This window comes from Vibrio sp. MOR3, from assembly GCF_001557775.1.
GTDB lineage: Bacteria > Pseudomonadota > Gammaproteobacteria > Enterobacterales > Vibrionaceae > Vibrio > Vibrio jasicida.
Genome location: NZ_LNRD01000017.1, coordinates 1 through 57,671 on the forward strand (window position 1 = coordinate 1; position 57,671 = coordinate 57,671).

The 57,671-nt window shown below is 46.3% G+C and carries 59 protein-coding genes and 1 pseudogene (1 of these 60 running past the window's edge); 22 read left to right on the plus strand and 38 right to left on the minus strand.

Annotated features, from left to right (window positions below; genetic code table 11):
- The first annotated feature begins 606 nt into the window (after positions 1-606).
- A pseudogene (locus ATB76_RS22955) lies at positions 607-1,159 on the plus strand (gamma carbonic anhydrase family protein).
- 14 nt (positions 1,160-1,173) lie between these two features.
- Here the strand turns inward: ATB76_RS22955 and ATB76_RS22960 are convergent.
- The 4 genes from ATB76_RS22960 to ATB76_RS22975 all read right to left on the minus strand — a co-directional run bounded on the left by ATB76_RS22960 (position 1,174) and on the right by ATB76_RS22975 (position 3,882).
- Positions 1,174-1,437, minus strand: a complete 264-nt coding sequence (locus ATB76_RS22960) for a DUF1488 domain-containing protein (protein ID WP_038881695.1) — start codon at positions 1,435-1,437, stop codon at positions 1,174-1,176.
- A 3-nt stretch (positions 1,438-1,440) separates the two neighbouring features.
- Entirely contained in the window at positions 1,441-2,274 is an 834-nt protein-coding gene (gene aroE, locus ATB76_RS22965) for a shikimate dehydrogenase (RefSeq protein WP_042602368.1), read from the minus strand.
- 98 nt (positions 2,275-2,372) lie between these two features.
- Positions 2,373-3,290, minus strand: a complete 918-nt coding sequence (gene hemF, locus ATB76_RS22970; protein ID WP_042602369.1) for an oxygen-dependent coproporphyrinogen oxidase — start codon at positions 3,288-3,290, stop codon at positions 2,373-2,375.
- 34 nt (positions 3,291-3,324) lie between these two features.
- Positions 3,325-3,882 (minus strand): L-threonylcarbamoyladenylate synthase, encoded by a 558-nt coding sequence (locus ATB76_RS22975; RefSeq protein WP_042602370.1) that lies wholly within the window; start codon positions 3,880-3,882, stop codon positions 3,325-3,327.
- Between the two features lie 200 nt (positions 3,883-4,082).
- On the opposite strand from ATB76_RS22975, the gene purE reads away from it, so the two are divergent.
- Both purE and ATB76_RS22985 read left to right on the plus strand, forming a co-directional pair.
- Entirely contained in the window at positions 4,083-4,568 is a 486-nt protein-coding gene (purE, locus tag ATB76_RS22980; protein ID WP_005440742.1) for a 5-(carboxyamino)imidazole ribonucleotide mutase, read from the plus strand.
- A 4-nt stretch (positions 4,569-4,572) separates the two neighbouring features.
- Complete coding sequence (locus ATB76_RS22985; RefSeq protein ID WP_061036152.1) at positions 4,573-5,706, plus strand: 5-(carboxyamino)imidazole ribonucleotide synthase; 1,134 nt, start codon at positions 4,573-4,575, stop codon at positions 5,704-5,706.
- A 65-nt stretch (positions 5,707-5,771) separates the two neighbouring features.
- Here the strand turns inward: ATB76_RS22985 and ATB76_RS22990 are convergent, their stop codons facing one another.
- The 4 genes from ATB76_RS22990 to ATB76_RS23005 are packed head-to-tail and all read right to left on the minus strand — an operon-like array spanning position 5,772 to position 9,034.
- Positions 5,772-6,341: a topoisomerase DNA-binding C4 zinc finger domain-containing protein gene (locus tag ATB76_RS22990; RefSeq protein ID WP_061036179.1), complete on the minus strand. Its 570-nt coding sequence runs from the start codon at positions 6,339-6,341 to the stop codon at positions 5,772-5,774.
- Between the two features lie 23 nt (positions 6,342-6,364).
- Positions 6,365-6,844, minus strand: a complete 480-nt coding sequence (locus tag ATB76_RS22995) for a DUF494 family protein (protein WP_061036153.1) — start codon at positions 6,842-6,844, stop codon at positions 6,365-6,367.
- Positions 6,845-6,846: 2 nt separating this feature from the next.
- Positions 6,847-7,956, minus strand: a complete 1,110-nt coding sequence (gene dprA / locus ATB76_RS23000) for a DNA-processing protein DprA (protein WP_061036154.1) — start codon at positions 7,954-7,956, stop codon at positions 6,847-6,849.
- Complete coding sequence (locus ATB76_RS23005; protein ID WP_039976007.1) at positions 7,940-9,034, minus strand: LysM peptidoglycan-binding domain-containing protein; 1,095 nt, start codon at positions 9,032-9,034, stop codon at positions 7,940-7,942. Before ATB76_RS23005 ends, dprA begins: the two co-directional genes overlap by 17 nt.
- A gap of 138 nt (positions 9,035-9,172) precedes the next feature.
- On the opposite strand from ATB76_RS23005, the gene def reads away from it, so the two are divergent.
- From def to ATB76_RS23035, 6 genes are all read left to right on the plus strand, one after another.
- Positions 9,173-9,691 carry a peptide deformylase gene (def, locus tag ATB76_RS23010; RefSeq protein WP_038870153.1) on the plus strand — a complete coding sequence of 173 codons (519 nt, stop codon included), beginning with the start codon at positions 9,173-9,175 and terminating at the stop codon, positions 9,689-9,691.
- A 33-nt stretch (positions 9,692-9,724) separates the two neighbouring features.
- Positions 9,725-10,672: a methionyl-tRNA formyltransferase gene (gene fmt / locus ATB76_RS23015; RefSeq protein WP_061036155.1), complete on the plus strand. Its 948-nt coding sequence runs from the start codon at positions 9,725-9,727 to the stop codon at positions 10,670-10,672.
- Positions 10,673-10,754: 82 nt separating this feature from the next.
- A complete protein-coding gene (gene rsmB, locus ATB76_RS23020) occupies positions 10,755-12,038 on the plus strand; it encodes a 16S rRNA (cytosine(967)-C(5))-methyltransferase RsmB (protein WP_061036156.1) in 1,284 nt (427 codons plus the stop codon).
- 64 nt (positions 12,039-12,102) lie between these two features.
- Complete coding sequence (gene trkA, locus ATB76_RS23025) at positions 12,103-13,479, plus strand: Trk system potassium transporter TrkA (protein WP_061036157.1); 1,377 nt, start codon at positions 12,103-12,105, stop codon at positions 13,477-13,479.
- A 9-nt stretch (positions 13,480-13,488) separates the two neighbouring features.
- Complete coding sequence (locus ATB76_RS23030) at positions 13,489-14,934, plus strand: TrkH family potassium uptake protein (RefSeq protein WP_038870160.1); 1,446 nt, start codon at positions 13,489-13,491, stop codon at positions 14,932-14,934.
- Positions 14,935-14,960: 26 nt separating this feature from the next.
- Entirely contained in the window at positions 14,961-15,596 is a 636-nt protein-coding gene (locus ATB76_RS23035) for a DUF3157 family protein (RefSeq protein WP_061036158.1), read from the plus strand.
- A gap of 36 nt (positions 15,597-15,632) precedes the next feature.
- Here the strand turns inward: ATB76_RS23035 and ATB76_RS23040 are convergent, their stop codons facing one another.
- Both ATB76_RS23040 and ATB76_RS23045 read right to left on the minus strand, forming a co-directional pair.
- The gene (locus tag ATB76_RS23040) at positions 15,633-16,286 is read right to left on the minus strand and encodes a hemolysin III family protein (RefSeq protein WP_061036159.1); all 654 of its coding nucleotides are present in this window, start codon (positions 16,284-16,286) and stop codon (positions 15,633-15,635) included.
- 72 nt (positions 16,287-16,358) lie between these two features.
- On the minus strand, positions 16,359-17,165 hold the full coding sequence (locus tag ATB76_RS23045) for a sporulation protein (RefSeq protein ID WP_061036160.1): 807 nt from the start codon (positions 17,163-17,165) through the stop codon (positions 16,359-16,361).
- A gap of 295 nt (positions 17,166-17,460) precedes the next feature.
- Between ATB76_RS23045 and ATB76_RS28305 the strand changes: the two genes are divergently transcribed.
- The 5 genes from ATB76_RS28305 (at position 17,461) to ATB76_RS23065 (ending at position 21,422) form a co-directional block, all read left to right on the plus strand.
- Entirely contained in the window at positions 17,461-17,628 is a 168-nt protein-coding gene (locus tag ATB76_RS28305) for a hypothetical protein (RefSeq protein WP_010645766.1), read from the plus strand.
- A 122-nt stretch (positions 17,629-17,750) separates the two neighbouring features.
- Positions 17,751-18,017 carry a YihD family protein gene (locus ATB76_RS23050; protein WP_038870166.1) on the plus strand — a complete coding sequence of 89 codons (267 nt, stop codon included), beginning with the start codon at positions 17,751-17,753 and terminating at the stop codon, positions 18,015-18,017.
- Between the two features lie 310 nt (positions 18,018-18,327).
- On the plus strand, positions 18,328-19,749 hold the full coding sequence (ccoG, locus tag ATB76_RS23055) for a cytochrome c oxidase accessory protein CcoG (protein WP_061036161.1): 1,422 nt from the start codon (positions 18,328-18,330) through the stop codon (positions 19,747-19,749).
- Positions 19,750-19,797: 48 nt separating this feature from the next.
- A complete protein-coding gene (locus ATB76_RS23060; RefSeq protein ID WP_038870169.1) occupies positions 19,798-20,784 on the plus strand; it encodes a serine/threonine protein kinase in 987 nt (328 codons plus the stop codon).
- A gap of 35 nt (positions 20,785-20,819) precedes the next feature.
- Positions 20,820-21,422 (plus strand): thiol:disulfide interchange protein DsbA/DsbL, encoded by a 603-nt coding sequence (locus ATB76_RS23065; protein WP_038870173.1) that lies wholly within the window; start codon positions 20,820-20,822, stop codon positions 21,420-21,422.
- A 62-nt stretch (positions 21,423-21,484) separates the two neighbouring features.
- Here ATB76_RS23065 and ATB76_RS23070 read toward each other — a convergent pair whose 3' ends face one another.
- Positions 21,485-22,363 carry an acyltransferase gene (locus tag ATB76_RS23070; RefSeq protein WP_039976002.1) on the minus strand — a complete coding sequence of 293 codons (879 nt, stop codon included), beginning with the start codon at positions 22,361-22,363 and terminating at the stop codon, positions 21,485-21,487.
- Between the two features lie 165 nt (positions 22,364-22,528).
- On the opposite strand from ATB76_RS23070, the gene ATB76_RS23075 reads away from it, so the two are divergent.
- On the plus strand, positions 22,529-23,485 hold the full coding sequence (locus tag ATB76_RS23075; RefSeq protein ID WP_038881678.1) for a DUF2860 domain-containing protein: 957 nt from the start codon (positions 22,529-22,531) through the stop codon (positions 23,483-23,485).
- Positions 23,486-23,532: 47 nt separating this feature from the next.
- On the opposite strand, the gene ATB76_RS23080 is transcribed toward ATB76_RS23075, so the two are convergent.
- Entirely contained in the window at positions 23,533-25,056 is a 1,524-nt protein-coding gene (locus ATB76_RS23080) for a YifB family Mg chelatase-like AAA ATPase (RefSeq protein ID WP_039975999.1), read from the minus strand.
- Positions 25,057-25,518: 462 nt separating this feature from the next.
- Between ATB76_RS23080 and ilvG the strand changes: the two genes are divergently transcribed.
- Genes ilvG through ilvA form a run of 5 tightly spaced genes read left to right on the plus strand, consistent with a single transcriptional unit; the run spans position 25,519 to position 31,819 of the window.
- Positions 25,519-27,165, plus strand: coding sequence for an acetolactate synthase 2 catalytic subunit (gene ilvG, locus ATB76_RS23085; protein ID WP_038870177.1), 1,647 nt, complete (start codon positions 25,519-25,521; stop codon positions 27,163-27,165).
- An 11-nt stretch (positions 27,166-27,176) separates the two neighbouring features.
- Positions 27,177-27,461, plus strand: coding sequence for an acetolactate synthase 2 small subunit (gene ilvM / locus ATB76_RS23090; protein ID WP_005440786.1), 285 nt, complete (start codon positions 27,177-27,179; stop codon positions 27,459-27,461).
- Positions 27,462-27,473: 12 nt separating this feature from the next.
- Complete coding sequence (gene ilvE / locus ATB76_RS23095; RefSeq protein WP_039975997.1) at positions 27,474-28,412, plus strand: branched-chain-amino-acid transaminase; 939 nt, start codon at positions 27,474-27,476, stop codon at positions 28,410-28,412.
- A gap of 13 nt (positions 28,413-28,425) precedes the next feature.
- Positions 28,426-30,267, plus strand: a complete 1,842-nt coding sequence (gene ilvD / locus ATB76_RS23100; protein ID WP_038870179.1) for a dihydroxy-acid dehydratase — start codon at positions 28,426-28,428, stop codon at positions 30,265-30,267.
- 4 nt (positions 30,268-30,271) lie between these two features.
- Complete coding sequence (gene ilvA / locus ATB76_RS23105) at positions 30,272-31,819, plus strand: threonine ammonia-lyase, biosynthetic (RefSeq protein WP_061036162.1); 1,548 nt, start codon at positions 30,272-30,274, stop codon at positions 31,817-31,819.
- Positions 31,820-31,868: 49 nt separating this feature from the next.
- Here ilvA and ATB76_RS23110 read toward each other — a convergent pair whose 3' ends face one another.
- Together ATB76_RS23110 and punR are read right to left on the minus strand one after the other, a co-directional pair.
- Positions 31,869-33,548: a sensor domain-containing diguanylate cyclase gene (locus tag ATB76_RS23110; protein ID WP_061036163.1), complete on the minus strand. Its 1,680-nt coding sequence runs from the start codon at positions 33,546-33,548 to the stop codon at positions 31,869-31,871.
- Between the two features lie 88 nt (positions 33,549-33,636).
- A complete protein-coding gene (punR, locus tag ATB76_RS23115) occupies positions 33,637-34,542 on the minus strand; it encodes a DNA-binding transcriptional activator PunR (protein WP_038875201.1) in 906 nt (301 codons plus the stop codon).
- Positions 34,543-34,696: 154 nt separating this feature from the next.
- Between punR and punC the strand changes: the two genes are divergently transcribed.
- A complete protein-coding gene (gene punC, locus ATB76_RS23120; RefSeq protein ID WP_038870183.1) occupies positions 34,697-35,902 on the plus strand; it encodes a purine nucleoside transporter PunC in 1,206 nt (401 codons plus the stop codon).
- Between the two features lie 87 nt (positions 35,903-35,989).
- On the opposite strand, the gene ATB76_RS23125 is transcribed toward punC, so the two are convergent.
- Positions 35,990-36,766 carry a transporter substrate-binding domain-containing protein gene (locus tag ATB76_RS23125; protein ID WP_038870184.1) on the minus strand — a complete coding sequence of 259 codons (777 nt, stop codon included), beginning with the start codon at positions 36,764-36,766 and terminating at the stop codon, positions 35,990-35,992.
- A gap of 122 nt (positions 36,767-36,888) precedes the next feature.
- Between ATB76_RS23125 and ATB76_RS23130 the strand changes: the two genes are divergently transcribed.
- The gene (locus ATB76_RS23130) at positions 36,889-37,629 is read left to right on the plus strand and encodes an amino acid ABC transporter permease (RefSeq protein ID WP_061036164.1); all 741 of its coding nucleotides are present in this window, start codon (positions 36,889-36,891) and stop codon (positions 37,627-37,629) included.
- An 80-nt stretch (positions 37,630-37,709) separates the two neighbouring features.
- On the opposite strand, the gene glmU is transcribed toward ATB76_RS23130, so the two are convergent.
- The 23 genes from glmU to ATB76_RS23240 all read right to left on the minus strand — a co-directional run.
- Positions 37,710-39,071 (minus strand): bifunctional UDP-N-acetylglucosamine diphosphorylase/glucosamine-1-phosphate N-acetyltransferase GlmU, encoded by a 1,362-nt coding sequence (gene glmU / locus ATB76_RS23135; RefSeq protein WP_061036165.1) that lies wholly within the window; start codon positions 39,069-39,071, stop codon positions 37,710-37,712.
- A gap of 149 nt (positions 39,072-39,220) precedes the next feature.
- Entirely contained in the window at positions 39,221-39,643 is a 423-nt protein-coding gene (locus tag ATB76_RS23140) for a F0F1 ATP synthase subunit epsilon (protein ID WP_005429758.1), read from the minus strand.
- An 18-nt stretch (positions 39,644-39,661) separates the two neighbouring features.
- Positions 39,662-41,065 (minus strand): F0F1 ATP synthase subunit beta, encoded by a 1,404-nt coding sequence (gene atpD, locus ATB76_RS23145; RefSeq protein ID WP_038870187.1) that lies wholly within the window; start codon positions 41,063-41,065, stop codon positions 39,662-39,664.
- 35 nt (positions 41,066-41,100) lie between these two features.
- Positions 41,101-41,967, minus strand: coding sequence for a F0F1 ATP synthase subunit gamma (gene atpG, locus ATB76_RS23150; protein ID WP_038870188.1), 867 nt, complete (start codon positions 41,965-41,967; stop codon positions 41,101-41,103).
- 44 nt (positions 41,968-42,011) lie between these two features.
- Positions 42,012-43,553, minus strand: coding sequence for a F0F1 ATP synthase subunit alpha (gene atpA / locus ATB76_RS23155; RefSeq protein ID WP_038870189.1), 1,542 nt, complete (start codon positions 43,551-43,553; stop codon positions 42,012-42,014).
- A gap of 13 nt (positions 43,554-43,566) precedes the next feature.
- Positions 43,567-44,100: a F0F1 ATP synthase subunit delta gene (gene atpH / locus ATB76_RS23160; RefSeq protein ID WP_038870190.1), complete on the minus strand. Its 534-nt coding sequence runs from the start codon at positions 44,098-44,100 to the stop codon at positions 43,567-43,569.
- 14 nt (positions 44,101-44,114) lie between these two features.
- Positions 44,115-44,585, minus strand: a complete 471-nt coding sequence (gene atpF, locus ATB76_RS23165; RefSeq protein ID WP_005451032.1) for a F0F1 ATP synthase subunit B — start codon at positions 44,583-44,585, stop codon at positions 44,115-44,117.
- A gap of 56 nt (positions 44,586-44,641) precedes the next feature.
- Positions 44,642-44,899, minus strand: coding sequence for a F0F1 ATP synthase subunit C (gene atpE, locus ATB76_RS23170; RefSeq protein WP_005372317.1), 258 nt, complete (start codon positions 44,897-44,899; stop codon positions 44,642-44,644).
- A 55-nt stretch (positions 44,900-44,954) separates the two neighbouring features.
- A complete protein-coding gene (atpB, locus tag ATB76_RS23175) occupies positions 44,955-45,767 on the minus strand; it encodes a F0F1 ATP synthase subunit A (RefSeq protein ID WP_020195196.1) in 813 nt (270 codons plus the stop codon).
- An 8-nt stretch (positions 45,768-45,775) separates the two neighbouring features.
- Positions 45,776-46,165 carry a F0F1 ATP synthase subunit I gene (locus tag ATB76_RS23180; protein WP_038870191.1) on the minus strand — a complete coding sequence of 130 codons (390 nt, stop codon included), beginning with the start codon at positions 46,163-46,165 and terminating at the stop codon, positions 45,776-45,778.
- 189 nt (positions 46,166-46,354) lie between these two features.
- Positions 46,355-47,236 carry a ParB/RepB/Spo0J family partition protein gene (locus ATB76_RS23185; protein ID WP_061036166.1) on the minus strand — a complete coding sequence of 294 codons (882 nt, stop codon included), beginning with the start codon at positions 47,234-47,236 and terminating at the stop codon, positions 46,355-46,357.
- Positions 47,237-47,259: 23 nt separating this feature from the next.
- Positions 47,260-48,033 carry a ParA family protein gene (locus ATB76_RS23190; RefSeq protein WP_038870193.1) on the minus strand — a complete coding sequence of 258 codons (774 nt, stop codon included), beginning with the start codon at positions 48,031-48,033 and terminating at the stop codon, positions 47,260-47,262.
- A gap of 10 nt (positions 48,034-48,043) precedes the next feature.
- Positions 48,044-48,679: a 16S rRNA (guanine(527)-N(7))-methyltransferase RsmG gene (gene rsmG, locus ATB76_RS23195; protein WP_061036167.1), complete on the minus strand. Its 636-nt coding sequence runs from the start codon at positions 48,677-48,679 to the stop codon at positions 48,044-48,046.
- Entirely contained in the window at positions 48,680-50,575 is a 1,896-nt protein-coding gene (gene mnmG, locus ATB76_RS23200) for a tRNA uridine-5-carboxymethylaminomethyl(34) synthesis enzyme MnmG (protein ID WP_061036168.1), read from the minus strand.
- Positions 50,576-51,044: 469 nt separating this feature from the next.
- On the minus strand, positions 51,045-51,485 hold the full coding sequence (gene mioC / locus ATB76_RS23205; protein WP_038870197.1) for an FMN-binding protein MioC: 441 nt from the start codon (positions 51,483-51,485) through the stop codon (positions 51,045-51,047).
- Between the two features lie 99 nt (positions 51,486-51,584).
- The gene (gene mnmE, locus ATB76_RS23210) at positions 51,585-52,946 is read right to left on the minus strand and encodes a tRNA uridine-5-carboxymethylaminomethyl(34) synthesis GTPase MnmE (RefSeq protein WP_061036169.1); all 1,362 of its coding nucleotides are present in this window, start codon (positions 52,944-52,946) and stop codon (positions 51,585-51,587) included.
- Between the two features lie 132 nt (positions 52,947-53,078).
- On the minus strand, positions 53,079-54,701 hold the full coding sequence (gene yidC / locus ATB76_RS23215; protein ID WP_039977916.1) for a membrane protein insertase YidC: 1,623 nt from the start codon (positions 54,699-54,701) through the stop codon (positions 53,079-53,081).
- Between the two features lie 2 nt (positions 54,702-54,703).
- Complete coding sequence (gene yidD, locus ATB76_RS27555) at positions 54,704-54,961, minus strand: membrane protein insertion efficiency factor YidD (RefSeq protein ID WP_005451046.1); 258 nt, start codon at positions 54,959-54,961, stop codon at positions 54,704-54,706.
- Positions 54,928-55,251, minus strand: coding sequence for a ribonuclease P protein component (gene rnpA / locus ATB76_RS23220; protein ID WP_009699098.1), 324 nt, complete (start codon positions 55,249-55,251; stop codon positions 54,928-54,930). Before rnpA ends, yidD begins: the two co-directional genes overlap by 34 nt.
- 46 nt (positions 55,252-55,297) lie before the next feature.
- Entirely contained in the window at positions 55,298-55,432 is a 135-nt protein-coding gene (gene rpmH, locus ATB76_RS23225) for a 50S ribosomal protein L34 (protein WP_005378825.1), read from the minus strand.
- Positions 55,433-55,674: 242 nt separating this feature from the next.
- Entirely contained in the window at positions 55,675-56,412 is a 738-nt protein-coding gene (locus tag ATB76_RS23230) for an amino acid ABC transporter ATP-binding protein (protein ID WP_061036170.1), read from the minus strand.
- Complete coding sequence (locus ATB76_RS23235) at positions 56,409-57,080, minus strand: amino acid ABC transporter permease (protein ID WP_038870202.1); 672 nt, start codon at positions 57,078-57,080, stop codon at positions 56,409-56,411. Before ATB76_RS23235 ends, ATB76_RS23230 begins: the two co-directional genes overlap by 4 nt.
- A 106-nt stretch (positions 57,081-57,186) precedes the next feature.
- Positions 57,187-57,671 carry the 3' portion of an amino acid ABC transporter substrate-binding protein gene (locus tag ATB76_RS23240; RefSeq protein WP_038875186.1) on the minus strand. It continues 277 nt past the right edge of the window, so only the last 485 of its 762 coding nucleotides appear in the window; its start codon lies beyond the right edge, outside the window — the gene reads right to left on this strand; it ends in the stop codon at positions 57,187-57,189.

The following is a 57,671-nucleotide window of genomic DNA, read 5'->3' on the forward strand; positions in this document are numbered from 1 at the left end:
GGCCTGCCGCCAGCGTTCAATCTGAGCCATGATCAAACTCTTCAATTTAAGATTTTGTTCGGCTCAACGAATACTGACTTCAAAACTCATCCTTACTCGAAAGTAAGAAGTAATTTTAAAGCTATTATCATTCCAACAGAACGATAATGAATTGACTGTGCCAAGTCTTGCGACTTGATTGGTCACTCAGTTCATTGAAACCTAATTTGAAACCGCTCTTTATTAAGAGAAATTTCTAATTGGATTATCATCAACGAGTGCCCACACAGATTGATAGGTCTATATTGTTAAAGAGCTTGCCTATTGAGCTTTGCTCAAATCGGACGGCCATTTTAGCGAGTTAAAGTTTAGTGTCAATCACTTTTTTCAAACTTTCTTTCAAGCGTTTCCGCTTGGCTAATTGGCTTGCTAACTTGGCTTTCGTTTCTTTCGAAGCGTTGCCGTGTCAGCGAGGTGGCATTATAGAGATTGCGATCACATTGGCAAGCCATTTTTCACCTTTTTTTTGATTTTTTTATCGTTTGAATGTTTTTTATTCTAAAAGCCGAGTTTTTGCTACTCTTCTCACCAGATATCACTGTTATTGGCGCTTTATAAGGAGTAAAGATGAGTTCAATCAGAAGTTATAAAGGCATACGCCCACAGCTAGGTAAACGTGTATACATAGATTCAACCTCTGTTTTAGTCGGTGATATTCGTATTGGCGACGATTCGAGTGTCTGGCCACTAGTTGCAGCTCGTGGTGATGTGAACCATATTCATATTGGTGCTCGAACCAATATTCAAGATGGTAGCGTACTGCATGTAACCCATAAAAATGCTGAGAATCCCAACGGCTATCCGCTAATCATTGGTAATGATGTCACTATTGGTCATAAAGTCATGTTACACGGCTGCGAAATCCACGATCGTGTATTGGTTGGTATGGGAGCAATCGTTTTAGATAACGTTGTTGTCGAATCAGACGTAATGATAGGCGCTGGAAGTTTAGTCCCACCGGGGAAAGTATTAGAAAGTGGTTACTTATATGTGGGCAGTCCGGTAAAACAAGCTCGCCCTCTATCAGAGAAAGAACGAGCTTTCTTGCAAAAGTCTGCCAATAACTATGTGCAGAACAAAAACGACTACATTAACGAATGTGGAAGACATCAATGAGTAGTTAGGAATAGCCCGCTAATCGATGATGATATGGCCTTCTTCACTGAAGGCTTCCTCTTCTATTAACTCTTCGGCGATTTCTTCAAGATCAAAGCGGTAATCAGTAAATACTTTGATTGCCGCTTGCTCAGTTTCAATCAGTGAACCACTGAGTTTTGCTAACTTTTGTTTAGTGACATAACACTCAATCAGCGCACCTGATTGCTGCGCAGCAAAATTTACCGATTGTGATGCTTCATCCCAAGACTGCATGTCAGGGAACAGAATGGATTGATTCATTGATTACTGACCTTCAAGATTCTTTCTTAGCTCTCTAAGAATTTGTTTTGAGCCAGGGCGTAGACCTCGCCATAACATAAAGCTTTCCGCTGCCTGCCCTACCAACATTCCAAGACCGTCATACGCATAGGCAGCACCGTTTTCTTTTGCCCATAAATTAAAGCTCGTCACTCCTTTGCCATAAATCATATCGTAGCTAGTACTATTGCTACCAAAGATAGAAGAAGAAATAGCAGGCAACTCACCACTAAGAGAAGCGGAAGTGGAGTTGATGATGACATCATATTCTTCATCAATGCTCCCCATCTCTTTGGCTGTGATCGGGCCATGAGAGACAAACAACTCTGCAAGCTCCTGAGCTTTGCTAAAGGTACGGTTGGTTATAGTTAAAGAGATAGGGTTTTGCTCAAGGAGTGGTTTAATCACACCACGAGCAGCACCACCAGCACCGATGATCAGGATTCGTGCACCTTCCAACATGACTTGATACTGAAGTAAGTCTTGTACTAGACCCGCACCATCGGTGTTATCACCAATGATTTCTCCATCATCAAGCTTCTTTAGTGTATTGACCGCACCCGCTAGCTGAGCGCGCTCTGTGAGGCGACTAGCAAATTGATAAGCATCTTCTTTAAATGGCATGGTGATGTTGCAACCTCTACCACCTTCAGCAAAAAACACCTTCGCCGCTTCGATAAAACCATCAATAGGAGCGCTTTCTGCGGTATATACCAAAGGCTGATTGGTTTGGCGTGCAAACAAGGTGTGTATGAACGGTGACTTACTGTGCCCGATAGGGTTACCAAACACGGCATAGCGATCAATTTGCTGAGTCATTTCCTTACCTTCATTCCTTACTATATAGAAAAAACAGGGCCATCTGATTACAGATGACCCTATCACTATCTATCTATATAGAAAAGGAGATTCAGTACTTACCAATCACGTGGGTTTAGGTATCGCTCGTAAAGCTCTGCTTCTGGAGAACCTGCTTGTGGCTCGTAGCTGTATTCCCAACGAGCAAGAGGTGGCATCGACATCAATATCGACTCTGTACGCCCGCCACTTTGTAGACCAAACAGAGTACCGCGGTCATACACAAGGTTGAATTCAACGTAGCGACCACGGCGGTATAGTTGGAATTCACGCTCACGCTCACCGTACTCAATACCTTTACGACGAGATACAATCGGCAGGTAAGCTTGGCAATATCCTTCGCCAACCGCTTTGATGTAGTCAAAACACTTGTCGAATTCCCACAGGTTTAGGTCGTCAAAGAACAGACCACCAACACCGCGAGTTTCATTACGATGTGGTAGGAAGAAGTATTTATCACACCATGCTTTGTGCTCTGCGTAAACGTCGTCACCAAATGGCGCACAAAGCTGTTTTGCTGTGTCGTGCCATGATTGGCAATCTTCTTCAAATGGGTAGAAAGGCGTTAGGTCAAAACCACCACCAAACCACCAAATTGGGTCTTCGCCATCTTTCTCTGCAATAAAGAAGCGGACATTGGCATGTGAAGTCGGTACATAAGGGTTTTTAGGGTGAATAACCAAAGAAACACCCATCGCTTCAAAACGGCGACCCGCTAACTCTGGACGATGCGCCGTCGCAGATGCTGGCATTTCATTACCTTCGACATGAGAGAAGTTCACCCCTCCCTGCTCGAAGATATGACCACCACGCAATACGCGAGTGCGGCCACCGCCGCCAAGACGCTCTCCTTTTTCACGTTGCCATTCATCTTCGACAAAGACGGCCTTTCCATCCTCTTGCTCTAATTGCTGACAAATGGAATCCTGAAGTGACATCAAGAACTGCTTTACGGCGTGCTTATCGATTGCTGACATACGTGTAGTACCTATTGATTGCTGACTAGCAGGGTTAGCCCTGTCTTAATATTTGCGAGGTTTTAGCATCACGGATTTCACTCGGCTTGTCACGACCACTGGTTTTACCACGTAAGATCGCAACAAGTCGGTCACCTAACTGTTCTTCGACTTCTTCCGTCGTCATACAAGGAGGCAGACCTGTAAGATTCGCGCTGGTAGAGGTTAGCGGCTTTCCGAACGCATTACACATCTTTTGTACCAAAGGATGATCCGTCACACGTACGGCAATCGAATCAAATTGACCCGATACCCAGAGAGAGACTTTGTCACTCGCGGGCATAATCCAAGTGTATGGCCCTGGCCACGTCGCATGGACTTCATCTAACTGATCTTGAGTCAACTGAGATTCATCAACATAAGGCAAAAGCTGCTCATAGCTAGCCGCAATAAGAATGAGCCCTTTCTCTACTGGGCGCTGCTTTAGCTCTAGCAACTTTTGAATCGCTTCTGGGTTATCTGGATCACAGCCGACACCAAATACACCTTCTGTTGGATAGGCAATCACTTCGCCTTTTTGTAGTGCTTCGAGCACCTGTTCAAAGTTATCCACTGATGACTTCCTGATAATCTTATCTGTTGTGTTTGCACTAAGTGTACAAATATTCATTCTCAGAGACTAAATCAATTTGTTTATAAAATGTATCAATACCATTTACAAACGCACGCAAACGTTTGCTTGAGGTAAAAATCCCCGTATAATGCGCACAAATTTATCAGCTCACCTAATTTTGCAGCTTGAAGGAGTTTGAGATGAAAGTCGGTATCATCATGGGTTCTAAATCAGATTGGCCAACCATGAAACTAGCAGCAGACATGCTGGATCAATTTGGCGTGTCTTACGAAACAAAGGTGGTGTCAGCTCACCGTACTCCTCAATTATTGGCTGATTACGCAAGCAGCGCGAAAGAACGCGGCATTAAAGTCATCATCGCGGGTGCAGGCGGTGCCGCTCACCTACCAGGCATGGCAGCAGCGTTTACCAGCGTACCTGTACTTGGTGTTCCAGTTCAGTCTCGTGCACTGAAAGGCATGGATTCACTGCTTTCTATCGTACAAATGCCAAAAGGTATTGCGGTTGGTACATTGGCGATTGGCGAAGCTGGCGCAGCAAACGCTGGCATCCTAGCAGCTCAAATCCTTGGTACACATGATGAAGCGATCATGGCAAAAGTCGAAGCGTTCCGTAACGAACAAACGGAAACCGTATTGGCGAACCCAAACCCTGCTGAGGATTAATCAGATGCATGTACTGGTTCTTGGTGCGGGCCAATTGGCTCGTATGATGTCTCTGGCTGGTGCGCCACTGAATATTCAAATCTCAGCTTACGATGTGGGCAGTGGTAACATCGTTCATCCACTGACTCAGCATGTACTAGGTAACGGCTTAGAGAATGCGATTGAACAAGTGGACGTCATTACTGCTGAGTTCGAGCATATCCCACATGACGTGCTTGATGTGTGTGAAGCCAGTGGTAAGTTCCTACCAAGTAAGCAAGCCATCAAAGCGGGTGGTGATCGCCGTATTGAGAAAGCATTGCTTGATGATGCAAACGTACGTAACGCGAAATACTACGTAATCGAAAATCGTGAAGACTTTGACCGCGCAATTGAACACGTTGGTATGCCAATGGTTCTGAAAAGTGCGTTGGGTGGTTACGATGGTAAAGGCCAATGGCGCTTAAAAGAAACTTCTCAAGTCGAAGGCATTTGGACAGAGATGGCAGAGTGCATCGCGGCAGCAAAGACTCAAGCAATTGTTGCTGAGGAATTTGTCCCTTTTAACCGCGAAGTTTCACTGGTTGGTGCTCGCGGTAAAGATGGCAGCGTTGAAGTGTACCCTCTGGCAGAGAACGTCCACACCAATGGTGTATTGAGCCTTTCTACTGCGATTGATGCACCAGAGTTGCAAGAGCAAGCAAAACAGATGTTCACGGCCGTAGCCAACGACTTAAATTATGTTGGCGTGTTAGCGCTGGAGTTCTTTGACGTTGACGGCACTTTGCTGGTTAACGAAATCGCACCACGCGTACACAACTCTGGCCACTGGACTCAACAGGGTGCAGAAACCTGTCAGTTTGAGAACCACCTACGCGCCGTGTGTGGCATGCCTTTGGGTAGCACTAAGCTGGTTCGTGAAACCTCGATGATTAATATTCTTGGTGAAGACACAGTGCCAGAAACATTGCTAGCAATGGATGGTTGCCACATTCATTGGTACGGCAAAGAAAAACGTGCGGGTCGCAAGATGGGTCACATCAACGTGTGCGGCGATTATACTGGCGAGCTGAATCGTAAACTGTGTGCATTGGCAGATGTTCTCGATGAAGAAGCCTTCCCTGCAGTGCATGAATTCGCTAAGCAGTGGCAAGCGTAGAAATATTTCTGAATAAATAGCAAAAGGGTCGCATCGTGCGGCCCTTTTTTAATTAGAACTGAAGGCTATTGTGATTGAGTATGCTGGCACTTACGGCTCGCGCATTGCAGTTTAACCCCGCTGGCCAGTTTCTTTTCTACCAACAAGGTAAATCCACATTCCTCGCAGCTGCCTCTTACAGGCGGCAAGTTCACCGCAAACTTGCACTTCGGATAGTTATCACACGCGTAGAATGTTTTACCAAATCGGGTTTTACGCTCAACCAAATGTCCTTTGCCACATTCAGGGCAAGCGTGTTGCTCTTTCGCTTGCTGCTCTGGCTCAGGTTGGTTAATCGACTCAATATGATGGCATGCTGGGTAATGGCTACAGCCAACGAACATACCGTAGCGCCCTTGCCGCAATACCAGCTCATTACCGCAATCCGGGCAAGGCACGCCCAACTCTTTTACGATGTGGCCATCATTGCTGTGTAGCGGCTTGATATAATCGCAACTTGGATAATGGCTACAACCTAAAAACGGGCCATGCTTACCGTGTTTAAGAGAGACTTCCCCACCACATTTAGGACAAGGTTCGCGCTCAAGCGCATGCTCATGTGCCGAGAAAAGGTTGTGATCGATTTTACTACTCATACTCATCGCTCAAGCAGAAGATATTAATGAAGAATACCTTGTTCCTTGGTGTATAGCAGCTCTTCCATCAGCGTGTAGGCGTTTTCGTTGCCCGGCACATTAAACAGCACCATAAGAATGATCCATTTCAGGTCTTCAAGCTCAAATTCATGAGTTTCTAGCCCCATCACACGATCAATAACCATTTCGCGAGTTTCCGTAGTCAGAACATTGATTTGCTCTAGAAACAATAGAAAACCACGACATTCAAGATCCAAACGCTGCATCTCAGACGATGTATAAATACGGGTCGATGCCGCTGCAATGCAAGCCGAGATAGCAGAATGTGCGTCACTTTGTTGCAACGCCGCCAGCTCTTCTAACCAGACAAGGGCTTTGTAGATGTCTTTTTGTTGGAAACCTGCACGAAGCAACTCATCTTCCAACTCGTCTTGATCGACCTGTAAATCTGCATCGCTACGGATGTAGGTTTCAAATAGATACATAAGTATATCCATCATCATAGCTAGCCCCTCCCCTTTCGAATATAGCCACCGGATACTGCAACAACATGCCCTGAAAGCTCAAGCTCTAAGAGCTGCATCATGACTTCTTGGACAGGTATATTGGTCCTGTTTGCAAGAATATCAACTGGTGTAGCCTCATTTCCTACGTTAGCTAACAGCTGAGGAAATGGCAATTCTTCTTCATCAATTGGCGCAGAAAATAAATCTAGGCTCTGATTAATAGACCAATCAAGCAGTGACTGTATTTCATTTAACACGTCTTGAGTAGTTTGTACGAGACAAGCACCGTTACGAATCAATTGATTACCGCCACTCGCATTGGGCGAATGAATAGAGGCAGGAAGCGCAAATACTTCACGACCTTGTTCCAGAGCATAACGAGCAGTAATCAAGGAGCCACTTTTTTCCGCCGCTTCCACCACCAATACACCCAACGACAAACCACTAATAATTCGATTGCGACGTGGGAAGTTTTCCGCACGAGGTTTCGCTTTTGGACGAAACTCCGAAACGAGAGTGCCATTCTCCATGACACGCTGCGCTAAACCACGATGCCTGGCGGGGTACACTTGCTCCAACCCAGAACCTAAGACAGCGATAGTTTTACCGCCCGCCATAAGCGCACCATCATGAGCATGACCATCAATACCCAAAGCCAAGCCACTGGTCACGATCAGATCATGTTGTACGAGTTCTGAAGCAAAGCTACGAGCATGTTGCAACCCATCCACACTAGCATTACGACTACCAACCATGGCGATTTGCGGTTGAGACAAACAGCTCGCATCTCCCTTTACAAATAATAAAGGAGGTGGCGCGACCGTTTGTTTAAGAAGTGGAGGATAAAGTGGATTCGCCAAGGTGAGAATAGAATGATGGGAAGAGGATGCTAACCAAGTTAAACAAGCATCGACTTCTTTATCGACCTCAGACCATGCTTGTAACTGTTTCATCGTCAGCCCAAGGCGGAGAAGCTGTTCAGTCGAGTACTGGACAATGTTATTCGGCGTGTCTTTGGTCAGCAGCTTATTCATCTTAACCCCGCCAATGCCTGGTAAGCAGCTGAGCTTTAACCAGGCAGCGAGGTCGGTATCATTGTGTGGTTGCATTGGTAGTCGATTCCTCTACCAGAGGAGAAACCACAGATACCTCTTTGTTGATTGGCTTCGTGCTATTGGTGATCAGAGCAAGACTGAAATACTCATACGGGCGAATCACTAACAACTCCCCAACTTTGCTCTGTGGTAAGGTAATTTTCGTATCGAGCAAACCATTATCTTTGGCAAAGTCATCACCGTCTTTGAATACTGGGTGTGCGTCTTCTTTCAAATCAAACACACTGCCTTGGCGAAGCGCATCCGATGTGCCTTTATCTATCACCACAACTTGGTTGGTCGAGCTATAACGGATACCTTCAATATTCCCCAATAATTTCGCAGAAGAGCCTTGTGGTGATGGCAACGGATAGAATGTTGCAGAGAAATCACCGTTATCAAGAACTTGAACTGGCAAAGCAATGTCGTTACGGACAATCTCTTGCAATTGCGTGGTGATCTTCAGACCAGAAAATTCACTCGACGCCTCGACCAACTCACCTTTAGCAATCAAACGTAATGCCGTGATTTGCTTTGATACATCATCTCGCGAGAAGGTTTCTACAGGTCGATAGATAGCCCATCCTGCCGAAGTTTGCTCACCACTAATATACAGCGTGTCTTCCGCAGTAAGGAATTTGTTGCCTTTACTGCTGCCCATCACTTTGGCTGCATTTTCTAATGTTTCATCATCCACTAAGCGATCGGATTTCAGATAAGGCATCACCAACCCTTCCGCAACCGTCGGTACCGCTTTTCTTTCCGTGATACGCGCTTGAGGGCTAAGCTTTTTAACCGGCTTTAAACTCAATACCGGTTGGCCATTAATCCAAACCAAAGAGAGCTTATCACCGGGATAAATCAGATGTGGGTTGTCTATTTCTGGGTTTACCTGCCACAAACGAGGCCACAACCAAGGGCTATCCAAATACAAAGCAGAAATATCCCACAGCGTATCACCTTTCACCACAACGTAAGTTTTGGGTGCATCGTCTTTAACGGTAAGTGGTTGGGAGTCCGTGTTTGCTACGGCACTGAAAGAGAAAAGTAACGGCAACGTAATGCGAGAAACGTTGCGGAAAATTCGATTCATGACCCTCGTCCTTGGTCTGTTAGGCAGTTACCGGAATGGAAATTGGTATCAGGATGCTGTCATTTAGGTCATAAAATGTCTAGAATTGAGCCAACAAGGTTTGTGCTGTTACGGCACAGTTCAATATTTCGAGTGAATATGTCTGTATTACAAGTATTAACATTCCCAGATGATCGCCTGCGTACCGTTGCAAAACCTGTAGAAGAGGTGACACCTGAGATTCAAAAAATCGTCGATGACATGATTGAAACCATGTACGACGAAGAAGGTATTGGCCTTGCGGCAACGCAGGTTGATATCCATAAACGTATCGTAGTAATTGATATTTCAGAGACTCGCGATGAGCCAATGGTGCTTATCAACCCTGAGATTCTGGAAAAGCGTGGCGAAGATGGCATTGAAGAAGGCTGTCTGTCGGTACCTGGTGCTCGAGCACTTGTAGCTCGCGCTGCTGAAGTTACCGTTAAAGCCCTAGATCGCGATGGCAAAGAATACACTTTCGACGCTGACGATCTGCTAGCAATCTGTGTTCAGCACGAACTAGACCATCTAATGGGCAAACTGTTCGTTGATTACCTATCGCCACTAAAGCGCAAGCGTATTCAAGACAAGCTAGCGAAAATCAAACGCTTTAACGAGAAACAGCAAAACGCTTGATCTCGATACAATTTAATTAGAAGGAAGTCTACCTTGAGTCAGTCTTTACGTATTGTCTTTGCAGGTACTCCGGATTTCGCCGCCCGTCACTTGGCGGCGTTGTTGTCTTCGGAGCACGAAGTAATTGCGGTTTACACTCAGCCAGACCGCCCTGCTGGTCGCGGTAAAAAGCTTACTGCCAGCCCAGTAAAAACCATCGCGCTAGAGCACGGCATTCCGGTTTATCAGCCAGAAAACTTCAAATCAGACGAAGCCAAGCAAGAGCTTGCCGATCTAAACGCCGATATCATGGTAGTAGTAGCTTATGGCCTATTGCTTCCACAAGTTGTGCTAGACACACCTAAACTAGGTTGTATCAACGTACACGGTTCGATTCTTCCTCGCTGGCGCGGCGCTGCTCCTATCCAACGTTCAATTTGGGCTGGTGATGCAGAAACAGGTGTAACCATCATGCAGATGGACATTGGCTTGGATACAGGTGACATGCTGAAAATCGCAACATTGCCGATTGAAGCAAGTGACACCAGCGCATCTATGTACGAAAAACTTGCAGGCTTAGGCCCTGATGCTCTGATTGACTGCCTAGCAGACATCGCAACAGGTAAAGCTGAGCCAGTGAAGCAAGATGACGAGCTTGCAAACTACGCGAAGAAGCTGAGCAAAGAAGAAGCACGCATTAATTGGAATGACGACGCGGCACACATCGAGCGTTGCGTTCGCGCATTCAACCCATGGCCAATGAGCCACTTTGAAGCGGCTGAAAACAGCATCAAAGTATGGCAAAGCCGTGTGGCGGAACAAACCAGTGACAAGCCAGCGGGCACTATTGTGCAAACAGATAAAACCGGCATTTATGTTGCGACAGGCAATGGCACACTGGTACTGGAACAACTGCAAGTTCCGGGTAAAAAAGCCATGTCAGTTCAAGATATTTTGAACTCACGTGCATCTTGGTTTGAAGTTGGCACCCAACTGGTTTAAAAAGCCAGACAATAATGTCAAAGACCAATAATACGAACTTTTAGAGGGCAGAGATGCCCTCCTTTACTTTAAGGTACTCATCATGAATGTTCGCGCTGCGGCTGCCAACGTCTTGTATCTTGTCGTCGACAAGGGCTACTCACTTTCAAGCGCTCTTCCAGCGGCTCAACAAAACGTAAGACCACGTGACCACGCTCTTCTACAAGAGATCTGTTACGGCGCTCTACGTTACCTCCCTCGCCTAGAAATGATTGCAAACCAGTTGATGGATAAGCCGTTAAAAGGCAAACAACGCGTTTTCCATCACCTTATTTTGGTAGGCATTTATCAGCTAAGCTTCATGCGTATTCCTGCGCACGCTGCAGTCGGTGAAACAGTTGAGGGTACTAAAGAGCTGAAAGGTCCTCGTCTACGCGGTCTTATCAACGCGGTATTGCGTAACTACCAGCGCAACCAAGAAGAACTAGACCAAATGGCGGTCAGCAACAATGCGGGCAAGTACGGCCACCCAAGCTGGTTACTTAAACTGCTGCAAGAAGCTTACCCAGAGCAGTGGGAAAGCATTGTTGAAGCCAACAACCAAAAAGCGCCAATGTGGCTGCGTGTAAACCACCAGCACCACACTCGTGATGAATACCTCACGCTGCTCAAAAATGAAAACATTGATAGCACGCCACACACACAAGCAATGGACGCCCTAAAATTGGCCGCGCCATGCGATGTGATGAAACTGCCGGGCTTTGAAAAAGGTTGGGTATCGGTGCAAGATGCGGCAGCACAGCTGTCGATTAACTATCTTGAACCAAAAGATGGCGAGCTGATCCTAGACTGCTGTGCAGCACCGGGCGGTAAGACAGCGCACATTCTTGAGCGTACGTCTGGCAGCGAAGTGGTAGCGATTGACTGCGACGACACACGTCTTAAACGTGTGCACGAAAACCTGAAGCGTCTCAACCTTCAGGCAAAAGTGGTTTGCGGCGATGCGCGTAATCCTCAAGAATGGTGGCAAGGCGAACAATTTGATCGCATTTTGTTGGACGCACCATGCTCTGCAACGGGCGTAATTCGTCGTCACCCAGACATCAAATGGCTACGTCGTGCTGATGATATCGCCGCACTTGCGGAACTACAGAGCGAAATTTTTGATGCAATGTGGACGCAACTGAAACCGGGCGGCACCATGGTTTACGCGACTTGCTCAATCACACCACAAGAAAACGTGGAGCAAGTAAAAGCGTTCTTAGCACGTACTGCTGATGCGCAACTAGTGGACTCTGATCCCGAACAACCTGGTCGTCAGATTCTACCAGGTGAAGAAGATATGGATGGTTTCTACTACGCAGTGCTAACAAAAAAACACGCGTAACAGCATGCTAAATAGGGCGATTGAAGCAAATTCAATCGCCTTTTTCAGATAACGAGTAAAGAGTATGAAAATCATTATTCTTGGTGCTGGTCAGGTTGGCGGCACATTGGCAGAAAACCTCGTTGGTGAGAATAACGACATCACCATCGTCGACAAAAATGGCGACCGACTGCGAGAGTTGCAAGACAAGTACGATCTTCGTGTTGTTAATGGTCACGCGAGCCACCCAGATGTGTTGCGTGAAGCAGGTGCACAAGACGCCGACATGCTAGTTGCGGTGACCAACACCGATGAGACCAATATGGCCGCGTGTCAGGTTGCCTTCACTCTGTACAATACCCCAAACCGTGTTGCACGTATTCGTTCTCCAGAGTATCTGGCAGAAAAAGAAGCGCTATTCAAATCTGGTGCAATCCCTGTCGATCACCTTATCGCACCAGAAGAGCTGGTAACCAGCTACATCGAACGCCTCATCCAATACCCTGGCGCATTACAAGTCGTCAGCTTTGCCGAGCAAAAAGTCAGCCTAGTCGCAGTAAAAGCCTACTATGGTGGCCCGCTGGTTGGTAACGCTCTATCCGCTCTGCGTGAACACATGCCACACATCGATACTCGTGTTGCTGCGATTTTCCGTCAAGGTCGTCCAATACGTCCGCAAGGCACCACCATCATTGAAGCTGATGATGAAGTGTTCTTCGTTGCGGCAAGTAACCATATCCGCTCAGTAATGAGTGAACTTCAGCGCCTCGAGAAGCCCTATCGCCGCATCATGATTGTTGGTGGTGGTAACATCGGTGCGAGCTTAGCCAAACGCCTTGAGCAAACCTACAGCGTCAAGCTGATTGAGCGTAACTACCAGCGTGCAGAAAAACTGTCTGAGCAGCTTGAAAACACCATCGTCTTCTGTGGTGATGCGGCAGACCAAGAACTGCTAACAGAAGAAAACATCGACCAAGTAGATGTGTTCATCGCGTTAACCAACGAGGATGAAACCAACATCATGTCTGCGATGTTGGCAAAACGCATGGGTGCAAAGAAAGTGATGGTGCTGATCCAGCGCGGCGCTTATGTCGACCTAGTGCAAGGCGGTGTGATTGACGTGGCTATCTCACCACAGCAAGCGACGATTTCTGCCCTACTGACGCACGTTCGTCGTGCTGACATTGTTAACGTATCTTCTCTGCGTCGTGGCGCGGCAGAAGCGATTGAAGCCGTTGCGCACGGTGACGAAACCACATCCAAGGTGGTAGGTCGCGCGATTGGCGATATCAAACTCCCACCAGGAACCACCATTGGTGCTATCGTTCGTGGCGAAGAAGTTCTTATCGCACACGACCGTACCGTCATCGAACAAGATGACCACGTCGTGATGTTCCTGGTCGACAAAAAGTACGTACCAGACGTCGAAGCGCTGTTCCAGCCGAGTCCATTCTTCCTCTAGGATTTTCCTATGGTCAACTTACGTCCCGTACTGTTTGTTATCGGGCTGGTTTTATCCAAACTGGCCCTTTTTATGTACGTGCCGACTTTGGTCGCGTTTTTCACAGGTACGGGCGGATTCCTCGATTTCGCCCAAGCCGTTGTGATCACCCACCTAGCCGCATTCATCTGTTTGACGATTGGTCGAACCGCTAAATTCAAGCTCAGTGTTCGCGATATGTTCCTCATCACCAGTTTGGTGTGGACCATCGCCAGTGCCTTTGCAGCATTACCATTCGTATTCATCAACCACATTAGCTTTACCGACGCTTACTTCGAAACCATGTCTGGCATCACGACAACCGGATCTACAGTGCTCAGTGGCTTAGACAACATGGCTCCGAGCATTTTATTGTGGCGATCTATCTTGCAATGGCTTGGGGGCATTGGCTTTATCGTAATGGCGGTTGCCATCCTACCAATGCTTAACGTCGGTGGTATGAAACTGTTCCAAACCGAATCGTCTGATTGGTCAGACAAAAGTAGTCCAAGAGCCAAGACCGTCGCGAAGAACATCGTATTAGTGTATCTGATGCTGACAGGCTTGTGCATTGTGGGTTATTTGCTGACTGGCATGAACCTGTTTGAGGCGATCAACCACGCCTTCACCACCCTATCAACGGGTGGTTACTCAACATCAGATGGTTCAATGAACCACTTCTCTAATGGCGCACATTGGGTGGCCACCACCTTTATGTTCCTTGGTGGTCTGCCATTCCTGTTGTTTGTTGCCGCGTTACGTAAGCGCAGTGTCGAAGTCTTAATACGAGACGCCCAAGTGCGCGGTTTTGCCTACTTGTTTTTGTTCTCAAGTCTCGTGGTTTCTGCTTGGCTCGTGCTTCGTGATGGTTACACCATTTTGGATGCACTGCGTGTATCCATGTTCAACATCGTCTCTGTCGTTACGACCACTGGCTTTGGTCTAGAAGACTTCACCGCATGGGGCGCCCTCCCAACGACACTGTTTGCCTTCTTAATGATGGCAGGTGCATGTTCGGGCTCGACCTCTGGCGGGATTAAAATCTTCCGTTTCCAGATCGCGATGACGTTACTTAACAAGCAAATCATGAAGCTGATTCACCCATCTGGCGTATTCGTTCAACGTTATAACCAACGCCCAGTGAACGACGATATTGTTCGCTCAGTGGTGGCATTTGGCTTGATGTTCTTTATTACCATTATCTTCATCGCTGGCTGTTTAAGTGCGCTTGGCCTAGACCCTGTGACCAGTATTTCTGGTTCGATTACTGCGGTAGCAAACGTAGGTCCTGGCATGGGTAGCGTGATTGGCCCAACAGGTAACTTTGCGCCTTTACCAGACACAGCGAAATGGCTCCTAAGCTTTGGTATGTTAATGGGACGCTTAGAAATTTTGACTATTCTTGTACTGTTCTTCCCGGCGTTTTGGCGTAGATAAGCAGACTTAAAATAAAAGGTATAACAATGAAAACATGGATCACTCTGGCTACCCTACTAGCCACTTCATCCGTTTACGCGGCAGAAGTCGTGAAGCTTGCGGATGGGCGCGAAATAAAACTGAACGACGACTTCACGTGGGAATATGTCGTGAATAAAACCGCACCAAAGGCCACAGAAACGACACTAGAAAACGTAGAAGCGGTAGAAGCGGCGGCAGTGGTAGCCTCGACAACAGCCGTAGCAACAGTAGCTGCACCAGACACAACAACAGAGATAGCGACGATTCCAGTTGTGAACAAGAAAGTCGGAACCACCGTTGTTGTAAACGCGAAGAAGCCAACCATGCAGCTGTCTGATTCAGGTGTGGATGTATTGATTGGCTCGGCGAGCTATGAAGATGGTGAACTGATTTTCCCAACTTCTATCACTAACCAAAGCTCACAATCAGTGATTCAGGTAGAAGTGGAAGTACAGGTATTCGATATGGCTGGCAAACAATTGGCGAAAGAAAACATCACGGTTTGGCAGTCTATCAAACGCATGGCAGATACCTACCTTCGCCCACAACAGGCCGAGCAAGGTAAAACAATTAAATTGGCAGTGCCACAGTCGCAGCAGTACCAGTTCTCTGCAGAAGTATTAGAAGTGAAAACTCGCTAATATATGGCACATCACTTTGTCGAGTTTATCTTTATGTTAGATAGGCTCGACAAAGTAATAAATCGCAAAGAAGTGACAGACACAACCCGCCAACACAAAGCCATGCCAAATCGCGTGATTAAAAGGAATTCGTTTGGCAACGTAGAAAATCACCCCTATTGAATACACCAAACCACCCGCAGCTAAAAGCGTCAAACCACCAATATCCAGATTTATCGCCAGTTGGTAAATCACAATCAACGATAACCAGCCCATAACCAAATACGTCATCAAAGACAATTTTTTGAATCGATAAACAAACGCGACTTTCATGATGATACCGATCAGAGCAATGGTCCAAATCACAATCATCAACCCAATTGCTAGTGGCGTACGTAGGCTCACTAATAAAAATGGCGTATAGCTACCTGCAATCAGTAGATAAATAGCGCAGTGGTCAAACGTTTTTAGCCAGCGCTTGGCTTTCGGATATGAGATCGCATGGTAAAGCGTGGATGCCAGAAACAAGACAATCATACTCGAGCCGTAGATAGCCATACTGGTAATGGTCAGCGCATCCGCTTGATGATCGAAAGCCTTGATGAGAAGCAGAACCAAGCCAACAATGCCGAAGATCATTCCAATACCATGAGTAATGGAGTTGGCCAGTTCTTCGCCCTGACTGTATTGTGCTTTCTGAGGTGAGGACATGAACGCGCCTATACTAGAGTTTTGAATATTCACTCTAGTATGGCACATTAGGCTTACACGTGTAAGCTTAAATTAGAACTCGTGCACCGCGGTAGTTTGATCAAGATAGTTGAGCACTAATGAGCCAACATCATCCAATTTAGTATTGATTGGAATACTCAACTCACGTTTTAATTTCCCACTGCCGAGTAGGCTAGCTAACATGCCACAAGCACCACTACGAGTCCGATCAACTTCAAACCATAACTTCAGGTTTGTCTCGTCGCGGTGAGCAACAAACTCCAATTCTCGCCATACTCCGTGATATGGGCCGTCGGTTGGCACCATTTCAAACTCTTGCACAAATGGGAGGTCAAAGCCTTTCACTTCTTCGCACTCCACTTGTCGAATACGCAAACCTTGCGATTCAAAAGCAGACAAAATGGCATCCATAAGTGGGTCGGGTCTAACAGTGAGAATGTCTTTGTCGGTTGGATCTAGTGCCATGGCGACGTCTAAGCCAGTTTCAAGCCAGACTTGGGCATCACCAATAGTGACAGGCGTGTTCCATGGTACGTCGAGCTTCACGTCAAAGGTGCGCTCTTCACCAGGGTGAATGGTAAATGCATAAGGGAGGTTCCACTTCGCCAAAACATGAGTCTGCGGCACTCTTCGCATACTCTGTCCTTCACGAGCACCACGATCATCTGGGGCTTCTGCGATATAACGACAGCAAAGTTTGAGGTCGATATTGTCGATCGCTTGCTCTGTCGCTCCACCATAGACATGGATAGAAACATCCACGCTCTGGCCGGGATATAGCACATCTTGATTCAGGACCGAGTCGACCTTAGCACTACCGATCCCAAAACTTGCCAGTGTCTTCTTCAAAAATGACATATGCACCTCCTTCGTAGAATTCTCATACTACTACTGCTGATCATGGGATCAAAACAAATTTCACCTTGTTCTAAGCTCAAAAACGATAAAATCCATACAATTCAACTGTTCAACTATCGACCAATTATGGCAGGAGTGCTAACCTATACACGATATGCATGCATATCATTATTCCTGATTCATTATTTGGATTGGCGAAAGCCAGAAGAGCCACCCTTCAAGCAGTTGAAGCTCAACTCATAGTGACTCAGGCCATTACATCGGCAATGGATATGCCTGGCAGTTAGGTATCTAAATGCGCCCAACAACAGTCAGGTTCGCACACACTAATCGTAGTGCAATGCGCCGTCGCAGTGGTTTTACTGCTGCGCCAAAGGCAAAACAAGTTGCGCCAACAATGACTCTGGTTGAGAAGACAGCGATTATGCCAAGTGTTCCAAACAAAGTTATTAAAGCAGCTTAATTAAAAAGCGCGGCAGTCACCGCGCTTTTTTCTTTTCTCTCCGCCCTTTCCTATTTGGTGTTCGCCAAGCAATTTGATACCTTTAGTAGCAAATAACACCTATAAATTCTGTGGAGAAAGAAATGAAGTGTCATCGTATTGAAGAGCTGCTTGAGCTACTAGAGCCAGAGTGGCATAAAGATCAAGAAATGAACCTGCTACAGTTCATCGTTAAACTGGCAAACGAAGCGGGTTATGAAGGCAAATTGGAAGATCTGACTGATGATGTGTTGATCTACCACCTCAAAATGCGCAATAGCAGCAAAGACGAAATGATCCCAGGTCTAAAGAAAGACCAAGAAGATGACTTTAAAACCGCCATCCTTCGCGCTCGCGGTATCATCAAGTAAACGGCTCAACACCCAATACTGATAAGCGACTCATTTAAGTCGCTTTTTTTATAACTAAATCAACCAGTTCGAAAAGCCATTTATAACTGTTCAGCCATTTATCAGGTTAACTGTACTGACTTTTGTTGTTAAACGTTGACAGTGTTAAAGAAACGGAATTGTTATTGATTGTATAATCGCCGTTCATCAGTATTTACTAAAATAATTATGCCCAGTCATGATTCACCGTCTGGGCAAAACAGCAATGTCATTGAGCGTCATCAATAGAAATGTCGCCGCACATTATAAGAGCCGAAAGAAGGAAGCGTTCATGAGTCAGGATAAGATCGATATCAAAGATGTGACTCCCAAAACCTTTAATCCCAAAACCCACAAAGGGAATGGGGACCGTTTCAACCCAAGTAATCGTATCTATGTGCGTGAGAGCAAAGGCACCTTTCAAAAGCTACGCCGTTATGGTGGTTGGTTTTTGTTGTTGCTGTTTGCATTGGTTCCGTGGATTCCTTACGGAGAGCGCCAAGCCATTTTGCTGGATATCGGAAACCAGCAGTTCAACTTTTTCGGCACCACTCTGTACCCTCAAGATCTCACCCTGCTCGCCCTGTTGTTTGTGATTTCCGCTTTTGGGTTATTCTTCATCACCACCTTTTTAGGTCGGGTTTGGTGTGGCTATCTGTGCCCACAAACCGTGTGGACCTTCATGTATATCTGGTTTGAAGAAAAGCTAGAAGGCAGCGCCAATAAACGCCATAAACAAGATTCCAATAAGTTGACCACCAATTTGGCGATACGCAAAACCCTCAAACATATCGCGTGGTTTGCGATAGCCCTTGCGACAGGTTTCACCTTTGTTGGTTACTTCGTACCGATGAAACAGTTGGTTATCGACTTCTTTACTTTCAATGCTAACTTCTGGCCAGTGTTCTGGGTGATGTTCTTCGCCATTTGTACTTACGGTAATGCAGGTTGGATGCGCTCTATCATGTGTATTCACATGTGTCCTTATGCACGCTTCCAATCCGCCATGTTCGACAAAGACACCTTCATTGTTGGTTACGATACCAAACGCGGAGAAAAGCGAGGTCCTCGCTCACGTAAAGCAGATCATAAACAAATGGGGCTCGGTGACTGTATCGACTGTGATTTGTGTGTTCAGGTCTGTCCAACTGGCATCGATATTCGCGATGGCTTGCAATATGAGTGCATTAACTGTGGTGCATGTATTGACGCCTGTGACAAAACCATGGAACGCATGGGCTATGAAAAGGGTCTGATCAACTACACCACAGAACATCGCCTCTCAGGCAAGAGTACAAAGGTCATGCGTCCCAAACTGCTTGGTTATGGTGCAGTATTATTGGTGATGATTGGCTTGTTCTTCCTACAAGTCGCATCCGTTGACCCGGCAGGTATGAGTGTACTGCGTGATCGTAATCAGTTGTTCCGCGTTAATAGCTCAGGTGAAGTGGAAAACACCTACACCCTCAAAGTGATCAACAAAACCCAACAAGTTCAAAAGTATGACTTAAACGTGGAAGGCTTGAGTGATGTCAGTTGGTATGGCAAACAAACGATTCAAGTTGAACCTGGAGAAGTCTTGAACTTACCAATGAGTCTTGGCGTTGATCCTGACACGCTAAACTCCGCGATTACGACAATTCAGTTTATACTCACCGATAAGAGCAACGAATTCACTATCGAAGTAGAAAGCCGATTCATCAAGAAGCTATAACTTCGAAGACCAATGGAAAAAGGCTCAGTAATGAGCCTTTTTATTTATATGTCCCAAGGTACTTTCAACTTTGATGCCCTGACGCCTGACTTTATGTGGTACGCGCTAGAGAGCATCGGTATTCGAGCAGAGTCAGGATTTCTGCCTCTCAACAGCTATGAAAACCGCGTATACCAATTCACTGACGAAGAACGCCAACGCTACGTAGTAAAATTCTACCGCCCAGAACGTTGGAGCAATGAGCAAATTCAAGAAGAGCATGATTTCACGCTTGAACTGATCGACAACGAAATTCCCGTCGCCCCACCCGTTCGCATTAATGGTCACACCTTGCATCACTATCAAGGTTACGGCTTTGCTTTGTTTGAGAGTGTTGGCGGTCGTCAGTTTGAAGTGGATAACCTCGATCAATTAGAAGGCGTTGGTCGCTTTTTAGGTCGTATTCATAAAGTGGGAAGCAAACAAGCGTTTCAGCACCGTCCAAGCATTGGTCTACAAGAGTATCTCTACCAACCAAGAGAGATTTTGCAAAACGCCAATATGATCCCAATGCATTTGGAAAATAGTTTCTTCAATGATTTAGACATGCTGATCAAATCACTCGAAAACCACTGGCAAGACGGCTTTAAATCCATTCGTCTGCACGGTGATTGCCATCCGGGTAACATCTTATGGCGTGATGGGCCAATGTTCGTCGATTTAGATGACTCACGTAATGGCCCAGCGGTGCAAGACTTGTGGATGCTACTCAATGGTGAACGTCAAGATAAGCTAATGCAATTGGACATTGTTTTAGAAGGTTACCAAGAGTTTTGCGATTTTAACTCGGCAGAATTGAAACTAATCGAGCCACTTCGCGGTCTACGAATGGTGCACTATATGGCATGGCTAGCAAAACGTTGGCATGACCCGGCATTTCCGCTCGCTTTTCCATGGTTCAATGAGCCAAAATACTGGGAAGGTCAGGTCCTTGGATTTAAAGAGCAGATTGCCAACTTAGAAGAAGCACCACTGTCTTTAATGCCTCAATGGTAAGTCGGGCCGAACAATTCAAAATGGAGATTATTTAAATGAAAAAGCTGTTCGCACTGTTTTCTATGCTGATGCTTAGCCTGTCGGCACATGCAGCGCAATTCAAAGAAGGTGAACAATACAAAGTATTGGATCTAGAAGCATCAAAGAAGCCTGTCGTTACTGAGTTCTTCTCTTTCTACTGCCCACATTGCAATACGTTTGAACCTATCATTCAGCAGTTGAAGAAGCAGCTACCTGAAGGGGTGAAACTGCAAAAGAACCACGTGTCATTCATGGGGGGCAACATGGGGCCTTCAATGAGCAAAGCCTATGCGACCATGGTTGCGCTTAAAATTGAAGATAAGATGGTACCCGTGATGTTTAACCGCATTCACAACATGCGTAAAGCACCACGTGACGACGCAGAGCTTCGTCAAATCTTCCTAGATGAAGGTGTAGATGCGAAGAAATTCGATGCTGCATTCAAAGGCTTCGCGGTGGATTCAATGGTTCGTCGCATGGACAAGCAATTTGAAAACAGCGGCCTAACTGGTGTACCTGCAGTAATCGTGAACAACAAGTACCTAGTTCAAGCGCAAGGCATCAAATCAACTGAAGAATACTTTGCTCTTGTAGATTACCTACTGACACTTAAGTAATTCGAATTGAAATGAAAAAGGGGAGCAAGATGCTCCCCTTTTCAATTTAACTTTAGCTCGGATTATTTATGAATATCTTGCAGCAAGATATCTTTCTCTTGCCAAACCTCGCCTAACCATTGCTGGAATTGGCGCTTGTACGGCTTATCATTGAAGTAATCCCCCAATACCTTCTCATCCACAGGCAACACGTTCACACGCACCACAATCTTGGTCATACGGCCCATCAAAATGTCTTTAAATGGTTTATCTGTGTTTTCTGGGTAAGCTAATGTCACATCGATAATGTTCTCAAACTGATCACCCATTGCCGCTAATGTATATGCGATACCACCTGACTTAGGCTGTAATAAGTATTGGTAACCGGCACGGCTCTTACGCTGCTTCTCTTGGGTAAAACGAGTCCCTTCGACATAGTTCACTACTGTGGTCGGAGTATGTTTGAATTTGGAACACGAACGACGCGTGGTTGCCAAATCTTGACCACGTTTGTGTGGATTACGAATCAAAAACTCCCGCGAATAACGACGCATAAACGGCATATCCAGCGCCCAACAAGCCATTCCGATAAAAGGCACATATAATAGCTGTTGCTTGAGGAAAAATTTTGGCATCGGAATGCGATCTTTAAACACGCAACACAGTACAACAATATCAGTCCAACTAAGATGATTACTGATCAAGAGGTACCAACCATCCTTCTTTAGGTTTTCACCGCCTTCAATATCCCATTCAACGCGATTGAATAAGGCAAGAATACCCATGTTGATGGTGGCCCAAACCCACATCATTTTATTGGCCGCCTCTGTCCCCTTAGCTTTGAGCTTTGCTGTTGGAAGCAAAAGCTTAAAAATAGCAATGATACAAATTGCGATGGAACAAATCGCAGAATTTATAATCACAAAGGAAGCGTTAAAAATGAGTAACAAATATGCCAACATGGTAACCAATCGATAACTTGTGCGCGTGACCAATAAAACAGCGTGTAATTATACGAATCCATTGCCATATTGGAACATTTGTAAGAATGGTCAGATTTGTTGCAATGTAAAACTGGACCACCGCTCAAACAAATATTCTTCATTCGACAAACAAGGAGAACGCGAATGAATCCAAGGCTAACCTTACTGCCTTTGGCCTTTATCGTCAGCACAGCTCAGGCTCAACTAGCAGAGACCGCAGGTTTTAGCGGCGAAGTTTCATTAAATGCTGGCTTCGTCTCATCTGAATCCCACTTTAATACGGATAATAGCAGCACAATTAATTCTCTCAATGAAAGCGCCGAGAGCGACAGTTCTTTCATTGCTGCCCCTCTAGGCAACGCAGCTTATACATTCGGTCACCGACTTAACCACCAAGTGTATGCAGGTACGACACGTTCCGATATCGCTATCGGTACTTTGGCATTCCAATTGGGCTATAAATACCAATTAGATTCAGGCACTGTGCTCGATTTCTCATATTTACCGACCATTTTGGAAGGGGAAACCTGGCAAAACCCTTACTTAACCAATCAAAAAAGAAAAACCACAGATGAGGGTGGCAACGCCTTTCGTTTCCAGATCAACCGCTTTTTAGACGATAACTTTAATCTTGATCTGGCTTACGCAGACAAAGACGTAGAAAAAGACACCGTGACCGATCCATCACTGGCCCGTGATGCTAAGATCTACCACATCAAAGGTGACTATCGAATTCCACTCAGCCGCACATCGATGCTACAACCCGCATTTACTTACATTTATCATGATGCAGATGGCGACGCAGAATCCTTTAACTCTTATGGATTGGACTTAAGTTGGTTCCAGTTTATCAATCGACATCGTGTTGCCTTAACTGCCGGCTACACGGTTAAAGACTTTGAATCAGCAAGCGCGACGTTTGGTAAAACTCGCAACGATGATAAGTTAAGTTTGTTTGCTGCATACGAGTACAAAAATGTATTTGATTGGGACAACTGGTCTTTCATCTCACTAGCAGGTTATAGCAGTACGGATTCCAACATTACTTTTTATGATGAAAAAGAGTACTTGTTGTCGGTCGGTTTAAACTACACCTTCTAACCCTTATATTGCAGCGAGTACAAACCAGACTCGCTGCGAAATAGCTTCTATACCGCCTGTGCGGTTAACTGCTTGAGCAATCTATCCATCGCTCTGTACCCTAACGCTTCTGCAAGATGCGTTCGTTCAATCGCTGCTGAGCCCTCCAGATCAGCAATCGTCCGCGCAACTTTGATAATCCGGTGATAGGCACGAATCGATAACCCAAGACGATGCAGCGCATTCTCTAAAAATTCCGCATCGGATTTTTGTAATGGGCAGAAAGCTTCAATTTCTCGACTCCCCAACAGGGCATTTACCTTACCACTGCGTTGCAACATACTCTCTCTGGCTAAGTTGACCCTTTGTTTTACTACGGAGGTTGGCTCACCTCTATCACCTCCTTCAGCTAACGTACCTTTCGGCAATGCAGGAATCTCTAACGACATATCAAATCGGTCAAGCAACGGCCCTGACAATCGACCAAGATAACGCAAAATCGCCTGTGGATTTGTGCGAGATTGGTTACCTTCGTAATAACCCGTAGGGCTCGGGTTGAGCGCTCCGACCAACTGAAATCGAGCCGGAAAACGGGTTTTACCCTGCGCACGTGAAATAATGATCTCCCCCGACTCTAATGGCTCTCTTAAAGAGTCGAGTACTTTGCGATCAAACTCTGGCATCTCATCCAAAAACAACAGTCCATTATGCGCCAATGAAATTTCACCGGGTCTAGGCACTGAGCCTCCCCCGACCAATGCCGCCATTGAACTAGAATGATGCGGGCTGCGCAGCGGGCGTGTTTTCCAATTATGTTCATTGATTTCACTTTGAGTTAGCGACGCTACTGATGCCGTTTCCATCGCTTCTTCATCGGTCATCTCAGGCAATAAATCACACAGTCGTGAAGCCAACATGGTTTTACCCGTTCCGGGAGGGCCAAGAAAAAGTAAGTTGTGATTACCTGCCGCCGCTATCTCTAAGGCACGTTTACCTTGTTGCTGCCCAATGATGTCTTGCAGATCTCGACCATGCTTTTCGACGACATTACGCTTTGGTGCTTGGTGTAATTCCAACTTATGCTGACCACAAAGCTCAGCGCACACTTCCAGTAAAGACTGCGCGGATTTATGTTGTTCTTTCCCCACCAAAGCGGCTTGATCACCGTTGGCATGGGGCACAACTAAATGACGCTGACTTTTATTTGCGGCCAGCGCGGCGGGTAAGACGCCTTTTACGGGCCTTAATCCGCCAGAAAGTGCCAATTCGCCAACAAATTCGTAGTTTTTAAGCTTATCTGTCGCGATTTGCTCTGAAGCGGCTAAAATTCCCAACGCAATCGGTAGATCGAAGCGCCCACCTTCCTTGGGTAAATCTGCTGGGGCTAAATTTACCGTGATTCGCTTGGCAGGAAATTGGAAATTGGAATTAATGATCGCACTGCGGACACGATCTTTAGATTCTTTTACTGTTGTTTCAGGTAGACCGACGAGTGTAAAGCCCGGCATCCCATTGCTGATGTGGACTTCCACGCTTACCGATGGCGCTTGCACACCCACACTTGCTCGACTATGAATGATTGCCAGCCCCATAATTTCCTCAAATTTTTGTACGCTATATAAGCAGATGTTTTCTATATGGATATGTTATATAGCCTGTCCAGATGGGTACTTAATGTGAAAAAAGAATGACTTTTTGCTTGTCATGCAGCAGATTTGTGTGTTACCACTAGTGACGCAAACATTTTCGTAGAACATTACACAATACTTTTTAACGAAAAAAGAACGACAGACAGATGAACATATTCGCTCACATCAACTCACTGCTAGCCCTGATTATCGTGGTCATTATTGACACCGCGCGGGGGAATGTGGGCGAAAAATAACCACAAATTACAAAAAACCCCCGCACTGAAAAGTCCGGGGGTTTTTTTACAACTACATGTTGTCATCTGTCTAACTCTTAGACAGCTTAACGGGAAGAATGGGAGTGCACATGAAGTGCGAAACACATGGCGATAGCTACGAGCCACAACGTAGCAAAGGAGGTTTACGATGACCGGTGCACAACTTGTCGTAGCCGCTTTAAGACAGCAAGGCATCGAGACGGTGTTTGGGTATCCTGGTGGAGCCATCATGCCAATCTACGATGCGCTATATGATGGTGGTGTAGAACATATCTTATGCCGTCATGAGCAAGGGGCCGCCATGGCCGCTATAGGAATGGCCCGCGCGACACAAGACGTAGCAGTTTGTATGGCTACTTCTGGACCTGGTGCCACCAATCTTGTTACTGGCCTTGCCGACGCCTTCCTAGATTCCGTGCCACTTGTCGCCATTACCGGTCAGGTTGCCAGTTCTCATATCGGTACCGATGCTTTCCAAGAAATGGATGTGATCGGAATGTCCCTCTCTTGTACCAAACACAGTTACCTAGTGACTGACATCGAAGACCTTGCTCCAACGCTTGCCGAAGCGTTCGAAGTAGCGAAAACAGGCCGCCCAGGTCCAGTTATTGTCGATATCGCTAAAGATGTTCAACTTGCTCAAGCACCAACTGAACTTCTGCCTCCCTGTGTTCCACCAGCCATCCCACAAGTCCGCGATGAAGACATCCAACGCGCACAAGAAGTTCTCGCCGCTTCAACTCGCCCAGTTTTGTACGTAGGCGGCGGTGTTCAACTTGCTAAAGCAACAGATGCCGTTCGTGAGTTTCTACGCCTAAACCCTATGCCAGCAGTAAGCACTCTGAAAGGGCTGGGTACCATTGAACGCCATGACCCACACTACCTTGGTATGTTGGGTATGCACGGCACTAAAGCAGCCAATCTTGTTGTACAAGAGAGTGACCTTTTGATTGTGGTAGGAGCACGTTTCGATGACCGAGTAACGGGTAAGCTTGATACATTCGCACCCCATGCCAAGGTCATTCATATCGACATCGATGCGGCAGAGATACACAAACTGCGTCATGCAAATGCGCCATTGCGTGGTGACATCAATACCATTCTTCCTCAGTTAGAGTTAACACAAGATATCTCACCATGGGTTCACCACAGTGAAAGTCTACGTAGCGGTTTTAAATGGCGTTACGACCACCCAGGCGAGTTAATTTACGCTCCTCTGTTACTTAAACAGCTGTCTGACATGATGCCGGACAGCTCGATCGTGTCGACTGACGTAGGTCAGCATCAGATGTGGGCAGCGCAACATATCCAACCGCGTAACCCACAAAACTTCATCACTTCTGCTGGTCTAGGTACGATGGGCTTTGGCTTACCTGCTGCAATGGGCGCTGCTGTCGCACGTCCTGATGATCAGTCTATCCTTATTACAGGTGACGGTTCATTTATGATGAACGTGCAGGAGTTGGGCACGCTGAAGCGTCGTCAGATTCCAGTAAAGATTGTCCTCCTTAATAACCAACGTCTTGGCATGGTTCGCCAATGGCAGTCGCTGTTTTTTGACGGCCGCCATAGTGAAACCATTCTTGATGACAATCCAGACTTCGTGATGCTGGCAAAAGCGTTCGATATCCCGGGTAAAACCATCACCAAGAAAGAAGAAGTCGAACCGGCTCTCAAAGAGATGCTAGAAAGTAAGACTTCTTACATGCTTCACGTTTTAATCGATGAAGAAGAGAACGTGTGGCCATTGGTGCCACCAGGCGCATCCAACAGTGACATGTTGGAAAATACTTAGGAGACAATCACATGGACAGATATTTACTCGACATCAAAGCCGATGACAAACCGGTACTGTTAGAGCGCGTTCTTCGTGTGATTCGTCATCGAGGCTTTGTGATCAAACAAGTTGCGGCGACGCAAAACCACGAAAGCAAAGTCGCCAGCGTAGAGATCATCGTCGACAGTGACCGACCAATCTCGTTCTTGGTTAATCAAATTGAAAAGTTGTGGGATATCCGTACCGTCGAGGTACTGAAAATTCGCAATGACGAACTCCCAAATCACAACCTACAACAACACGTGAGCGCATAAGGAAGGCAATAAATGGCAACGAAAACCGCAGATTTCATTTGGTTTAATGGTGAGATGGTTCCATGGGCAGAGGCAAACGTACACGTTTTGACTCATGCGATGCACTACGGCACCTCTGTTTTTGAAGGCGTACGCTGCTACAACACACCAAAAGGACCAATTGTCTTCCGCCATCGTGAGCATGCACAGCGTTTAAAAGACTCCGCAAAAATTTACCGCTTCCCTATCCCTTTCTCTGTAGAGGAAATCATGGAAGCAACACGAGAAACACTTCGCCAAAACAAACTCGATAGCGCTTATATCCGTCCACTAGGTTTTGTGGGTAATGTTGGCTTGGGCGTATGCCCGCCAGTAGGCACTGAAATGGAACTCATCATTGCTGCTTTCCCTTGGGGTTCTTACCTAGGTGAAGAAGCGCTAGAAGCTGGTGTTGATGCCATGATCTCTAGTTGGAATCGTGCAGCACCAAACACCATCCCAACTGCGGCTAAGGCAGGCGGTAACTACCTATCTTCACTATTGGTGGGTGGAGAAGCTCGCCGTCACGGTTATGACGAGGGCATCGCACTAAGTGTCGATGGTTATCTATCTGAAGGGGCGGGGGAGAATATCTTTGTTATCAAAGATGGTGTCATCATCACGCCACCAGCAACCAGTGCGATTCTACCAGGTATTACTCGTGATTCGATCATGACGATTGCACGCGACAAAGGCTATGAAGTACGTGAAGCAAACATTGCTCGTGAAGCACTTTACCTTGCCGATGAAGTTTTCATGACTGGTACCGCAGCTGAAGTTGTACCAGTGGCAACCATCGACAAAATTGAAGTGGGCACCGGTAAACGCGGCCCAATCACTAAAGAACTGCAAGCGGCCTACTTTGGCCTATTTAACGGCACCACGGAAGACAAGTGGGGCTGGTTAGACTATGTGTACCCAGAACAGAAGTAAGAAGGATTAAGAAATGCCAAAATATAGATCAGCTACCACCACACATGGTCGTAACATGGCGGGTGCACGTGCTCTTTGGCGTGCTACTGGCGTAAAAGATGAAGACTTCGGTAAACCAATCATCGCCGTTGTGAACTCATTTACTCAATTTGTTCCGGGTCACGTACACCTAAAAGACATGGGTCAATTGGTTGCCGGTGAAATAGAAAAAGCCGGCGGCATCGCAAAAGAATTTAACACTATCGCAGTCGATGACGGCATCGCAATGGGCCACGGTGGCATGCTTTACTCACTGCCTTCACGTGAACTGATTGCCGACTCAGTTGAGTACATGGTGAATGCGCACTGTGCCGATGCAATGGTGTGTATCTCTAACTGTGACAAAATCACTCCGGGAATGATGATGGCTGCAATGCGCCTAAACATTCCGGTTATTTTTGTTTCAGGCGGTCCTATGGAAGCAGGCAAAACCAAGCTTTCAGATCAGATCATCAAACTAGATCTTGTTGATGCAATGATCCAAGGTGCCGATCCAACCGTTTCTGATCAACAAAGCGAACAGATCGAACGCAGCGCATGTCCAACATGTGGATCATGCTCAGGCATGTTTACCGCAAACTCGATGAACTGTCTAACAGAGGCATTGGGTCTGTCTCAGCCAGGTAATGGCTCAATGTTGGCGACTCACGCTGACCGCGAGCAATTATTCATTAACGCAGGTAAACGCGTGGTTGAACTAACTCGCCGTTACTACGAACAAGATGATGAGTCAGCCCTACCACGTAATATCGCTAACCGCGCAGCCTTCGAAAATGCAATGGCACTGGACATCGCAATGGGCGGCTCTAGCAATACGGTTCTGCACCTGTTAGCAGCCGCACAGGAAGGTGAAATTGACTTCGACATGAACGACATTGATGAAATGTCTCGTCGCGTTCCACACCTCTGTAAGGTGGCACCGTCAACGCAGAAATACCATATGGAAGACGTGCACCGTGCTGGTGGTGTCATGGCGATCTTGGGTGAACTTGATCGTGCAAACTTGCTAAACGGCAATACACACACAGTGCTTGGCATGACGATGCAGCAACAACTTGCTGAATACGACATCATGCAAACGGAAAACGAAGAAGTCCTTAAGTTCTTCCGTGCTGGTCCTGCGGGTATCCGAACAACTCAAGCCTTCTCTCAAGATTGCCGCTGGGATCGCCTTGATGACGATCGCGTAGACGGTTGTATCCGTTCAAAAGAAAACGCCTTTAGCCAAGAAGGCGGCCTAGCCGTTCTGTCTGGCAACATCGCAGTGGATGGCTGTATTGTGAAAACCGCTGGCGTAGATGAAGAAAACCTTAAGTTCCAAGGTCCTGCAATCGTCTTTGAAAGCCAAGACTCTGCTGTTGATGGCATTTTAGGTGGCAAGGTAAAAGCGGGTGAAGTCGTTGTTATTCGCTACGAAGGTCCGAAAGGTGGTCCGGGCATGCAAGAAATGCTTTACCCAACCACGTACCTAAAATCGATGGGCCTTGGTAAGTCTTGTGCGCTACTGACAGATGGTCGCTTCTCTGGTGGTACATCAGGCCTCTCAATTGGTCACGCCTCTCCAGAAGCAGCCAGTGGCGGTACTATCGGCTTGGTTCAAAATGGCGACATCATCACCATTGATATTCCTAGCCGCTCTATCTCACTGGATGTTTCAGAGGAAGAGCTTACTGCACGTCGAGCAAAACAAGACGAACTAGGCTGGAAGCCAGCGAACCGTCAGCGTGAGGTCTCTTTTGCTTTGAAGGCGTACGCAAGCATGGCAACCAGTGCTGACAAAGGTGCAGTGCGAGATAAATCTAAGCTCGAGGGCTAGCTTTATGAGTCAACCCTTTCCCTTAAAACAGGAAAACCAGTCTGGTGCAGATTATCTGCGCCAGATCTTGCGCGCTCCTGTGTACGAAGTGGCAACCGTCACCCCTTTACAAGAGATGCCGCGCCTTGCTGCACGCATTGGTAACAATGTGCAGATCAAACGTGAAGACCGTCAACCAGTGCACTCGTTCAAGCTACGTGGCGCCTACAATATGGTAGCAAGCTTATCCGAAGCGCAAAAAAACGCGGGCGTGATTGCAGCATCTGCAGGTAACCACGCTCAAGGCATGGCGCTTTCTGGTACTAAGCTTGGCATCAAGACCACTATCGTGATGCCAAAAACCACACCAGACATCAAAGTCGATGCGGTACGTGGTTTCGGTGGCAACGTGGTGCTGCACGGCAATAACTTTGATGAGGCAAAAGCGGAAGCTGAGCGCCTATCCGAATTAAACGGGTACACCTTTGTCCCTCCCTTCGATCATCCATTGGTGATTGCAGGTCAAGGCACCATCGGTATGGAAATGCTGCAGCAAAATGGTCACCTTGATTACATCTTCGTCCCTGTTGGTGGTGGCGGTTTGGCTGCGGGTGTTGCGGTACTTGTGAAGCAACTCATGCCAGAAATCAAAGTGATTGCAGTTGAACCTGAAGATTCGTCATGCCTCAAAGCCGCTTTGGATGCTGGTGAGCCAGTGGTACTAGACCAAGTCAGCATGTTTGCCGATGGCGTCGCTGTAAAACGCATTGGCGAAGAGACTTTCCGTCTATGCCAAAAGTACATTGATGGCCATATTGCAGTCTCTAGCGACGAAATCTGCGCAGCAGTAAAAGACATCTTTGAAGACACTCGCGCCATTGCTGAACCTTCGGGCGCACTTGCTCTAGCGGGTTTGAAGAAGTTTGCTGAGCAAAACAAACTGCAAGGTAAGAATTTAGGTACTGTGCTGTCTGGTGCAAACACCAACTTCCATGGTTTACGTTATGTTTCTGAGCGTTGCGAGCTTGGTGAGAAACGTGAAGGTTTGCTTGCCGTCACCATTCCTGAGCGTCAAGGTGCGTTCTTTGAGTTTTGTAACTTGATTGGCGGCCGTGCCGTGACGGAGTTCAACTACCGCTACAACGATGACGCACTGGCAAATATCTTCGTCGGTGTGCGTTTGCAAGGCGGTCAGGAAGAGCTAGAAAACATCATTCATGATTTACGTGATGGTGGCTACCCTGTGGTTGACCTGTCAGATGACGAAATGGCGAAACTGCACGTTCGCTACATGATTGGTGGTAAGCCGTCTAAGCCGCTTAAAGAGCGCCTCTACAGTTTTGAATTCCCAGAGTATCCGGGAGCGCTACTTAAGTTCTTAAGCACACTCGGTACTCATTGGAATATCAGCTTATTCAACTACCGTAACCACGGCGCTGACTACGGACGCGTTTTATGTGGTTTCGAGTTAGATGAAAGCGACTTAGCTCAGTTTTCCGCGCATTTACGCGAACTTGGCTATCAATGTAAAGACGAAACGGACAACCCGTCTTATAAGTTTTTCTTGTCGTAGCCGACATCAAGCTATACAAAAATCCCTCGCCATGGCGAGGGATTTTTTATTAACGTTGAACCAATGTGATTTCCGCCGCATCTGGCTCTGGCGTCTTAAACTCGCTGTATTGTTGATAATTAACGACACGGTCTCGGCCTTGGTCTTTCGCAAGGTACAGCGCCTTATCCGCCATCTTCACCAGCCCCTCAATATCCGAAGCCGGTTCTGGATACGTTGCAACACCAATCGACACACTTAACTGCCCTAACGACAAGCCTTTGTGCTCAAGATGCAGCGCTCGGATCTGATCAACTATATTTTGTGCATAGTCGGTCGCGGAAGCCATATCGCAATGCGGCAGAATCACGGCTAACTCTTCCCCGCCCAAACGACAGGCTGTTTCATCTTCAGAGACGGTGCGTTTTAATAGCGCGCTGATCTCTTTCAATACGTAATCACCGGCATCATGACCAAAGTTGTCGTTAAAGCGCTTGAAATGGTCGAGATCAAGCATCAATAGCGACATGGCTTCTGTGCTGGTCGCTGAGTTGTTTACGTGCTCTGTGAGCTTTTGCTCGAAGAAACGGCGGTTGTACAACCCCGTTAACGGATCACTCAACGCCTGAGAACGTAACTTCTCTTGGAGACTCAAGTTCGCTAATGCTAAGCCTAAATGTTCCGCCACGCTGTACGACAACTGCATGGTCATCTCATCAACTTCAATCTCACCTTGGCCAAAATACAAATGCATGATACCGATGGTATTGCCGTGTGCAGTTAGAGGAATACACAGCGTCTGGTTATTTTCGATCGATGCCATATGTTCACAAGTTAAGTTATGGAATGACTCAATCGATAAGTGACTGCGACCTTTACGCAGTGACCAGCATTCATCAGGAGCAAATGAGCGACTTCCTGGCCAGCTATCCCCCCAATCTAGTTGCGTGACTAACTGGTTTCTTGAAGAGCGCATCAGAGAAATACTGCCATTCACCTTACCCAAAATACGAGGGACGATATCCTCTACAACCATCTGAGCTTCAATCAAATTGTTACATGCTGCCAGCATATTGGCCAAACGATGCATTAACTCAATTTCCAATGTACGCTGACGAATGCGCTCATCTTGTTTTTTCTGCTCTTCGGATACTTTATGGATGATTTGACGATGGCTGAAAATCGAGGTTGCGATAAGAAAGCCAATACTCAGTACCACCATTACACCTAAGATCGCCATCAATTGTGATGTCATGGTTTTCAAATGATGCATCGGTACGGCGAGTACCACGACGAACTCTTGAGAATCGATAACAACCTTGCGTGAGACGTAAAACAGATCAACAGACAACACTTCACTAAAGCGTACGTCGTAGCCAGACCCATTCTCCCAAGCTTGGACAAATTCAGGTCGGTCGCTGTGACTTTCCAGTCCAATTAAAGCGCGGTCTGACAGCGCAGTATCTCCGACAACGGTGCCCTGCTCATCAAGTACTTGAATACGAGCATCTGCATCAGCTTGCGTTAAGTCACCGATATAATCATCGATATCAGAATCGTGAGCGAAGCTCGGAGCATCTTCCTTAATTTCATAGATAACATCGGTAAGCAGAGATTCCGTTGTTCGCTGCACAGAATCATGCACTGAACGCTCAAGCGTTATATAAAACCCGTATAACCCCACCAACATAAACACAGACAATGTGATGATCGGTAAGATTTGCCATTTTCTATCCACTAATTTTGACATAATCGTTCATCCTAAATTTACCGAACTTTGTTTCGGTTTTTAATGAATTGACCACATTGTCAACACGTGTTTCGGTCAATTTTCAATTTTATGAATGTTGTAGCCAATCTCGATGAAGTTGACTTGACGAGCCAAGATAATCCACCATCCATTGAATCAACTTATGGTTATCGTCCTTACGCCACACCAAACAACACTGGCTCAGCGGCTTATCATCCGGCAGCACTTTTTCTACCAGTACACCATCATTAATAAGTGGCATAGCGATATGTCGTGGCATGTATCCTACGCCGACCCCATTTTTTAGACACTCAATCGCACTGTACCAATTAGGTAAAAGCAAACGTCGTTGTTTCGGATAATGCCCAGTGTGACGTTTTGGCAAGACGTTTGACGTATCATCTAAGCAAATAGCCGGAAATTTACTGACAAATTCTTCGGTAAGTATCTGCTGACGAACGCAAGGATGAGCCGGAGACATTACGAATGCCCAATCGAGTACGCCCATATCTTTGACTTCAAAATCGCCACCAACAGGAATTGCAGAAGTAGCACCAACCACGATATCAGCTCGTTCCTGAGCGATAGCCTCCCAAGAACCATTAAATACTTCCATGTTGATTTGCAGCTCTGCAAATTCAAACTCTCGATAAAAGTCTTCAACCAAAGGTTTGAGCTTGTCGAGCTTGACCACGTTATCCAACGTGAGCTTCAACGTTGATTGCCAGCCATGAGCTGCACGTCGAGTTTGCGCTTTCACTTCTGCCATCTGTCTCAATAATAAACGCGCTTCAGCAATAAAAAGTTCTCCCGCTGGCGTGAGTTCTACCTTTCTCGGCAAGCGGCGAAACAGCACCACATCCAGTTCTTGTTCCACTTGACGTACGCCATAACTGATCGCCGACGGCACCTTATGCAACACTTCGGCAGCCGCAGTAAAACTGCCCAAGCGAGCAACCGTATCGAGCATCTCCAACGAAGATTTTGAGAACATGAATATCGACCCTTCAAAAAATTTGATTGATAACTAATAATTTTAGCGTTTTATTTTCTTAAAATCGAAAAATAGAATGGCGAGGTAAATAAATCAGGGTTAGCGCTAACTGATACTGAACAATAAATGATTAAATAATTTGATTGGTTGAATCATGAAAATCTCAAAACTACAGCTTGTTTATCTCGCAGCCTTATCAATGCTCGGCTTTATTGCTACCGATATGTACTTACCGGCATTCAAAGCAATGGAAATCGATTTTGCTACAGGCCCTGAACAAATCGCACTTTCTCTGACCGTATTTCTTGTTGGTATGGCTTTTGGTCAGTTGATGTGGGGCTTGGCTTCAGACAAATTTGGACATCGTAATACGTTGGCCGCAGGTTTGGTTCTGTTTACCATAGCCTCATTTGGTCTCGCGTTCAGTGAGCAAGTATGGCAACTACTCGCACTGCGCTTCGTTCAAGCGATTGGTGTTTGTGCTCCTGCGGTGATCTGGCAAGCGATGGTGATTAAACGTCACTCTAGCCAAAGCCAGCAAATTTTTGCCACCATTATGCCTTTGGTTGCGCTATCACCAGCACTCGCACCTCAATTAGGTGTGTTATTGGCAGACAGCTTTGGCTGGCACAGTATTTTTGTTGCATTGACGCTAATGGGTGTACTACTCGTTGTAGCAACTATGGCTCAGAAAGATGAAAAAGTAGAGGCAAAACAAACCAGTATGTCTTCAGACATCAAATCACTACTAGGTTCTAAAGCTTACCTAGGTAACGTGTTTATGTTTGCTACTGCGTCTGCGGCTTTCTTTGCTTACTTAACCGGTATGCCTGAGATCATGTCTCAACTTGGCTATGAAGCGAAGGACATTGGTTTAAGCTTTATTCCACAAACTATCGCCTTCATGGTGGGTGGTTACTTAGGTAAGGTTGGCGTTCGCAAATACGGTGACGAGAAGATTCTGCGTCAGTTGATTGGCCTGTTTAGTGTTGCTGCACTGCTTATCTTCGCTGCGTCACAATGGCAACTGACCTCTATCTGGCCAATCCTAGCGCCATTCTGTTTGATTGCGGTAGCTAACGGTGCACTTTATCCAATCGTAGTAAACCGCGCATTAGCAAGTGCTCAGCAAAGTCCTGCTACGGCTGCTGGCCTACAAAACAGCCTGCAAATTACCGTGAGCAGCCTATCAAGCGCACTTGTTGCAGCAATGGCGAGCCAAGCTCAAATGGTGACCGGTGTTGCGATTGTGATTTGTATGGGTGGTCTGTGGATGGGTTACATTCTATCTAACCGTGAATTGTCTCAGCACTTCACGACACCTGACAATGCTCGTGTGGTGAGTGAAGACGAGCTTTAAAACACCTTCAAACTCAGTCTATAAAGCAATAAACAAGAGCCGCACTATGCGGCTCTTTGTTTTTCTAGGATAGCTAAGAGTAAGAGCTTACATACTCTTCAAGCCCCATTTTTCAGCAGTTTGCTTAAAGAAGCCTTGAGTCTTCTTAAGCTCAACCCAGTGGTTGATGTAATTTATCCATACTTGGTCATCTTGAGGCAAGAGCATCGCAATTGGGGTTGGCTTGCGCGGCTCTTTGACTGGAACAATCGCCAACTGTTTAAACTTCTCCACCAGCGTGGCCGCTTCTACGTTTGATGTTACCGATACGTCGGCACGGCGAGCTAGCAATTCTTGGAAGTCACGTGCTGGCGCTTCAATCACAATATGCTGCGCAGATGGAAAGAAGTCTTTGACCAACTTCTCTTGAACCGTTCCTAGCGTCGCTGCTACTTTCACATCAGGCTTATCGAAGTCTGCCCAATCAGAGAATTTTGCTAGATCTTTCTTTTGCACCACAGGTACAAACGCAAGATAAAAATACGGTTGGCTATAACCTGCTACTTTTGCCCGTGACATATTCAATGATGCGCTACCTGTAATATCGTATTTGTTGGCCGTGATACCGTTAACCAGTGTTTTCCAATCGGTCGCAACGTATTCCACCTTAACGCCCAGATCTTTAGCAAGCTCAGCGGTGACATCGATATCAAAACCACGATAACCATTGGTCGCAGGATCTTTCATCGTCATCGGGTTCCAATCCCCTGTCGTCCCGACACGTAACACACCTTTGTCCAATATCTCTTGTAGACGACTTTCTGCATGAGCGACTTGAGTTATCGCAAGCAGGCACATTCCTAGCGCAAGCAACGTTTTTTTCATTTTCTATTCCCTTAAAAGAATGAGAGTGGGAGATATTCCCTTTAATTATTAACCATTAGTACGGCTTCATTGATAACATAGCAGCAACAAAGGAAGTTTTTTAGTCAGTTCAGGGAGTAATTGTGAACTATAGACATCTGTGCCTCGTTTCATTGCTTTTTCTCACCGGTTGCTCTGACTACCAATGGGGCTGGTATGTTCTTGATCCATCGACCGAACAAGGGCTGACAAACATCAGATTTCTGGTCGCAGGCTTTAATGACACGGTCCAAGTGTCATTGCTCAGTATGTTGTTTGCGATGACGATTGGATTGCTCATCGCCCTACCCGCGCTCTCTGACTCTCCAATACTCAAGTGGATAAACCGTGTTTATGTGGAGGTGATCCGCTCTATTCCTGTTCTGGTACTGCTGCTTTGGGTGTATTACGGCATGCCGACGCTGCTAGACGTATCACTGAATCATTTTTGGGCAGGTGTGATTGCGTTAACCATTGCAGAAAGTGCCTTCATGGCAGAAGTATTTAGAGGCGGGATCCAAGCTATCAGTCGTGGCCAACATGAAGCAGCAGAGTCACTTGGATTAAACTATTGGCAAAAAATGCGTTTGGTGATTCTTCCCCAAGCTTTCCGACAAATTCTCCCTCCACTGGGGAATCAATTCGTTTATATCCTTAAAATGAGTTCGTTGGTCAGCGTAATAGGTTTAAGTGACTTAACGAGACGGGCTAATGAATTGGTCGTGAATGAGTACTTGCCATTAGAGATCTATACGTTTCTCGTCTTAGAGTATTTGGTACTGATTCTTTTGGTCTCTCAAGCGGTGCGCTGGTTAGAGAAGCGCATAGCGATCCCAAGTCACTAAACTCTATCTTTCACAACACCAGATACAACAAAGCCGCTCATCAAGAGCGGCTTTGTTTTTTTGAAGTAAGCGAATTAAGCTTACTTTTTCTTAACTGGACGTTGCCAACCGGTAATTTTGCGCTCTTTCGCGCGAGAGATCACAAGCTCACCTTCAGCGACATCTTTGGTTAACGTAGTACCAGCACCAATGGTCGCACCATCAGCAATCGTCACTGGCGCGATAAGTTGGCTGTCTGAACCAACGAAAACGTCGTTGCCAATGATGGTCTTGAACTTGTTCGCACCATCGTAGTTACAAGTGATGGTACCAGCACCGATGTTAGTACGTTGACCGATTTCTGCGTCACCTAGGTAAGTTAGGTGGTTCGCTTTAGAGCCTTCACCGATACGCGCGTTTTTCACTTCTACGAAGTTACCCACGTGAGAGTCGTTACGCATCTCTGCGCCAGGACGTAGGCGTGTGAATGGGCCAACCGTACATTCTTCACCAACGGTTGCACCTTCAATTACGCTGTATGGGCGAACGATGGTGTTATCGTCGATTTCACAATCTTTTAGAACGCAGCCTGTACCAATCACTACGTTATCACCCAGTGATACTTTACCTTCGATGATTACATTCGCGTCGATTTCACAGTCCATACCACATTGCAGTTCACCACGTAGGTCGAAACGCGCTGGGTCGCGCAGCATAACGCCTTGTTCTAGCAGTTTCTGTGCTTGCATTGATTGGAACGCACGCTCTAAACGAGCCAGTTGAGCACGATCGTTAACACCTTCCACTTCAATCGCGTTTACTGGGTGCACTGCCTCTACCGCACGACCTTCATCGTGCGCGGCCGCGATAACGTCAGTTAGGTAGTATTCACCTTGTGCGTTTTCGTTATTTAGACCAGCAAGCCAGCGCTTCAGGTCACCGCCTGTCGCCACCAACACACCAGTATTACATTCTTTGATGAGCTTCTGCTCTTCTGTCGCATCTTTTTGCTCAACGATCGCCACAACAGGGCCATTTTTACGGATGATACGACCGTAACCCATTGGGTTATCAAGCATGACGGTTAATAGCGCGATGCCGCCCGTAGGTTGTGCATCAAGCAAGTTTTCAATCGTTTCAGCTGAAATCAGTGGAACATCACCATATAGAATCAGTACTTTTTCATCGTCTTCAAACTTTGGAGAAGCTTGATCAACTGCATGACCCGTACCTAACTGCTCAGCTTGCAGTACCCAATTAACCGGTTCTTCAGCAAGCGTCTGATGCATTTGGTCACCACCGTGACCATAAACTAAATGGATGTTTTGTGCGCCTAGGCCAGTACATGTATCGATAACATGTTTTGCCATTGGCTTCCCTGCTAAAGTGTGAAGCACTTTAGGCATGTTCGAATACATACGGGTACCCTTACCCGCAGCTAGGATCACAGCACTGAATCTCATGATTAACCTATTGACGTTTTAGTTTTAATTGGGCGTTATTTTAAACACCTTGAAGGGAATAGTTAATGGCGGGATGTAAATTTCCTACTAAAATTAATCAAAAAGGCGACCAAATGGCCGCCTTTTTCATGCAACGTTGCTAATAGAGCTTAGCGACGCTTTTTGGTCAGCTCGATAACTCGTAGCTGAGCAATGGCTTTAGCCAGTTCACTGGCCGCTTGTGCGAAGTCCATGTCGCCATGCTGATTCTGGATTTGCTCCTCAGCGCGACGCTTGGCTTCTTCTGCCTTCGCTGCGTCTAGATCTTCACCACGAATCGCTGTATCAGCCAGTACTGTAGCAGTACCAGGCTGAACTTCGACCATACCACCAGAGACATAAATGAACTCTTCGTGGCCGTGCTGTTTCACAATACGCACCATACCAGGCTTAATAGCGGACAGGAGCGGAGTGTGGCCGTGGAAAATACCCAGCTCACCTTCGCTACCGGTCACCTGAAACGTTTCAACGCGACCTGAGAAAATACGTTTCTCAGCGCTTACTACGTCTAGGTGAAAGGTTATTGGTGCCATATCGCCTCCTAGTTAGCCTTATAGCTTCTTCGCATTCTCGATAGCATCGTCAATCGAACCGCAGTACATGAACGCTTGCTCTGGAATGTCATCGTATTCACCAGCTAGTAGACCTTTAAAGCCACGTAGAGTCTCTTTAAGAGGTACGTAAACACCAGGGTCACCTGTAAATACTTCCGCTACGTGGTAAGGCTGAGTTAGGAAACGCTCAATCTTACGTGCACGAGATACAACTTGCTTATCTTCTTCAGATAGCTCGTCCATACCTAGAATCGCGATGATGTCTTTCAGCTCTTTGTAGCGCTGAAGAGTCTGCTGAACACCACGAGCTGTGTCGTAGTGGTCTTGACCAACAACCAATGGATCTAGCATACGAGATGTAGAATCCAGTGGGTCGATCGCAGGGTATAGACCCATTGCTGCGATGTTACGGTTAAGTACAACCGTTGCATCCAAGTGCGCGAACGTTGTTGCTGGAGATGGGTCAGTCAAGTCATCCGCTGGTACGTATACCGCCTGTACAGACGTGATAGAACCTTGCTTAGTTGACGTGATACGCTCCTGTAGTACACCCATTTCTTCTGCAAGCGTAGGCTGGTAACCTACCGCAGATGGCATACGACCTAGAAGTGCTGATACTTCTGTACCTGCAAGCGTGTAACGGTAGATGTTATCGATAAACAATAGAACGTCACGACCTTCATCACGGAAACGCTCAGCCATCGTTAGACCTGTCAGAGCAACACGTAGACGGTTGCCCGGTGGCTCGTTCATCTGACCGTAAACCATTGCTACTTTTGATTCTTCAGGTTTCTCGATGTTTACAACACCCGCTTCCTGCATCTCAAAGTAGAAATCGTTACCTTCACGAGTACGCTCACCAACACCTGCAAACACAGATAGACCTGAGTGTTGAAGTGCGATGTTGTTGATAAGCTCCATCATGTTAACGGTCTTACCTACACCTGCACCACCGAATAGACCGATTTTACCACCCTTAGCGAATGGACAAATCAAGTCGATTACTTTAACACCGGTTTCTAGAAGTGCAGTTTCGTTTGATTGCTCTTCGTAGCTTGGTGCTTCACGGTGGATAGAGTAAAGCTCTTCCGCACCGATCTCACCACACTCATCAATCGCGTCACCTAGAACGTTCATGATACGACCTAGGGTTTTAGTACCTACTGGTACTGAAATTGGAGCGCCAGTGTTAACCACTTCAACTCCGCGACGTAAACCATCAGAGCTACCCATTACGATACAACGAACTACGCCACCGCCTAGCTGTTGCTGAACTTCAAGAACAAGACGTTCTTTTGAGTCCGTAACGTTTAGAGCGTCATATACACTAGGTACATTGCTCTGTGGGAACTCTACGTCGACTACCGCACCAATGATCTGTACGACCTTACCTGTAGCCATCGTTAATCCTCTAAACTATTTCGTTTAACCTAAGCTTAAACCGCTGCAGCACCTGATACGATTTCAGACAGTTCTTGTGTAATCGCAGCCTGACGGGCTTTGTTGTACACAAGTTCTAAGTCTTCAATCAGGTCACTCGCGTTATCCGTTGCAGCTTTCATCGCAATCATTCGAGCCGCTTGCTCACAAGCAAGGTTCTCAACCACACCTTGGTAAACCTGAGACTCTACGTAACGCACTAGAAGTGTGTCCAGTAGAGGTTTTGGTTCAGGCTCATAGATGTAATCCCATGAATGCTCACGCTGCATCTCTTCGCTGTCCGATTTAGGCAAAGGTAGCAATTGATCGATCGTTGGTTGCTGAACCATAGTATTCACAAATTTGTTAAACACTACGTACAGGCGATCCAATTCACCCTCATCGTATTTCTTTAGCATTACGCTTACAGAACCGATTAGGTCTTCAAGGCTTGGGCTATCACCCAGACCTGAAACCTGAGCAGCAACTTTTGCGCCACTGCTTTTGAAAAATGCTGTCGCTTTTGAACCAACAACTGCCAGTTCAACTTCTGCACCTTTCTCTTTCCAAGCCTGCATATCTGTCACAGCTTTTTTGAACACGTTAATGTTCAAGCCGCCACACAGGCCACGGTCTGTAGAAACGATGATGTAACCAACACGCTTGGCTTCACGCTCTTCTAGGTACGGATGACGGTACTCTAGGTTTGCGTTTGCCACATGACCGATCACTTTACGCATTGTTTCAGCGTATGGACGAGAAGCTTCCATTGCATCTTGAGAACGACGCATTTTTGAAGCTGCTACCATTTCCATCGCTTTCGTAATTTTCTGCGTGCTTTTAACACTACCGATTTTATTACGTATCTCTTTTGCGCCGGCCATCGTTACTCTCCGTTAGTTGGTGGCAGAAACTGCCACCGACCTAATTACCAAGTTTGGGTTGCTACGAAGTCGTCAGTCAGCTTCTTCAACTGAGCTTCAACTTCATCGTTGTACGCACCCGACTTGTCGATCTCAGCTGCAAATTCAGCGTATTGACCGCGAGCATACGATAGTAGAGCCGCTTCAAAATCTAGCAGTTTGTTTAGTTCAACATCTGCTAAATAGCCGCGCTCTGCCGCGAAGATAACTAGTGCTTGGTCAAATACAGACATTGGAGCGTACTGCTTCTGCTTCATTAGTTCTGTTACTTTTTGACCGTGGTCTAGCTGTTTCTTCGTTGCTTCATCAAGGTCAGACGAGAACTGTGCGAATGCCGCTAATTCACGGTACTGAGCTAGTGCAGTACGGATACCGCCAGATAGCTTCTTGATGATTTTCGTCTGAGCTGAACCACCTACACGAGATACTGAGATACCTGGGTCAACGGCTGGGCGAACACCCGCGTTGAATAGCTCAGTTTGTAGGAAGATCTGACCATCGGTAATCGAGATTACGTTAGTCGGTACGAATGCTGAAACGTCACCTGCTTGAGTTTCGATGATAGGAAGAGCAGTTAGAGAACCAGTCTTACCTTTCACTTCACCGTTAGTGAAACGCTCTACGTACTCTTCGTTTACACGAGCTGCACGCTCTAGTAGACGAGAGTGTAAGTAGAATACGTCACCTGGGAATGCCTCACGGCCTGGTGGACGTTTTAGTAGTAGAGAGATCTGACGGTAAGCTACCGCTTGCTTAGATAGATCATCGTAAACAATCAGTGCGTCTTCACCGCGATCGCGGAAGTATTCACCCATCGCACAACCTGCGTATGGCGCTAGGTATTGTAGCGCTGCAGATTCAGAAGCAGATGCAACAACAACGATAGTGTTAGCTAGCGCGCCGTGCTCTTCTAGTTTGCGAACTACGTTAGCGATAGTCGATGCTTTCTGACCGATTGCTACGTAGATTGAGAAAATACCAGAGTCTTTCTGGTTGATAATCGCGTCGATCGCCATTGCTGTTTTACCAGTCTGACGGTCACCGATTACAAGTTCACGCTGACCACGACCGATTGGGATCATTGAGTCAACTGATTTGTAGCCAGTTTGTACAGGTTGGTCTACCGATTTACGGTCGATTACACCTGGTGCGATTACTTCTACAGGCGAAGTCAGTTTTGCTTCGATTGGACCTTTACCATCGATAGGTTCACCTAGCGTGTTTACTACGCGACCTAGTAGTTCTGGACCAACTGGCACTTCAAGAATGCGGCCAGTACCTGTAACTTTCATGCCTTCCTTAAGGTCAGCATATGGGCCCATTACTACCGCACCAACCGAGTCACGCTCAAGGTTAAGTGCTAGTGCATAACGGCCACCCGGTAATTCAATCATTTCACCTTGCATCACGTCCGCTAGGCCGTGGATGCGGATGATACCATCGCTTACCGATACGATAGTACCCTCGTTGCGAGCTTCACTAACAACGTCGAAAGATTCGATGCGTTGTTTGATTAGATCGCTAATTTCCGTGGAATTAAGTTGCATGCTCCAATCCCCATTAAGACTGCAATGCATCGCTCAGGCGGTTCAAACGACCTCGCGCTGAGTCATCGATGACTAGGTCTCCGGCTCGAATAATAACCCCACCAAGTAGGGTCTCATCTACGCTGCAATTCAGCTTCACTTTGCGTTCAAGACGCACTTCAAGTTTGCTGCCAATATTTGCTAGCTGTTCATCAGAGAGTTCGCTTGCTGAAATGACTTCAACATCGATTTCTTTCTCATGTTCTTTCTTCAATAAGAAGAATTGCTCACAAACATCGGGAAGGGCCGTTAAACGACCATTCTCAGCCATAACCTTAATCAGGTTTTGACCGTGCGCATCAACTTGTTCACCGCAAACTGCAACAAAAATTTCTGCCATTTTCTCGGCGGAAACAGAACCGGTTAAAAGTTCATTCATTTGTTCGTTTTTGGCAACTTCAGTAGCGAAAGACAACATTTGGCCCCATTGGTCCAACTGGTCTTTGTCTACAGCAAAGTCAAAAGCTGCTTTAGCATAGGGGCGTGCGATTGTAGTCAAATCAGACATATGCGCCCCCAGACTTAAAGTTTTGCAGTAATGTTGTCGAGAATATCTTTCTGAGCGTCTTTATCGATAGTACGCTCAAGGATTTTCTCGGCACCAGCTACAGCCAGAGTAGCAACTTGTTTGCGCAGCTCATCGCGTGCACGATTACGTTCAGCTTCAAGTTCTGCTTCCGCTTGCGCTAGGATTTTCTGGCGTTCTGCCTGAGCTTCCTCGCGAGCTTCATCAATAATTTGAGACTTACGCTTATTCGCTTGGTCGATGATCTCAGTTGCTGTGCGCTTCGCTTCTTTCATCTGATCAGAAGCGTTGGCTTGTGCTAGATCCAAGTCTTTTGCAGCACGTTCTGCTGCTTGAAGACCATCAGCAATTTTCTTCTGACGTTCTTCGATCGCTTGCATCAACGGTGGCCATACATACTTCATGCAGAACCACACAAATAGTGCGAACGAGATTGCTTGACCTAGCAGAGTTGCGTTTATATTCACAACAGCTACTCCCTTTTAAGAATCAACTACAAAAATACAATTAACAGAGTTGTTAATTAGCCTGCTAGTTGACCCACAAATGGGTTTGCGAAAGTGAATAGTAGCGCGATTACGATACCGATCATTGGAACCGCATCAAGTAGACCTGCGATGATGAACATCTTAACTTGTAGCATAGGAGCCATTTCTGGTTGACGTGCAGCACCTTCTAGGAATTTACCACCTAGCAGTGCGAAACCAATCGCTGTACCAAGAGAAGCAAGACCGACGATAATACCTACGGCGATTGCAGAAAAGCTCAGTAAAGTTTCCATTACTATCTCCAATTTATAGTTGTTGGCTTAGTGCCCAAATAAAAAGCTTAAAAAATTAATGATCAGCGTCTTCGTGTGCCATTGACAGGTAAACAATTGTCAACATCATGAATACGAAGGCTTGAATCGTAATAACCAAGATATGGAAGATTGCCCACGGTAGTGAACCCATCCATTGTAAGTACCATGGTAGCATTGCCGCACAAAGAATGAATACAACCTCACCCGCGAACATGTTACCGAATAGACGCATACCAAGAGAAAGAGGCTTCGCTAGTAGCGATACCACTTCGATCAGTAGGTTAAACGGAATCATTAGTGGGTGATTGAATGGATGTAGTGCAAGTTCTTTTGCGAATCCACCTAGACCTTTCACTTTGATGCTGTAGTAAATCATCAATGCGAAAACGCCTAGAGCCATAGCCATGGTGATATTCACATCAGCAGACGGTACAACCTTAAGGTAAGGGATACCTAGCCAATGCTCTGCTGGGTAAGGCAAGAAGTCGATCGGGACTAAGTCCATCACGTTCATCAAGAATACCCAACAAAAGATAGTCAGTGCTAAAGGCGCGATCAGTGGGTTGCGTCCATGGAACGTGTCTTTGACGTTTTCCGCGACAAATTCAACGATCATTTCTACAGCACACTGAAGCTTACCCGGTACACCCGCTGTTGTTCCCTTCGCTACTTTGTAAAAAATTCCGAGGAAAATTAAACCAGTAAACCAAGAAAAAAACAGGCTATCGATATGTACGTTCCAGAAACTTGCTTCATCCGCTACCAAGCCTAACTTAGCTAAAGAAAGGTTTGATAAGTGGTGGGCAATGTATCCGGACGATGTTAGCGCTTCACCTGGCGCAGCCATAACTCATCCTATTTTTTGTTGTTAATGAATAGCACTGGTGCACAGATATTAATACCTAGTACCAGCAAATAGGTTAGTTTGAGGGGAACAAGTTCCACCTGCATATACATGTAGGCAACGTAGAATAGCGCAACCGTGATGAGAATTTTCAGAGCTTCGCCTGTGAAAAATGAAGCTGCAATACGCTTTGCAGCGCGAGCCCCACTAAACATAAAAGCAAAGAGCGCGAATACTGCATTGGCAACGACAAAAATGCCACCACCAACCAACGCTGAAAATCCCCATTCAGGATTCACGGCCACCGCCATTCCTGCCGCCACAAAAATAACCGCGCCAGACTGGATCATTAACAATTGCTTTGCGAGCTCTCGTCCTGGTCTAGCTAACGCAGCTACCATGTATTCGTACCTCTAGTAATATCCACTTCGCACTAAACTCTATGTGCAGGGAAATTGGCGAAAATTATACGGTGAGAACAATTGAATGCAATTATATTGCATCAAAAACTTACAGTTTTGTTTACAATCCGACAACTTTCACACAAAATTCGATTAAATTGATTAATTGACCTAAATCAATTATCTCATCTAGGCCTCTAGCTTGGCAATCAGTTGATCCAATTTGTGAGGCTCATCAAGACTTATCGTCACTTTCGCTTTGCCGTTTGCAGAACGGACCAAAGAAACCTTAGCATCAAGCAGTTGACTCAATTTATGCGACATTTGCTCCGCTTCGGTATCTTCTTGTTGCGCTTTTTGCTCATTTTGTGGCGCTAAGCACTTTTTTACTAACTGTTCGGTTTGGCGAACTGTCATTTGCTTCTTAGCGACTTGCAGGGCTACTTCAATTTGTTGTTCGCCTTCTAAAGCCAACACTGCTCGAGCATGACCCATTTCTAATTTTTTATTGGCGACCAGACCTTTTACGTCAATTTCTAATTGATTCAGACGTAATAAGTTACTGACGGTCGTTCTTGATTTGCCAATCACATCGGCCACTTGCTGATGAGTCAGCGTGAATTCATCTTGCAAACGCTCAAGCGCTTGCGCTTCTTCAATCACATTCAAGTCTTCACGTTGAATGTTCTCAATCAGCGCCATTGCGATGGCTGCTCGGTCTTCAACTTTTTTCACCAAGCAAGGAACACGTTTCAACCCTGCTTGCTTAGCAGCGCGCCAACGGCGCTCACCAGCGATAATTTCAAACTGACCGCCTGCGACTTGACGTACAACGATAGGTTGAATGATGCCTTGTGATTGAATCGAAGCCGCTAGCTCTTCTAGGGCTTCTGGCGCCATATCTTTACGCGGTTGGTAAACACCTGGTTGCAATTGACCGATCGCTAAATCCGTCAGTTCACCATCTGCCGACAATGCTTGGCTGTGCGATGCAATATGCTGTTTTTCACGAGCCAGCGAACTGGTCGACAACAGCGCATCCAGTCCTTTTCCTAGACCACGCTTAGACATGGGATGAATTCCTTAGGTTAGAGTTAAACTGGGATTTCTTCGCGGCGGAGCATTTCGCCCGCTAGAGCAAGATACGCTTTGGCGCCTGCGGAGTACTTGTCATAGTACATTGCCGGTTTACCGTGGCTCGGCGCTTCGGCCAAACGCACATTACGTGGGATCACGGTACGGTAAACTTTACTACCAAAGTGTTTTTTAAGTTGATCGGATACTTCATTAGACAGGCGGTTACGTGGATCGTACATCGTACGCAGTAAACCTTCGATTTTGAGGTTTTCATTGACCACGGCCGCTAACTTGCTGATTGTATCCATAAGAGCAGTTAAACCTTCTAACGCAAAGTATTCACATTGCATCGGCACCAGCACAGAGTCGGCTGCGGCCATGGCATTGATTGTAAGAAGGTTTAGAGAAGGAGGACAATCAATAAAGATGAAATCATAGTTATCGCGAACTGGCGCAAGTGCGTTTTTTAAACGAACTTCGCGAGCGAACACTTCCATCAACTTGATTTCCGCAGCGGTAACGTCTCCGTTCGCAGCGATAAGATCGTATTTACCAGTGGTTTCAGTGCAAACCACTTGTTCAAACGGGGTATCTTCAACCAGAAGATCATACGCCGTGGCGTCAACCATGTATTTGTCGACACCACTGGCCATAGTAGCATTACCTTGAGGGTCGAGATCGATCACCAAAACCTTGCGCTTTGTTGCCGCCATCGAAGCTGCTAAGTTAATGCACGTTGTTGTTTTGCCGACCCCACCTTTCTGGTTGGCGATTGCTACTATTTTACCCACGATTACCTCGCTAATTTTCCTTGCGCGATAAGATTACTAGATGACGATCACCTTCCAACTCAGGAACAGCTAAAGATATGATCTCTGTCACACTACACCATTCAGGAAGCTGATCCATTTCATCTTTAGGGTGCTGTCCTTTCAGTGCTAGGAACACCCCGTTATCTTGTTTAGGCAGATGGTGACACCATTCCACCATGTCCGTCATTGAAGCAAAAGCTCGACTCAGAACGCCATCAAATTTTTCTTCTGGTTGGAATTCTTCGACACGACTTTGAATAGGCGTCACATTTTTCAGACCTAGCGTATGAACCACTTGTTTAATAAAACGAATGCGTTTGCCTAGACTATCTAGCAAGAAGAACATTTTATCAGGACTCATTATGGCCAGAGGAATACCTGGTAAACCAGGGCCAGTACCCACATCGATAAAACGCTCGCCTTGTAAGTGAGCGCTAACCACTATGCTATCAAGAATATGTTTCACTAACATCTCAAGTGGATCACGAACCGATGTGAGGTTATACGCTTTGTTCCACTTGTCGAGCAGTTCGACATAGCCGACCAACTGCTCGCGTTGTTTTTCAGATACCTCTAAATCGGTTTTTTCGATTAGGGCATCCAGTTTTGTGCGTAGTGCGCTCATTTACTCGTCCTCGCCTTTTTTCAGCAAGCCGTGTTTTTTCAAGTGAACCAGCAAAATAGAAATTGCCGCAGGGGTAATACCTGAAATTCGAGAGGCAATCCCGATACTTTCCGGTTTTGCTTCCGTCAACTTAGCTACAACTTCATTAGAAAGACCTTTCACGTCTTTGTAATCCAGATCAGTTGGTAACTTGGTATGCTCATGACGCAATGATTTTTCAATCTCTTCTTGCTGGCGCTTAATGTAACCATCGTATTTCACTTGAATTTCAACTTGCTCTGATGCTTGTTGATCGTCGAGTGCTGGTGTGAACGCATCAAGTTGCGTCAGTTGTGAATACGAGATCTCAGGACGACGAAGAAGATCTTCACCGCTAGCTTCACGTGCCATTGGCGTTTTCAATAGCTTGTTTAGCTCATCGATACCTGCAGAATTCGGATTCATCCACGTCGATTTCAGACGTTGACGCTCGGTTTCCATGTTGTCGATTTTTTCATTGAAACGCGCCCAACGAACATCATTAATCAAACCAAGTTCTCGCGCTTTTTCCGTCAAACGTAAGTCGGCGTTATCTTCACGCAGCAACAGACGGTATTCAGCACGAGACGTAAACATGCGGTATGGCTCTTTGGTACCCATGGTCGACAAATCGTCAATCAACACGCCCATGTAAGCTTGATCACGGCGTGGGCTCCAACCTTCTTTGTCTTGACTATGCAGACTAGCGTTCAGGCCAGCCATTAAACCTTGCGCTGCAGCTTCTTCGTAACCAGTCGTACCGTTAATTTGCCCAGCAAAGAATAGACCACTGATGAATTTGGTTTCGTACGTTTGCTTCAAATCACGAGGGTCGAAGAAATCGTACTCAATCGCGTAGCCTGGACGAACGATATGTGCGTTTTCAAAACCTTTCATTGAACGAACAATTTGCACTTGTACGTCAAATGGCAGGCTGGTGGATATACCGTTCGGATATAACTCGTGCGTTGTTAGACCTTCTGGCTCGATGAAAATCTGATGGCTGTTTTTATCTGCAAAGCGCATCACCTTGTCTTCGATAGACGGGCAGTAACGTGGACCGATACCTTCGATCACACCCGCATACATTGGGCTACGATCGAGGTTATTACGGATCACCTCATGAGTTTGCTCATTGGTGTGCGTAATAAAACATGGGATTTGACGTGGATGTTGATCACGATTACCCATGAAAGAAAATACAGGCGTTGGATTATCACCATGTTGTGCTTCAAGCACTGAGAAATCAACACTGCGTGCATCAATACGTGGTGGTGTGCCCGTTTTTAGACGATCCACACGGAACGGTAGTTCGCGCAGTCGATCCGCTAATGCGATCGACGGTGGATCCCCAGCACGGCCACCAGATGAGCTTTCCATACCAATGTGGATCTTTCCGCCAAGGAAAGTACCAACGGTGAGTACCACCGCTTTAGCTCGGAATTTAAGACCCATTTGCGTAACCACACCAACCGCTCGATCTTGCTCAACAATTAGATCATCAACCGATTGCTGGAACAAAGTAAGGTTTGGGGCGTTTTCTAATGCATCGCGAACATACGCTTTGTACAGAGCTCTGTCCGCTTGTGCACGTGTTGCACGTACTGCCGGACCTTTAGAGGCGTTCAGTGTTCGAAATTGAATACCTGCATGGTCGATAGCTTCTGCCATCAAACCGCCCATAGCATCCACTTCTTTTACTAAGTGACCTTTACCGATACCACCGATAGCTGGGTTACAAGACATTTGGCCTAATGTATCGATGTTATGGGTAAGGAGAAGCGTTTTTTGTCCTGTGCGTGCAGATGCGAGCGCGGCTTCCGTTCCTGCGTGTCCGCCACCGACAACAATGACGTCAAAGTTTTCGTGATAAAGCATGAACTGACCTCAGGTATTCAAAGGATTTAATGGACAGATAAAAAAGAGCGGTATTTTACCTTTTTTCTCTGTGAGAGAGAATCGTTTTCTCGCTTTTCAAATTTTAGTCTCCAAGACTATATATATAAGATCTATATATATGATCTTTTATTGGATCTATTATTAGGATCGACCACTTCTGTGGATAAGTAGAAAATGATCAACAAGATCATGGATCTTCTTTGGATCAAAAGTTGTGATCATGATTTGATCTGATCGAGGATTACCTGAGATCAAAATCGCTACTTATACACAGGGGTAAAAATGGATCAAAGTTATTATTTGGATAACTAAAGGAAAGTCACCGGATCTTAGTATACTTATCCACAGATGGTTTGGGTGTTTTTTGAGCGGTTGAACAAAATTTTTTGAGAGAAGTTATTCACAATGGGGAGAAACAGAGCCGCAATGCGACTCTGTGATAGAGGAATTAAGCAGAAAAGCGAGCCAGATTTTCCTTCAACCACACTTCTGCGGCGTCTTCAGGTACGTCGTAGCTAAGTACATCAATCTTCAAGCAGTCTGTGATTGGTGTTGCGCCAATGTCTTCTAATAGGTCGAAAGCATGTTGGCCAGCAGCACAGAACGTATCGTAACTTGAGTCACCAATCGCTATCACAGCAAACTTTACGTCTGCCATCTTAGGCGGTGTGTTTTGTAATGCAGCAATAAAAGGCTGAATGTTATCTGGATATTCACCCGCGCCGTGAGTTGAAGTTATCACCAACCAAGTGCCTTGATTCTCGATAGCAGACAACTCTGGCTGGTTGTGGATCGTTGTTTCGAAGCCGTTTGCGTTGAGGAGATCACTTAAGTGATCTCCTACGTATTCCGCGCCACCTAAAGTACTGCCTGTAATAATGTGGATCATGTGTCTTCCTTATTGAGTCATACCAACGCCCGTAGGTCTCTGAGCGTCAGTACAAAAAGAAACGCGGTGGTAAGCTCAAGCCTAACACCGCGCATTTTATTATTTGCCGATACAGAATGAAGAGAAAATTCGGCCGAGTAAGTCATCAGAGCTAAACTCACCAGTAATTTCATTGAGGTGCTGCTGAGTAATGCGTAGCTCTTCTGCGAGGATTTCCCCTGCCATGTACCCTTCTAGCTGCTCTTGGCCGATTTGAAGGTGTTGAGCTGCGCGTTCTAGCGCATCTAGGTGTCGACGGCGCGCCATAAAACCACCTTCAGTGTTACCAGAAAAGCCCATGCACTCTTTTAAGTGAGTGCGCAAAGCATCCACACCCGAGCCCGTCTTCGCTGATAGGCGGATTAAGGTTGGATCATTGACGTGGCAGATCCCCATACTTTCACCGGTTTGATCCGCTTTATTACGGATCACTGTCATGCCCATATTGTTCGGCAAGCGATCGACAAAATCAGGCCAGATGTCTTTAGGATCGGTGGCGTCGGTTGTTGTACCGTCCACCATGAAAAGCACACGGTCAGCTTGTGCTATTTCGTCCCAAGCGCGTTCGATACCGATTTTCTCTACTTCATCTGAAGCGTCACGCAAACCAGCAGTATCGATGATGTGCAGTGGCATTCCATCAATATGGATGTGCTCTCGTAGTACGTCACGAGTAGTGCCTGCGATATCGGTTACGATGGCGGACTCTTTACCTGACAGTGCATTCAATAGGCTTGATTTACCCGCATTAGGACGACCTGCAATGACAACTTTCATGCCCTCGCGCATGATCGAACCTTGGTTAGCTTCTTTACGCACGGCATCAAGGTTGTCGATGATAGCTTGCAAGTCTCCAGACACTTTACCATCTGCAAGAAAGTCGATTTCTTCTTCAGGAAAGTCGATAGCTGCTTCTACGTAGATACGCAGATGAATAAGAGATTCCACCAGCGTTTGAATACGCTGTGAGAATTGACCTTGTAGCGACTGAAGTGCCGATTTTGCGGCTTCTTCAGAGCTAGCATCAATCAGGTCAGCGATTGCCTCTGCTTGGGTTAAATCCATCTTATCGTTTAAGAACGCGCGCTCAGAGAACTCACCAGGACGTGCGGCACGAACGCCCTCAATACCCAAGATGCGCTTGATCAGCATGTCCATTACCACGGGGCCACCGTGACCCTGCAGCTCTAACACATCTTCGCCTGTGAACGAGTGTGGGTTAGGGAAGTAAAGGGCAATGCCTTGGTCTAGCACGGTGCCATCTTCCGCTTGGAATGGCAGGTATTCTGCGTAGCGAGGCTTTAGGGTTTTACCGGTTACCTCTAGTGCTACTTGGTTGGCCTTAGGGCCAGAAACACGAATAATGCCGACACCGCCACGACCCGGTGCGGTTGCTTGAGCGACAATCGTATCTGTAGTCATAATCTTGCCTTTTGAGCTGGGCTATAGGGTTTGAAGTCCTAGGGAGCCATAACCATTAATTAGCTGAATTGTAATCAGCCAAAAACAAAAAGGCGACCTTTTGGCCGCCTTTCTTATTCTTTTACTAAAAGGTTACTTGGTGTGTAAGCCTTTTTTCTCCAGCGCTTTGTAAATCAAAGTTTGTTGGATCAGCGTAACGATGTTCGACACCAACCAGTATAGAACTAGGCCTGATGGGAAGAACAAGAAGAAGAAGGTGAACATAACCGGCATAAAGGTCATGATCTTCTGCTGCATTGGATCCGTTACTGTCGTTGGGCTCATTTTCTGGATTAGGAACATTGATGCACCCATCAGAAGTGGCAGGATGTAGTACGGGTCCTGCGCTGAAAGGTCATGAATCCAACCGAAGAATGGTGAGTGACGTAGCTCAACCGATTCCATTAGTGCCCAGTATAGCGCGATGAAGATTGGCATCTGTAGGATAAGAGGTAAACAGCCACCCAGTGGGTTTACTTTCTCTTTCTTATACAGTTCCATCATCTCTTGGCTCATACGCTGACGGTCATCACCGATACGTTCACGCATTGCTTGCAGTTTAGGCTGTAGCATGCGCATTTTCGCCATAGATGTGTATTGCGCTTTCGTTAGTGGGTACATTGCACCACGAACGATGAAGGTCAAACAGATGATTGCCACACCCCAGTTACCCACGAAGCTTTGGATGAAAGCAAGCAGTGAGTGAAGTGGTTTAGCGATGAACCATAACCAACCGTAGTCAACTACTAGGTCTAGGTTTGGTGCTACTGCTGCCATTTCATTTTGTAGTTTAGGGCCAACCCATAGCGTCGCTTCGAACTGAGCTTGGTCACCTGTTGCGATAGTTTTGTTCGGCATACGAACACCGATATCGCCAAGGTTACCAATTACGCGAGTGTATAGGTTTGTACCTGGTTCGTTACGTGGGATCCACGCTGCAGCGAAGTAGTGTTGGATCATTGCTGCCCAACCTTGGCCGTCTGCTAGGTTGATAGACAGGTTACGATCCTGCATATCTTCGAAGCTGTATTTCTTGTAACGAACATCTTCAGTTGAGTAAGCACCGCCACGGTAAGTTGGCATCGTGATGCTACCGCCTGCGTCCATTAGGTTTTGACGCAAGTGAGCGTACATACCAAAGGTTGCATTGTTACCTGAGTTGTTCACGACATCGTATTCTACGTTTAGCGCGTAGCTGCCACGTGTGAATACGTAAGTCTTAGTGTATTCGATACCGTTCGCAGTGAAAGTCATTGGAACACGTAGTTCGTCTTGACCGTCAGCCATAGTAAAGCTGTCTGCGCTCACGTTGTAGTGAGGACGGTTAGTGCTGCTTAGGTCAATACCTTGAGGACCCACTAGACCGCTTTGTGCGATGAACTGGTGGCCTTTAGTATCTTTAAGCAGAACGAAAGGATCTGATGAATCAAGTTCAGCAGCGTATTTGTTTAGGTCGGCATGTACCACATCGCCACCAACGGTGTCGATCGACAGAGTTAAAACATCAGTCGTTACTGTGATAGTTTTTGCAGAAGCTTGCTGTTGACCAGGAACTGGGTCTAGATCGTCAGCAAAAGATGGTGCAGGTAGAGTACTGCTTGATTGAGCCTGTTCAACCGCTTGAGGTGCTGGGTTCTTTGCTACTTGCCATTGTTGAAATAGCAAGAAAGAAACCAGTGCCAGAGCGATGAGCAGGATATTACGTTGAGAATCCATCGTTAGTTATCTCTGTCTTGTTTTTGGACTGGTGGAACGGGGTCATACCCCCCTTCATTCAAAGGGTGGCATTTTAATAGACGTTTGCCTGATAACCAACATCCTTTTACAAAACCGTGAGCTCTCAAAGCTTCTAGTGCGTAAGTAGAACAAGTTGGTGTGAACCGGCAACGAGGACCAATCAAAGGGCTGATAAACCAGCGATACAGATTAACGAGCCCAATGGCTATCCACGTGAAGGGCGAGACAGGCGATGCCATAGCTTATCAAACAACTTAAATAGTTCCTCATTGCTTAAATCTTGCGCGCTTTTCTTGGCAATCACAACAAAATCTTTATTTGGAAGTTGATGTTGATTGTTACGAAAGCTTTCACGAGCCAAACGCTTAAAGCGGTTTCGACCGACAGCAGTTTTGATTTGCTTTTTCGGAACAGCTAAACCTAATCGTGGGTGAGAAAGTTTGTTATTGCGAGCAATGATGGTGAAATGAGGCGAGCCAGCTCGATGAGCTTGCTGGAAGACGTTTTGATAATGCTCGGGAGTTAACAAGCGTAACTCCCGATTAAACGCGTACGTGTTCAAAATAAACTAGCGATTATTTTGATAGGCGCGCACGGCCTTTTGCACGACGTGCGTTGATAACTTTACGACCGTTCTTAGTTGCCATGCGAGCACGGAAGCCGTGAGTACGCTTGCGCTTTAGAACTGTAGGTTGAAAAGTGCGTTTCATGATAATTACCTTTACTGATCAGTAGTTTTAGGTTCTTGTTAAACCCGGCGTGGGCAATATGCTTTCTTATATAAAGAAACTCTTTATATAGAGAGAAGCAACCGACGCCTCTCAACAAAGAGGCGGAATTGTAATCACACTCACATAATGTGTCAATGACTCATGAGTACGAAATTCCGGCCGAGCGATTATACGTAGTGTGAGTAAAATCTCAAGGATCGATTGATCTTGATGCTTGATCTTTACTCTATCCCCACTTGGTTAAGGAATTTTTGCAGTCGAGGATCTTGTGGATTATCGAAGATATCTTGTGGAGAACCTTGCTCGACAATGTTGCCTTCGGCCATAAAGATCACTCGGTCAGCGACTTCTTTCGCAAATTGCATTTCATGTGTGACCACCAGCATGGTCTGATGTTGGTTAGCTAACTTCTTCATTAATGAGAGAACTTCTCCAACCCATTCAGGATCCAACGCAGAAGTTGGCTCATCAAACAGCAGCAGTTCAGGTTGAAGTGCCATCGCTCGACCGATGCCCACACGTTGTTGTTGGCCACCAGACAATGCCGCTGGATAACTTTCGCCTTTATCACCAAGACCGATGTCATCCAGAATCTCTTGAGCACGCTGAAGTGCGTCGTCTTTCTTCCAACCGCGTACCGTGATCAAGCCCTCTGCGATGTTCTGACGTGCATTCATATGGGCAAACAAGGCATAGTTTTGGAAAACAAACCCAGTGCGGCGTCGCAGGGCTAATACTTCGGCTTTGGTATGCTTTTGTGTGTCGACGGAAATGTCATCAACGGTGATGCGACCTTCATCCGCTTGCTCAAGAAAGTTCACCGTGCGCAGTAATGTCGATTTACCCGTACCGCTGGACCCTATAATGACGATGATCTCACCTTGTTGGATATCGAGATCAATGCCTTCTAACACTTCAGTGTCACCAAAGCGTTTGTGGATGTTTTCTAATTTGATCATCGTACGTACGCCTTATTCAATTTCGCTTCTGCCCAAATTTGTACTCGCGTCAGAATTACAACTACCCCCCAGTAAATTAGGGCGACAGCAAGAAACGCTTCAAAGAAGCGGAAACTCGATGACGCTTCCATTTGTGCTTTGGCCATGATTTCTGCCACACCAAGAGTGAAGGCGAGGGAAGTCGACTTAATCATATCGATGAAATAGTTCATCAATGAAGGCAGTGCGACACGCGTTGCCTGCGGAAGAATCACACGGCGCATGGCCTGTGGGGTTGTCATTCCAACCGATAAGCTCGCTTCCATTTGGCTACGATCAATGCCGATGATTGCGGCTCGGATGCTTTCCGCCATATACGCGGCAAAATGCAGTGTTAAACCAATCACTGCCGCTGAGAAGGCATCAAGACCGACCATGATCGGGAAGATTTGTGGTAAGCCGTAGTAAAGTAAAAACAGTTGAACTAAAAGTGGGGTCCCACGGAAGAAGCTGATGTAAAGTTGGCTCAATTGATCGAGAACTGGCAGCTTAAATACGCGAATATTAGCTAAAATGATGGCTAAAATCAGTGAAAAGACCAATCCCCATGTGGCCATTTCCATGGTTGTGCCAAGATACTTGAGCAGTATTGGCAGCAGTTCCAACATGTAATTAAAATCAAATCCCATACGACTTACCTTGAGAAAAGAAAAGGTGGAATACGAAGTTCCACCTTGTCATTGAGTTAAAAAAAGGACGCGAGATAAAGCTCTACGTCCTAAAAGAAGAAAAGTTTTACTTAGTGATGTCGGCACCAAACCATTTCACTGAAATCTTCTCTACTGTTCCGTCGGCGCGCATTTCTGCAAGTGCTTTATTCACTTCCGCCTGTAGCTTACGACCTTTTTCGTTATCAACGAATGGCCAAGCGTTTTCAATGGTTTCAAATGGTTCACCCGCCAGTTGCAGCGGTAGACCTGTTTTCTTAATCAGTTCTAGTGCAGACAAACGGTCCATGATGAAGGCATCAGCACGGCCCAGCGCCACATCATGTTCAATACCCGTATCGTAAGTCTTGATGTTAATCTTGCCGTCTTTGTCGTAACTGCGAAGCAACTGTTCAAAGTTAGAGCCTAGGTTAACTGCAACCGTTTTGCCTGCTAGGTCTTCCACGCCTTGGATGCTGTCATTGCCTTTACGTACCGTGATTTGAGCGCCATCTACCACGTATGGGTCAGCAAATAGGTATTTCGCTTTACGTGCGTCTGTCATGGTGATTT

Excerpts from the sequence above, each read along its gene's own strand:
- ccoG (WP_061036161.1), top strand. The coding sequence starts at position 18,328 with ATGAGTCAGGATAAGATCGATATCAAAGATGTGACTCCCAAAACCTTT.
- trkA (WP_061036157.1), top strand. The coding sequence starts at position 12,103 with ATGAAAATCATTATTCTTGGTGCTGGTCAGGTTGGCGGCACATTGGCA.
- hemF (WP_042602369.1), bottom strand. The coding sequence starts at position 3,290 with ATGTCAGCAATCGATAAGCACGCCGTAAAGCAGTTCTTGATGTCACTT.
- dprA (WP_061036154.1), bottom strand. The coding sequence starts at position 7,956 with ATGCAACCACACAATGATACCGACCTCGCTGCCTGGTTAAAGCTCAGC.
- atpE (WP_005372317.1), bottom strand. The coding sequence starts at position 44,899 with ATGGAAACTTTACTGAGCTTTTCTGCAATCGCCGTAGGTATTATCGTC.
- ATB76_RS23075 (WP_038881678.1), top strand. The coding sequence starts at position 22,529 with ATGAATCCAAGGCTAACCTTACTGCCTTTGGCCTTTATCGTCAGCACA.
- ilvM (WP_005440786.1), top strand. The coding sequence starts at position 27,177 with ATGGACAGATATTTACTCGACATCAAAGCCGATGACAAACCGGTACTG.
- ATB76_RS23125 (WP_038870184.1), bottom strand. The coding sequence starts at position 36,766 with ATGAAAAAAACGTTGCTTGCGCTAGGAATGTGCCTGCTTGCGATAACT.
- ATB76_RS23230 (WP_061036170.1), bottom strand. The coding sequence starts at position 56,412 with ATGATCAAATTAGAAAACATCCACAAACGCTTTGGTGACACTGAAGTG.
- ATB76_RS23060 (WP_038870169.1), top strand. The coding sequence starts at position 19,798 with ATGTCCCAAGGTACTTTCAACTTTGATGCCCTGACGCCTGACTTTATG.
- rsmB (WP_061036156.1), top strand. The coding sequence starts at position 10,755 with ATGAATGTTCGCGCTGCGGCTGCCAACGTCTTGTATCTTGTCGTCGAC.
- ATB76_RS22960 (WP_038881695.1), bottom strand. The coding sequence starts at position 1,437 with ATGAATCAATCCATTCTGTTCCCTGACATGCAGTCTTGGGATGAAGCA.
- ATB76_RS23080 (WP_039975999.1), bottom strand. The coding sequence starts at position 25,056 with ATGGGGCTGGCAATCATTCATAGTCGAGCAAGTGTGGGTGTGCAAGCG.
- ATB76_RS23005 (WP_039976007.1), bottom strand. The coding sequence starts at position 9,034 with ATGAATCGAATTTTCCGCAACGTTTCTCGCATTACGTTGCCGTTACTT.
- rpmH (WP_005378825.1), bottom strand. The coding sequence starts at position 55,432 with ATGAAACGCACTTTTCAACCTACAGTTCTAAAGCGCAAGCGTACTCAC.
- atpG (WP_038870188.1), bottom strand. The coding sequence starts at position 41,967 with ATGGCCGGCGCAAAAGAGATACGTAATAAAATCGGTAGTGTTAAAAGC.
- atpA (WP_038870189.1), bottom strand. The coding sequence starts at position 43,553 with ATGCAACTTAATTCCACGGAAATTAGCGATCTAATCAAACAACGCATC.
- punC (WP_038870183.1), top strand. The coding sequence starts at position 34,697 with ATGAAAATCTCAAAACTACAGCTTGTTTATCTCGCAGCCTTATCAATG.
- punR (WP_038875201.1), bottom strand. The coding sequence starts at position 34,542 with ATGTTCTCAAAATCTTCGTTGGAGATGCTCGATACGGTTGCTCGCTTG.
- ATB76_RS23180 (WP_038870191.1), bottom strand. The coding sequence starts at position 46,165 with ATGGTAGCTGCGTTAGCTAGACCAGGACGAGAGCTCGCAAAGCAATTG.
- mnmG (WP_061036168.1), bottom strand. The coding sequence starts at position 50,575 with ATGCTTTATCACGAAAACTTTGACGTCATTGTTGTCGGTGGCGGACAC.
- ATB76_RS23040 (WP_061036159.1), bottom strand. The coding sequence starts at position 16,286 with ATGTCCTCACCTCAGAAAGCACAATACAGTCAGGGCGAAGAACTGGCC.
- ATB76_RS28305 (WP_010645766.1), top strand. The coding sequence starts at position 17,461 with ATGCGCCCAACAACAGTCAGGTTCGCACACACTAATCGTAGTGCAATG.
- ATB76_RS23030 (WP_038870160.1), top strand. The coding sequence starts at position 13,489 with ATGGTCAACTTACGTCCCGTACTGTTTGTTATCGGGCTGGTTTTATCC.
- ATB76_RS22995 (WP_061036153.1), bottom strand. The coding sequence starts at position 6,844 with ATGATGATGGATATACTTATGTATCTATTTGAAACCTACATCCGTAGC.
- mnmE (WP_061036169.1), bottom strand. The coding sequence starts at position 52,946 with ATGACTACAGATACGATTGTCGCTCAAGCAACCGCACCGGGTCGTGGC.
- ilvD (WP_038870179.1), top strand. The coding sequence starts at position 28,426 with ATGCCAAAATATAGATCAGCTACCACCACACATGGTCGTAACATGGCG.
- ATB76_RS23235 (WP_038870202.1), bottom strand. The coding sequence starts at position 57,080 with ATGGGATTTGATTTTAATTACATGTTGGAACTGCTGCCAATACTGCTC.
- ATB76_RS23110 (WP_061036163.1), bottom strand. The coding sequence starts at position 33,548 with ATGTCAAAATTAGTGGATAGAAAATGGCAAATCTTACCGATCATCACA.
- glmU (WP_061036165.1), bottom strand. The coding sequence starts at position 39,071 with ATGAGATTCAGTGCTGTGATCCTAGCTGCGGGTAAGGGTACCCGTATG.
- ilvA (WP_061036162.1), top strand. The coding sequence starts at position 30,272 with ATGAGTCAACCCTTTCCCTTAAAACAGGAAAACCAGTCTGGTGCAGAT.
- purE (WP_005440742.1), top strand. The coding sequence starts at position 4,083 with ATGAAAGTCGGTATCATCATGGGTTCTAAATCAGATTGGCCAACCATG.
- yidC (WP_039977916.1), bottom strand. The coding sequence starts at position 54,701 with ATGGATTCTCAACGTAATATCCTGCTCATCGCTCTGGCACTGGTTTCT.
- ATB76_RS23035 (WP_061036158.1), top strand. The coding sequence starts at position 14,961 with ATGAAAACATGGATCACTCTGGCTACCCTACTAGCCACTTCATCCGTT.
- ATB76_RS23185 (WP_061036166.1), bottom strand. The coding sequence starts at position 47,236 with ATGTCTAAGCGTGGTCTAGGAAAAGGACTGGATGCGCTGTTGTCGACC.
- mioC (WP_038870197.1), bottom strand. The coding sequence starts at position 51,485 with ATGATCCACATTATTACAGGCAGTACTTTAGGTGGCGCGGAATACGTA.
- rsmG (WP_061036167.1), bottom strand. The coding sequence starts at position 48,679 with ATGAGCGCACTACGCACAAAACTGGATGCCCTAATCGAAAAAACCGAT.
- ATB76_RS23065 (WP_038870173.1), top strand. The coding sequence starts at position 20,820 with ATGAAAAAGCTGTTCGCACTGTTTTCTATGCTGATGCTTAGCCTGTCG.
- aroE (WP_042602368.1), bottom strand. The coding sequence starts at position 2,274 with ATGACTCAGCAAATTGATCGCTATGCCGTGTTTGGTAACCCTATCGGG.
- ATB76_RS23045 (WP_061036160.1), bottom strand. The coding sequence starts at position 17,165 with ATGTCATTTTTGAAGAAGACACTGGCAAGTTTTGGGATCGGTAGTGCT.
- ilvE (WP_039975997.1), top strand. The coding sequence starts at position 27,474 with ATGGCAACGAAAACCGCAGATTTCATTTGGTTTAATGGTGAGATGGTT.
- atpD (WP_038870187.1), bottom strand. The coding sequence starts at position 41,065 with ATGGCTACAGGTAAGGTCGTACAGATCATTGGTGCGGTAGTCGACGTA.
- atpB (WP_020195196.1), bottom strand. The coding sequence starts at position 45,767 with ATGGCTGCGCCAGGTGAAGCGCTAACATCGTCCGGATACATTGCCCAC.
- ilvG (WP_038870177.1), top strand. The coding sequence starts at position 25,519 with ATGACCGGTGCACAACTTGTCGTAGCCGCTTTAAGACAGCAAGGCATC.
- ATB76_RS22990 (WP_061036179.1), bottom strand. The coding sequence starts at position 6,341 with ATGAGTAGTAAAATCGATCACAACCTTTTCTCGGCACATGAGCATGCG.
- ATB76_RS22985 (WP_061036152.1), top strand. The coding sequence starts at position 4,573 with ATGCATGTACTGGTTCTTGGTGCGGGCCAATTGGCTCGTATGATGTCT.
- atpH (WP_038870190.1), bottom strand. The coding sequence starts at position 44,100 with ATGTCTGATTTGACTACAATCGCACGCCCCTATGCTAAAGCAGCTTTT.
- ATB76_RS23070 (WP_039976002.1), bottom strand. The coding sequence starts at position 22,363 with ATGTTGGCATATTTGTTACTCATTTTTAACGCTTCCTTTGTGATTATA.
- yidD (WP_005451046.1), bottom strand. The coding sequence starts at position 54,961 with ATGGCATCGCCTGTCTCGCCCTTCACGTGGATAGCCATTGGGCTCGTT.
- def (WP_038870153.1), top strand. The coding sequence starts at position 9,173 with ATGTCTGTATTACAAGTATTAACATTCCCAGATGATCGCCTGCGTACC.
- ATB76_RS23140 (WP_005429758.1), bottom strand. The coding sequence starts at position 39,643 with ATGGCACCAATAACCTTTCACCTAGACGTAGTAAGCGCTGAGAAACGT.
- ATB76_RS23050 (WP_038870166.1), top strand. The coding sequence starts at position 17,751 with ATGAAGTGTCATCGTATTGAAGAGCTGCTTGAGCTACTAGAGCCAGAG.